The organism is Myroides sp. DF42-4-2 (assembly GCF_030326445.1).
GTDB lineage: Bacteria > Bacteroidota > Bacteroidia > Flavobacteriales > Flavobacteriaceae > Flavobacterium.
Genome location: NZ_JACAKI010000026.1, coordinates 1 through 40,490, shown reverse-complemented (window position 1 = coordinate 40,490; position 40,490 = coordinate 1). Strand labels below are relative to the sequence as shown.

At 38.9% G+C, this 40,490-nt stretch carries 44 protein-coding genes and 2 tRNA genes; 21 read left to right on the top strand and 25 right to left on the bottom strand.

Features of this window, described 5'->3' with window-relative positions:
• Positions 1–75: transfer RNA gene (locus tag HX062_RS14825), tRNA-Tyr, on the top strand.
• Between the two features lie 97 nt (positions 76–172).
• On the opposite strand, the gene HX062_RS14820 is transcribed toward HX062_RS14825, so the two are convergent.
• From HX062_RS14820 to glyA (HX062_RS14805), 4 genes are all read right to left on the bottom strand, one after another.
• Positions 173–242 (bottom strand) — tRNA-Cys (locus HX062_RS14820).
• A gap of 115 nt (positions 243–357) precedes the next feature.
• Positions 358–1,218, bottom strand: a complete 861-nt coding sequence (pdxY, locus tag HX062_RS14815; RefSeq protein ID WP_286467941.1) for a pyridoxal kinase — start codon at positions 1,216–1,218, stop codon at positions 358–360.
• Positions 1,219–1,259: 41 nt separating this feature from the next.
• The gene (locus HX062_RS14810) at positions 1,260–2,417 is read right to left on the bottom strand and encodes a DegT/DnrJ/EryC1/StrS family aminotransferase (protein WP_286467940.1); all 1,158 of its coding nucleotides are present in this window, start codon (positions 2,415–2,417) and stop codon (positions 1,260–1,262) included.
• A gap of 300 nt (positions 2,418–2,717) precedes the next feature.
• Entirely contained in the window at positions 2,718–4,019 is a 1,302-nt protein-coding gene (gene glyA, locus HX062_RS14805) for a serine hydroxymethyltransferase (RefSeq protein ID WP_286467939.1), read from the bottom strand.
• A gap of 248 nt (positions 4,020–4,267) precedes the next feature.
• Here glyA (HX062_RS14805) and HX062_RS14800 point away from each other — a divergent pair, with 248 nt between their 5' ends.
• A complete protein-coding gene (locus HX062_RS14800; protein WP_255492369.1) occupies positions 4,268–4,660 on the top strand; it encodes a PH domain-containing protein in 393 nt (130 codons plus the stop codon).
• A gap of 174 nt (positions 4,661–4,834) precedes the next feature.
• On the opposite strand, the gene hmpA is transcribed toward HX062_RS14800, so the two are convergent.
• From hmpA to HX062_RS14770, 6 genes are all read right to left on the bottom strand, one after another.
• Positions 4,835–6,034 (bottom strand): NO-inducible flavohemoprotein, encoded by a 1,200-nt coding sequence (hmpA, locus tag HX062_RS14795; protein ID WP_286467938.1) that lies wholly within the window; start codon positions 6,032–6,034, stop codon positions 4,835–4,837.
• 149 nt (positions 6,035–6,183) lie between these two features.
• Complete coding sequence (locus tag HX062_RS14790) at positions 6,184–6,621, bottom strand: RrF2 family transcriptional regulator (RefSeq protein WP_286467937.1); 438 nt, start codon at positions 6,619–6,621, stop codon at positions 6,184–6,186.
• 112 nt (positions 6,622–6,733) lie between these two features.
• On the bottom strand, positions 6,734–7,162 hold the full coding sequence (locus tag HX062_RS14785) for a GNAT family N-acetyltransferase (protein WP_286467936.1): 429 nt from the start codon (positions 7,160–7,162) through the stop codon (positions 6,734–6,736).
• Positions 7,163–7,169: 7 nt separating this feature from the next.
• Positions 7,170–7,832 (bottom strand): hypothetical protein, encoded by a 663-nt coding sequence (locus HX062_RS14780; protein WP_286467935.1) that lies wholly within the window; start codon positions 7,830–7,832, stop codon positions 7,170–7,172.
• Positions 7,833–7,839: 7 nt separating this feature from the next.
• Positions 7,840–8,817, bottom strand: coding sequence for a hypothetical protein (locus HX062_RS14775; protein ID WP_286467934.1), 978 nt, complete (start codon positions 8,815–8,817; stop codon positions 7,840–7,842).
• A 294-nt stretch (positions 8,818–9,111) separates the two neighbouring features.
• Entirely contained in the window at positions 9,112–9,321 is a 210-nt protein-coding gene (locus HX062_RS14770; protein ID WP_286467933.1) for a RidA family protein, read from the bottom strand.
• A gap of 178 nt (positions 9,322–9,499) precedes the next feature.
• Here HX062_RS14770 and HX062_RS14765 point away from each other — a divergent pair, with 178 nt between their 5' ends.
• The 4 genes from HX062_RS14765 to HX062_RS14750 all read left to right on the top strand — a co-directional run bounded on the left by HX062_RS14765 (position 9,500) and on the right by HX062_RS14750 (position 12,632).
• Entirely contained in the window at positions 9,500–10,075 is a 576-nt protein-coding gene (locus tag HX062_RS14765; protein ID WP_286467932.1) for a porin family protein, read from the top strand.
• Between the two features lie 368 nt (positions 10,076–10,443).
• Entirely contained in the window at positions 10,444–10,896 is a 453-nt protein-coding gene (gene smpB / locus HX062_RS14760) for an SsrA-binding protein SmpB (protein ID WP_286467931.1), read from the top strand.
• Positions 10,897–10,961: 65 nt separating this feature from the next.
• Positions 10,962–12,206 (top strand): outer membrane protein assembly factor BamB family protein, encoded by a 1,245-nt coding sequence (locus tag HX062_RS14755; protein ID WP_286467930.1) that lies wholly within the window; start codon positions 10,962–10,964, stop codon positions 12,204–12,206.
• A 300-nt stretch (positions 12,207–12,506) separates the two neighbouring features.
• Positions 12,507–12,632, top strand: coding sequence for a hypothetical protein (locus tag HX062_RS14750; RefSeq protein WP_286467929.1), 126 nt, complete (start codon positions 12,507–12,509; stop codon positions 12,630–12,632).
• Between the two features lie 66 nt (positions 12,633–12,698).
• On the opposite strand, the gene HX062_RS14745 is transcribed toward HX062_RS14750, so the two are convergent.
• Positions 12,699–12,884, bottom strand: coding sequence for a hypothetical protein (locus HX062_RS14745; protein WP_182626330.1), 186 nt, complete (start codon positions 12,882–12,884; stop codon positions 12,699–12,701).
• 123 nt (positions 12,885–13,007) lie between these two features.
• On the opposite strand from HX062_RS14745, the gene HX062_RS14740 reads away from it, so the two are divergent.
• A complete protein-coding gene (locus HX062_RS14740) occupies positions 13,008–13,442 on the top strand; it encodes a hypothetical protein (protein ID WP_182626329.1) in 435 nt (144 codons plus the stop codon).
• 68 nt (positions 13,443–13,510) lie between these two features.
• Here HX062_RS14740 and HX062_RS14735 read toward each other — a convergent pair whose 3' ends face one another.
• Positions 13,511–14,152, bottom strand: coding sequence for a protein-L-isoaspartate(D-aspartate) O-methyltransferase (locus HX062_RS14735; protein WP_182626328.1), 642 nt, complete (start codon positions 14,150–14,152; stop codon positions 13,511–13,513).
• 148 nt (positions 14,153–14,300) lie between these two features.
• On the opposite strand from HX062_RS14735, the gene HX062_RS14730 reads away from it, so the two are divergent.
• From HX062_RS14730 to HX062_RS14695, 8 genes are all read left to right on the top strand, one after another.
• A complete protein-coding gene (locus HX062_RS14730; protein WP_182626327.1) occupies positions 14,301–15,266 on the top strand; it encodes a Gfo/Idh/MocA family protein in 966 nt (321 codons plus the stop codon).
• 33 nt (positions 15,267–15,299) lie between these two features.
• Complete coding sequence (locus tag HX062_RS14725; protein WP_182626326.1) at positions 15,300–16,187, top strand: 3-hydroxyacyl-CoA dehydrogenase family protein; 888 nt, start codon at positions 15,300–15,302, stop codon at positions 16,185–16,187.
• An 86-nt stretch (positions 16,188–16,273) separates the two neighbouring features.
• Entirely contained in the window at positions 16,274–17,491 is a 1,218-nt protein-coding gene (locus HX062_RS14720; RefSeq protein WP_182626325.1) for a DUF1015 domain-containing protein, read from the top strand.
• An 11-nt stretch (positions 17,492–17,502) separates the two neighbouring features.
• Positions 17,503–18,189 (top strand): YggS family pyridoxal phosphate-dependent enzyme, encoded by a 687-nt coding sequence (locus tag HX062_RS14715; RefSeq protein WP_286467928.1) that lies wholly within the window; start codon positions 17,503–17,505, stop codon positions 18,187–18,189.
• Between the two features lie 8 nt (positions 18,190–18,197).
• Complete coding sequence (locus HX062_RS14710; RefSeq protein WP_182626323.1) at positions 18,198–19,547, top strand: exonuclease domain-containing protein; 1,350 nt, start codon at positions 18,198–18,200, stop codon at positions 19,545–19,547.
• An 11-nt stretch (positions 19,548–19,558) separates the two neighbouring features.
• Positions 19,559–20,413, top strand: a complete 855-nt coding sequence (locus HX062_RS14705; protein WP_182626322.1) for an ion transporter — start codon at positions 19,559–19,561, stop codon at positions 20,411–20,413.
• Entirely contained in the window at positions 20,397–21,314 is a 918-nt protein-coding gene (gene miaA, locus HX062_RS14700) for a tRNA (adenosine(37)-N6)-dimethylallyltransferase MiaA (RefSeq protein WP_286467927.1), read from the top strand. The genes HX062_RS14705 and miaA overlap by 17 nt, the downstream gene beginning before the upstream one ends.
• A 6-nt stretch (positions 21,315–21,320) precedes the next feature.
• On the top strand, positions 21,321–22,055 hold the full coding sequence (locus HX062_RS14695; RefSeq protein ID WP_286467926.1) for an acyl-[acyl-carrier-protein] thioesterase: 735 nt from the start codon (positions 21,321–21,323) through the stop codon (positions 22,053–22,055).
• Between the two features lie 306 nt (positions 22,056–22,361).
• On the opposite strand, the gene glyA (HX062_RS14690) is transcribed toward HX062_RS14695, so the two are convergent.
• Entirely contained in the window at positions 22,362–23,636 is a 1,275-nt protein-coding gene (gene glyA / locus HX062_RS14690) for a serine hydroxymethyltransferase (protein WP_182626318.1), read from the bottom strand.
• Positions 23,637–23,748: 112 nt separating this feature from the next.
• On the opposite strand from glyA (HX062_RS14690), the gene fahA reads away from it, so the two are divergent.
• The 3 genes from fahA (at position 23,749) to HX062_RS14675 (ending at position 26,773) form a co-directional block, all read left to right on the top strand.
• A complete protein-coding gene (fahA, locus tag HX062_RS14685) occupies positions 23,749–25,035 on the top strand; it encodes a fumarylacetoacetase (protein ID WP_182626317.1) in 1,287 nt (428 codons plus the stop codon).
• A 183-nt stretch (positions 25,036–25,218) separates the two neighbouring features.
• Entirely contained in the window at positions 25,219–25,902 is a 684-nt protein-coding gene (locus tag HX062_RS14680) for a cell division ATP-binding protein FtsE (RefSeq protein ID WP_286467925.1), read from the top strand.
• A gap of 7 nt (positions 25,903–25,909) precedes the next feature.
• Positions 25,910–26,773, top strand: coding sequence for a glycosyltransferase family 2 protein (locus tag HX062_RS14675; protein WP_286467924.1), 864 nt, complete (start codon positions 25,910–25,912; stop codon positions 26,771–26,773).
• On the opposite strand, the gene HX062_RS14670 is transcribed toward HX062_RS14675, so the two are convergent.
• Together HX062_RS14670 and HX062_RS14665 are read right to left on the bottom strand one after the other, a co-directional pair.
• Positions 26,748–27,842: a glycosyltransferase gene (locus tag HX062_RS14670; protein WP_286467923.1), complete on the bottom strand. Its 1,095-nt coding sequence runs from the start codon at positions 27,840–27,842 to the stop codon at positions 26,748–26,750. The two genes, HX062_RS14675 and HX062_RS14670, sit on opposite strands and share 26 nt — an antisense overlap.
• A complete protein-coding gene (locus HX062_RS14665; protein WP_286467922.1) occupies positions 27,824–28,975 on the bottom strand; it encodes a glycosyltransferase in 1,152 nt (383 codons plus the stop codon). Before HX062_RS14665 ends, HX062_RS14670 begins: the two co-directional genes overlap by 19 nt.
• Before the next feature lie 71 nt (positions 28,976–29,046).
• Between HX062_RS14665 and HX062_RS14660 the strand changes: the two genes are divergently transcribed.
• Positions 29,047–30,108, top strand: coding sequence for a glycosyltransferase (locus tag HX062_RS14660; protein WP_286467921.1), 1,062 nt, complete (start codon positions 29,047–29,049; stop codon positions 30,106–30,108).
• Here HX062_RS14660 and HX062_RS14655 read toward each other — a convergent pair.
• The 8 genes from HX062_RS14655 to HX062_RS14620 form a co-directional block, all read right to left on the bottom strand.
• On the bottom strand, positions 30,091–30,516 hold the full coding sequence (locus tag HX062_RS14655; RefSeq protein ID WP_286467920.1) for a sugar 3,4-ketoisomerase: 426 nt from the start codon (positions 30,514–30,516) through the stop codon (positions 30,091–30,093). The two genes, HX062_RS14660 and HX062_RS14655, sit on opposite strands and share 18 nt — an antisense overlap.
• Positions 30,517–31,812 carry an O-antigen translocase gene (locus HX062_RS14650; RefSeq protein WP_286467919.1) on the bottom strand — a complete coding sequence of 432 codons (1,296 nt, stop codon included), beginning with the start codon at positions 31,810–31,812 and terminating at the stop codon, positions 30,517–30,519.
• Complete coding sequence (locus HX062_RS14645) at positions 31,812–32,909, bottom strand: DegT/DnrJ/EryC1/StrS family aminotransferase (RefSeq protein ID WP_182626309.1); 1,098 nt, start codon at positions 32,907–32,909, stop codon at positions 31,812–31,814. Before HX062_RS14645 ends, HX062_RS14650 begins: the two co-directional genes overlap by 1 nt.
• Positions 32,910–33,165: 256 nt before the next feature.
• Positions 33,166–33,510, bottom strand: a complete 345-nt coding sequence (rplT, locus tag HX062_RS14640) for a 50S ribosomal protein L20 (RefSeq protein WP_002991328.1) — start codon at positions 33,508–33,510, stop codon at positions 33,166–33,168.
• 116 nt (positions 33,511–33,626) lie between these two features.
• Positions 33,627–33,824, bottom strand: coding sequence for a 50S ribosomal protein L35 (gene rpmI, locus HX062_RS14635; protein ID WP_002991327.1), 198 nt, complete (start codon positions 33,822–33,824; stop codon positions 33,627–33,629).
• Between the two features lie 57 nt (positions 33,825–33,881).
• Positions 33,882–34,388, bottom strand: a complete 507-nt coding sequence (gene infC / locus HX062_RS14630) for a translation initiation factor IF-3 (RefSeq protein WP_002991325.1) — start codon at positions 34,386–34,388, stop codon at positions 33,882–33,884.
• A 105-nt stretch (positions 34,389–34,493) separates the two neighbouring features.
• The gene (gene thrS / locus HX062_RS14625) at positions 34,494–36,446 is read right to left on the bottom strand and encodes a threonine--tRNA ligase (RefSeq protein WP_182626308.1); all 1,953 of its coding nucleotides are present in this window, start codon (positions 36,444–36,446) and stop codon (positions 34,494–34,496) included.
• A 117-nt stretch (positions 36,447–36,563) separates the two neighbouring features.
• On the bottom strand, positions 36,564–36,938 hold the full coding sequence (locus tag HX062_RS14620; protein ID WP_255492368.1) for a winged helix-turn-helix transcriptional regulator: 375 nt from the start codon (positions 36,936–36,938) through the stop codon (positions 36,564–36,566).
• A 164-nt stretch (positions 36,939–37,102) separates the two neighbouring features.
• Here HX062_RS14620 and HX062_RS14615 point away from each other — a divergent pair, with 164 nt between their 5' ends.
• Together HX062_RS14615 and HX062_RS14610 are read left to right on the top strand one after the other, a co-directional pair.
• On the top strand, positions 37,103–37,462 hold the full coding sequence (locus HX062_RS14615; protein WP_182626307.1) for a DoxX family protein: 360 nt from the start codon (positions 37,103–37,105) through the stop codon (positions 37,460–37,462).
• 185 nt (positions 37,463–37,647) lie between these two features.
• The gene (locus tag HX062_RS14610; RefSeq protein ID WP_182626306.1) at positions 37,648–38,670 is read left to right on the top strand and encodes a quinone-dependent dihydroorotate dehydrogenase; all 1,023 of its coding nucleotides are present in this window, start codon (positions 37,648–37,650) and stop codon (positions 38,668–38,670) included.
• Between the two features lie 40 nt (positions 38,671–38,710).
• On the opposite strand, the gene HX062_RS14605 is transcribed toward HX062_RS14610, so the two are convergent.
• Positions 38,711–39,049: an avidin-fold protein gene (locus HX062_RS14605; protein ID WP_182626305.1), complete on the bottom strand. Its 339-nt coding sequence runs from the start codon at positions 39,047–39,049 to the stop codon at positions 38,711–38,713.
• Between the two features lie 24 nt (positions 39,050–39,073).
• On the bottom strand, positions 39,074–40,027 hold the full coding sequence (locus HX062_RS14600; RefSeq protein WP_286467916.1) for a hypothetical protein: 954 nt from the start codon (positions 40,025–40,027) through the stop codon (positions 39,074–39,076).
• Between the last annotated feature and the right edge of the window lie 463 nt (positions 40,028–40,490).

Sequence of the window (40,490 nt, the reverse complement as noted above, 5' to 3'; positions counted from 1 at the left end):
ATACTCAAGCGGCCAACGAGGACGGACTGTAAATCCGTTGGGAAACCTTCGCAGGTTCGAATCCTGCTCTCCCCACACAAAAAAAGCCTTCTAATTTATTTTAGAAGGCTTTTTTGTTTATGCCAATATTGGTTTACGGTTTACTGCACGATGCAGTAAACTATTATTTTTGAGGTTCCGACTGGATTCGAACCAATCTACTGACTATTGCGTAGTCAGGCCTCCCAATCGGCCACGGAACCGTATTAGTTAACGGTGGTTTGTTAACTGTCAACAATCAATATACAAAATATTTTATTGATTTCCAAATACATATGATCAAACTCTCCTTCCTCCCATAATATGCTCTACTTCATTTCAATAATGCGGTTGCATGGCCATAACCTCTTTCATGTCCAAATGCAGCAGCAATATGTCGTTTAAATCGAATTCACTTCTTCCTTCTTTTGCGATGCGCTGCAGCGCTCTTTTAATCAAAATACTGGCTTCTTTGGCACAGTCGACATAGGAATCGTACTCTTGCAATTTATACCGCAGTAGCAAAGCAGCAAAAAGTTCACCTGTACCTGGGGGATCAACAGGCACATAGGAGGTAGTTACCCGATCATAAGATGTTGCGTGTTTGACTATAATTTGTAAGGTATCCCCCTCCTCTTCAAATCTGCATCCCGTTACTAAAATATCTTTATGTTGGAGTATATCGTGTTTTGCTATAGCTTGAACAACTTGTTTTTCAGTGCTAATTTTTTGTTGTAAAATAGTCTCCATTTCAAACTGATTGGGCGTCAAAACATCCGCTAAAGGCAACAAATGTTGCATAATTGCTTTTGGCACTTCTTGGTTGACATATAACCCTTGCGGTTGATCTCCCATCACAGGATCACATAGATAGAGTATAGCTGGATGACTCTTCTTGATGGTTCGAATAAACGCAGCTGTTTGTTCTACTAACTCCGCTGATCCTATATAGCCCGTGATAATAGTCGCCACTTCATCGAGTATATTCAACTTTAAAATTCCATCCAATACGTCCTGAAACAAGGTTTCGGGTAATAATCCTCCTCCTACAGTTGCCAATCCATAGCGGTTGGACAGAACAACTGTTGGAACAGCAATAACATCTTGTCCAGCTAGCTGTAATACTAAAGAGGTCGTATTACTCCCCACATACCCATAAGCTACTTTACTGTGAATAATTATTGTTTTTTTCTGCATCATGACGCAAAATCACTAATGATTAAACTTCCTTTTTCTATCAATTACGCTATAGTCGTTGCTTGTTTTGCTTTGACTTCTTCGATTGCTTCTATAAATTGCGTACTAATAAACGTCAATTCCTCCTCTGTCAATTCGGTGTGAATGGGCAGCGATAAAACGCGAGACACCAAGTATTCGGTATGGGGTAGCTCGTATTCACGCTCTTGAAGTGCTTTAAACATTTCTTGTTGATGGCAAGGTACAGGATAGTAGATCATGGTTGGTATGCCACGAGCTGCCATGGCTTGATGTACAGCATCTCGATCTACTCCTTCTAAAATCAGGGTGTATTGATGATAGACGTGGTAACTATAAGCTGGTTCAAAAGGTGTTTGAATGTGCTTGTTACCCGCAAAAGCACGATTGTAGTATGCAGCTACTGCTCGTCGTTTATCGCAATACTGATCTAAATAGTTGAGTTTTACATTTAAAATTGCCGCTTGTATACTGTCTAATCGACTATTAACGCCAATAATCTCGTGATAATAACGTCGTTCTGATCCGTGGTTGCATATTTTCATCATACGCCCCGCTATGGCATCAGAATTCGTTAGAATCACACCTGCATCGCCATAAGCACCTAAATTTTTAGAAGGAAAGAACGAAATACAACTAATTGTTCCGATGGTTCCCGTTTTTCTAATTCCTTCATCAGAAATATAATGCCCTCCAATGCTTTGAGCATTGTCTTCAATAACAGCAATTCCACGGGCATTGGCCAACTCCATAATCGGCTGCATATTCGAACATTGTCCATATAAATGCACAGGGATAATCGCTTTAGTCTTTGGGGTAATAGCCTGAGCTAAAGACGTTATATCTAGGGTAAATGTATGGGGATCCACATCTACGAATACAGGAGTTAATCCCAATAAAGCGACCACCTCCACCGTAGCAATAAACGTAAATGATGGCGTAATCACTTCGTCTCCAGGCTTTAAATCTAGTGCCATTAAGGCTATTTGTAGGGCATCGGTCCCATTTGCACAGGGAATCACGTGTTTTGCCTGGGTATAAGCCCCTAAGTTAGCAGCAAAATCCTTTACTGCCGGACCATTGATAAAAGCGGTACTGTCAATCACTTCTTTGATTGCTGCATCAATTTCGGTTTGAATGCGTTGATACTGCCTTTTTAAATCTACCATTTGAATTGTATTCATCTACTGCTGCTGTTTTATGAGTTATTCGTTCTGTCTGTTAGCAGCAAAACTGCTGTTTTAACTGTATTGACTTCTTATTTATAGGTCAAAAGTAAAAGTTATTTGGATCGTATATGTATGCCAGTTTTAAACTATTAAATAGTCCAGACTACCTCGTTCTCTTGTAGTAATTTTCATAGGTATTGATCTTTCTCCTAAAAAAATACCCCGTAGCAAAAAACTACGAGGTACCACTAGAAAAAAAATTAAATCCATACACTTCTATTTTTGGTGTATACTCACATCCATTTCCTGAGCGATTTACCTGGAAATTAATTCATGCGCAAACATGGGATAATTCTGCATCAAGTGATGGACTTCTTCTTTAATTTGGCGGTGTTTTAGGGCATTGTCTTTATTTTTCAAGACTTCATCAATGAAATTGACAATGCTATACATCTCTTTTTGTTTGAGTCCGCGGGTGGTAACAGCAGGTGTTCCAATTCGTATACCAGAAGTAACTACATTGGATTGAGTATCATAGGGGATCATATTTTTGTTGAGGGTAATTCCCGCTTGTTCCAAGACTAGCTCGGCTTCTTTTCCGGTAATTCCTTTATTACTTAAATCGACCAACATCAAATGGTTATCCGTTCCGCCTGAAACGATGGAATACCCTTTTTCTAAGAAGGCATCAGCAAGAGCGCGACTATTCTTTTGAATTTGGTGGGCATAGGCAGTAAATTCATCCGTAAGAATCTCATTGAATGCCACTGCTTTTGCTGCAATGGTATGCATAAGAGGACCTCCTTGATTACCGGGAAATACGGAAGAATCAAGAACAGAAGACATCATTCGAATTTCTCCTTTTGCCGTTTTTAATTGAAGTGGATTCTCAAAGTCCTTTCCCAAAAGGATCACGCCCCCACGAGGACCACGTAGGGTTTTATGAGTAGTTGTGGTAACGATGTGACAATGCGGTATAGGATCACTTAACAACCCCTTGGCAATAAGCCCAGCAGGGTGCGCTATATCTGCCAATAAAATAGCATTGACACTATCAGCAATAACCCTAAAACGCTCGTAATCAATCGCTCTTGAATAAGCACTCGCTCCAGCAATAATCATCTTTGGTCGTTCCTTTAGGGCAATCGCCTGTATAGCATCGTAATCTAACAAATGAGTGGTAGGATCTACACCATAAAAAACAGGTTGGTATAGCTTGCCCGAAAAATTAACCGAAGAACCGTGAGTCAAATGCCCACCATGAGTTAAATCAAAACCGAGAATCTTATCCCCCGGTTGCAAACAGGATGAAAATACAGCGAAATTTGCTTGAGAACCTGAATGCGGTTGTACATTTGCATAAACCGCACCAAAGACTGATTTAATACTCTCAATCGCCATATTCTCCACTAAATCTACATACTCACACCCCCCATAATACCGTCTTCCTGGATAACCTTCTGCGTATTTATTAGTCAGAATAGATCCGTTAGCACGTAAAACCGCTTCGCTGACGAAATTCTCCGAAGCAATGAGCTCAAGTGAATCGCGTTGACGGCTTTCTTCTCGTTTGATGAGTTCAAATAAAAGTTTGTTGTTGTAGTTGTTGTTACTCATAATCATTGAATTAAGTTGTAGTTAAACAAAACAAGCGATTATACTAGATTCGCCTGTATCAATTTGAGCACAAAAGTAAAGGTAGTCTGGAGTGTTTAAATAACTCAGTTTAAGAATAGATAGTAGTCCAGTCGTATTTTTATGACCAAATCAAGACTATGGTAAACATTTTACTTCAAAATAGAATATCTTTAGCTCAATTTAGATACGACATGTAGATGAAAACAAGGTACAAAAGTAAAATTTCTATGGGTATAAAAATACTTTTCACAACTGTTGGAGTGGCTTCTTTAGTAAGTGCTTTTTTTGCTGGGACTTGGTACATTTGGTTGATCGCCATAATCGCAGTAATGATGCTTACTGATATTTACTATCAGACCTATTATGAAATTGACCCGACGCAAAACAACTTACACATAAAAGGAGGAATATGTGTCACTAAAAACATTCCCATACAAAGCATTCGCAAGATAGAAGAATCAAAAAGTACAGTCAGTGGACCGGCTTTATCTAACCAACGTTTAGAAATTTGGTATAATACTTTTGATAGCATTCTAATTTCTCCAGAACACCCTATCGCTTTCGTAGAGCAATTGCTAGCTATTAACGCTGATATTGAGTACACGCAGAAGAAAAAATAGCAAAGTTACAGCCACACTACCTCAATTTTGTTTAGCCTCTTTTGGAAGTTTATCACTTAAACTCAACCATTCGAACTAGTCGATATTAGCCATAAGGGATCAGCAATAAAAAATGAGGCCTACTCAACTAGGAGTGCCTCATTTCTCGCTTTCAAATTATACTAATGAAAAAAATTATAGTGTCAATGATGTAGGACCAAACTCCTCAAAGAAGATGGCTGTTTTGTCTACTTTTTGTTCCACTAAATACTGATAGTGTTTTTCGATAAATCCACGCGGTCCACAAATGTAGTATTCAGCTTCTTGCGATAGAATATCATCCTCTATCTGGGCTAATTCCACCCAACCTTTGTAAGTCGCAGTGGTAGATTCTGCTGGATTATCGTAAAAGATATGTTGTTTTAGCTTTGGCGAAACTGTTGCTAATTCCTCGACGCGTTGTTTAAAGGCGTGAACTTCCACTCCTCTGCAACCGTGAATCCATTTCACCGCCGTTTCCTTTTCTTGCTCTATAATCGACTCTAACATCGACAATAAAGGGGTTTGTCCCACTCCTCCACTGATAAATACCTTGGTTTTTACTTGATTTTCTTGTAATACAAACACTCCAGAAGGAGAAGATACATCCACAAGATCACCCACTTGTACTACTTGATGCAAGCGATTGCTTATCAAACCATCAGGATGCTGACTCCCTACCTCTTTTTTAACAGAAATTCGGTAATACGTTCCATTAGGCGCACAGGAAATACTGTATTGACGTGGTTGCAACAGATTCAATTCAGGTAAGAAAAGGCGCAAACTCAGGTATTGTCCTGGTTTAAAATCTGCAATAGGACCTTGATCTGCGGGGTATAAATAAAAAGAAGTAATCTCGCTAGATTCAACTACTTTTTCCTTAACTACAAAAGGTCTCCAACCAGTCCATCCTCCTTTTTCAGCTACTTTTTGATTGTATATATTTTGCTCGTGACCACTCATCAAATCCGCAAGTTCCTGATAAGCAACAGCCCAGGCACCTAACAAATCATCTGTTGCCAACTCTCCTAAAACTTCTTTGATTGAAGCTATTAAATGTTTACCTACAATGGCATAATGCTCTGTGCGAATATCCAAACTGGTGTGTTTATGCCCAATGGAATTAACAACTGGTAACAATACACTGGGATTTTCAATGTGCTCAGCATAAGCCAATACAGCCATTGCTAAAGCCGTTTGCTGCTTTTCATTTTGTTGATTCCCCATGTTAAACACGTGTTTTAACTCTGGATTGTGCGCAAACATACGTTGATAAAAATGCTTGGTTAGCACCACTCCATGGGCTCTTAAAATAGGAACAGTTGATTTTACGAGTTCTTTTTGTTCTGTTGTCATTTGATTTTAGTTTTAAATTATAAATTAAAAGAGGTTTTTATCCTCTATTTAGATACAACACTTGTACAAGTGCGTCTCATTAATGCAAATAAAAGATATTTCTATCCTTTATTCAAGTAAAAAGAACTAAAATTTTCTAAACTGTATTTTTATTTGTTCAGTGTAAAGTGTCCGTCGATGAGTCCTTGGTTAAATTGACCTATAGAAGTTGTTTTCAACACACAAGCGAGATTATCTCTAATCTGCTTAAAATCGTGATGTAAAGGACAAGGATTTGTTTCAGAGCAGTAACTCAAGCCCATGGCGCAGCCAACGAAAAGTTCTTTGCCTTCAACTGCTTCCACGATTTCAGCCAACGGACGATGAAAGTCTTCTTTCTCCAGATAGAATCCACCGTTGGGTCCTTTTGTCGATTGAATAAGCCCTTCTCTGCTTAGTTTTTGTAAGATTTTGGCCAAGAAGTGTTCTGGAGAATTGATTTCTTGTGCGATTTCCTTTATGCCCGACTTATGCCCTTGCTCACTTCTTTTGGCAATGTATAAAACCGCTCTTAATGCATATTCACAAGTTTTTGAAAAGATTCCCATAACGTCTTATTCTAATATTGTATTTTTTGTTCAACAAAGGTATACTATTTCTTTCGCATTCTATCACAGGTGCAACAATTGGTCAAACTGTATTAGGAATAGCGGTGTTTCATTATTTGGCTAGGTGTTTAACGAAGTATTTTGGCACTTCTTCGTACCCTTGTTTCACATAGAAGGCGTGCGCATTTTCTCTTCGGCTGTGGCAGTGTAATTCGATTCGATCACATCCCATTTGCCTAGCCAAAGCGGCAATATAGTCCTCTACCATTTTCCCGACTCCCTCGTTTCTTCGCTCTTCCTCTACGGCAAAGTAACTTATTCGCATAAAATCGCCTCGCATAGCTAGTTGTGGAATCAGGTGAAGCGAAATAAAAGCCACTACAACATCGTCCACTTCGACCACGAGTAACTTTTCTTGTGTATGTCGGCTCATCTTTGCGATTTTAGCACCGATAAAGTCCACCGTTTCTGGGTATCCCAACTGCGTCAAGAGTTCCGTGACAACCACGGCATCATCGACATTCATTTTTCTAATGTGCATCCTTTATTTATTCTTGTTCGAATGATAGTAATGTTCCATCCTTGTTAAACTCAATTGCATAGCGTGAGCGGTCGTTAGAAACCGTGCGCGGATACCAGCGAACCCTATTCTTTCTCGTAATAACATATACGGTTAAATCAGAAGAATCGCCTCCAATCTCTTCAACTTTTTGCTTGAGAGCTTCGTATACATTATTGGCGTTGACAAAGGGAATTTCATCTAAAGATAATAAGTCTTGCTCAATTTTTGCGTTTTTAGATAAAACAATTGGCTTTGGCTCATGCCACTGCCCATTAGCGTAATAGTACTCATCAACATAGTCTGGATTATCTGGGTTTTGCACTTGGAGCAAGACGCGATAATTATCGTAAAAATGAATCGATTGATAAACGTAAATCGGTTTATTTTCAAACTGGGGCAACTGGCGAAGTGCAACTTCAACCTCGTGTAAATGCTGTTTATCTGCCGCAAATCCCCTCTCTTTTTTAGAGAAAATAGGTGGGTCAATAGCAGCCGTATTTTCTTGTTTTTCCGGCAAGTGTTGGGGTAAGTCTTCCGTTTCCATATCCTTTCCCTTTTTAGTATCTTCTATTGATTTTATAAATTCTGTACACGAACTCATCAACAAAAAAACAACCGCTAAACCAAGACTATATATACTTTTTCTCATACTGTGTTTATTTTGTATTCACATCAGACTCAAACATCACCTGATTAGGATTTTTGGGGTTGTAAAAAACAACACAATTCCGCTGTGTTTGAATGTTGCCTAGGTCGAGCAGAGAGACGACTTTCTTAACAGTTGCACGTTGGATTACACCCGTTGCATCTGTATATTCAACCTCAAATCGAACTTCTGGTTGTTCATTGATATACGTTCCAGTCTGCTTCACCTCTTGAATAACTGCCGCTGCCCTCAGACCACTAAACTTTAAGGCCAAACTTGAGCTACCTAAATTCAATTTCTTCAAAATGATAAACTTAAAAATCAAGTAGAAGATACCCGCAAAGAAAATCAAAAATCCCCCACTACTGATTAAAGGATGACTTAGGGATAAAAATCGCCAACCATAATTCGCATTTTCCAGCTGGTAGGAAAAGACGTAGTAATAGATCACCCCACTGAGCAAAAGCAACCATCCCGCAAAAAACAGCCCGTTGATTTTTCCTTGTGTTCCCTCTAGGATAACGTAGGGTTTAAGTTTAAACGTAGGATCAACCCTTAGCTGTATGTGCTTGCCTTCCTCAAATCGCCTTTCCATAGGCTTTGAATCGAAAATATCCATTTGGTGTTGTATGGGCTCTTGCTGGAGGTTCTTCAACTGCAAAACCACCGATTTAATTGCCTGATCCCGAACAGAACTAGCGCTTTTACTTGTTTGTACAATGAAAGCGTCCAATCGCTTTCCTGTTTGATTAATGCGGTTGATGTTCCACTTTCTTTTAAATGTATAGCCATAGATTATACGCAGTAAAACTAGGAATATCCCACTCCATAAGACAATACTAATCCCTAGGTAAACAAGAGATTCCGTTGGATTAACCTGTTCTAAATACTGCTTGGGGTATTCACTGCTATAATAAATAACGGCAGGATGTCCAAAGATAAAATACAGGAAAAAAAACAGCCAAAAAAGGCCAAATAAATTACGCATAATGGTAGTATTTATTGATATTTTTCGCGTAAGGTGGAGGTGAATAAGTGGAGAGCGCAACTGCTGTTCCCTGTCGTTGCGTTCTCCTTTCAAAAATACAATTTATTGAAAAACGAACAGCTATTTTTTTGATTTTTATCATTTCTCACTGCCCTTAGGTCTAGTTCATGAAGTTTCCCTTGGGTTGTATTTGCTTGTAGACTCGTTCGGTCAAGCGTTTTATATGGGTGTACTTTTTCCTAGGTAGCGAAGGCAAACAATTACTCCACCTCAAACACGGTTTGAATCGAAACACTAGATCCCAAGGGCAGTGAACTTGCACCGCCTGTGTTGCACGTGTACTTTCCTTTTTTCGCCAAATACGGCAACGACAAGATCAGAAGCAGGATTCATTAAGGCAGCGTGTTGAGTATAAGTATCAACCGTATTAAAAGAGCCGATTACTTGTACACAGCGTTTTACCTTGTTTAGGTCTCCACCAACAGCTTCTTTTAAAAATGACAAAACATGGAGCAGATTCGCCCTGCGACCTTCCCTATAATACCTCAAATATTATTTTCGAGCTACTCTATTTTTATAATATTTTCCTCTTGTCTCTGCCCCATCACTATCATTTTTTTACACTCTTTGTTTGTAAGCGATTCGTTTTTACTTAATTTAGCACTTATATAAAAAAAAGATTATGAAAAAACTAAGTTTACTATTTAGCATTATGCTTGTGGCATTATCTTTTAATTCTTATGCGCAATCTCCGATAAACATAGGGATTAAAACGGGATTAAACTTCACAGATTTCTCAAGCAATCCGAAAGTTTACAGCACAAAAAACTCTACAGGCTTCGGTGTTGGGGCTATGGCGCGAATCAATATCAGTCGTTCATATATCCAAGCAGATCTAATGTATTCAGAGAAAAGCGTTAAGTTCGAATGGGCTTTTGGCAGTGACAAAGCGACAATGAAAAACATCGAAATTCCAGTTGTATACGGATATAAATTACTTAAGAGTCCACTATATAACCTAAGAGTTTTTGGCGGTGGAGTCTATACTGCTGTTTTAAATAATTTATCAAAAGGCGCTGTTGACAATGCATTCAACGAATTTGACAAATCAAACATTGGATACCGCGTAGGTGCTGGGGTTGATATCTTAAAATTCACAGTTGACGTATCGTATGACGGTGGTTTGAGCAACATTAGCAAAGATTTTTCATCAAAACCAAACACTTGGTTTATTGCCGTAGGATATAAATTCCTTTAATTCCTACTTTTACAATATAAAAAAGGCTATTGCTCGATATTGCAATAGCCTTTTTTTGTGTCTACATTTTGGTGAGTCCATGGTGAGTCCATAGTGAGTCCATAGTGCCTCTATTAAAAAGTGTGTTTTTTATAGAGACACTATGGACGCATACTAGAGGGATACTAAAGGCAACACAATAAGAATACCTACTAAACGGGTACAACCTAAAACAATCTATTTGATATAGCTAAAAAGCATCCTACGACTGTAGGTTGTATTTGTCTTTGGGTATTGGTTTATAAATCGAATTCGATGCCTTTGATGCTCTACTCAAGTGTTTCTACTCAAACTATAGTTTTACTTTAAATTTTTATTATTTTTGTGCTATGCAAAAGAACATCAACATTCTAAATAAAAGAGCTAAGTTCGAATACGAAATCTTAGATAAATATACAGCTGGAATCGTACTGACAGGTACAGAAATTAAATCCCTACGACTAGGTAAAGCTAGTATTGCGGAGAGTTTTTGTGAGTTTCAAAATTTAGAACTCTTCGTAATCAATTCACATATTGAAGAATATGCAAACAGCAGTCACTTCAATCACAAGGCTAAAACGGAGCGCAAACTATTACTGAATAAAAAAGAGCTAAAAAGCTTACATAAGAGTGTACAAAACAAAGGGTTAACCATCATTCCTTTGCGCTTATTTATCAATGAGAGAGGATTGGCTAAGATGGATATTGCATTGTGTAAAGGAAAGAAAAACTACGACAAACGCGAAACAATCAAAGACCGAGATAATAAAATAGCCTTAGATCGCTTGAAAAAAGCGTATTAGTACAAGGCCTACAACAAGCAAGCATCCTAACAGGGATGCTTTTTTTATACTACAACCAAAAAAAAATGAAAAAGAATCTATTACTAATCCTAGGCTGGCTAGTTTCTACAGCTGTACTTGGACAATCCACTTCAGAAGACTTAAAAGCTGTGCCACCTACTATGGGACCGGAAAGCAAAACCAATCAGTATTCCAACAATACAATTGGTACAGAATACGATTTTGTACTCAACGAGCAATACGCACCAATTCAAACTGTTCCTTTAGATCAAGATGCAATCCTGATCTATGATTATGATGGTACACTGAAATCCTTCAACCTTAAAACACAAAAAATCAACTGGAACTTCCAGGCAAAGGATTCTATTGTTACCTATTCTCGCAATAAGTTGACGCTAGAAAATGGCGTGGTATATATCCCCTTCCTCAACGGCGAGCTCTATGCGTTAAACCACAAAACCGGGGAAGTGTTTTGGGAAGTTAAAATAGGGATAAAAAACATTGAAAACCACAAAATGATGATTAACCAAATCCCGGTTATCCACAACGATTTACTCTACTTGGTTACCCAATATGAAAACAGCAATATTTATGCTTTTGACAAAAATACGGGCCATCATATTTGGAACTACAAACTTGAATTCCCCTACAATCACATGCCTGTCATGTACACCAACAACAAAGTTATTGTTCCCAATGCGGGCTATGTGTACAACTTTGACGCTGAAACAGGAAAGGCACTTTATGCAAGAGGGTTTAAAAGAGGGATGTATTCTAAACCCGTGAGCGATGGAACTAGTGTTTTTATTGCGGATCTAGGATCCGAAATCTTTGCTTTACACCCTGATAACTTAGATATCATATGGCAAATTGATTTAGTAGAAGGAAGAATTGGACATAAAATGGCCTATGTGAACAATCAACTGTTAGTGGGAACAAGCCGTTCGTTCTACTCGATTAACCCTAAAGATGGCGCTATCCTTTGGCAAACCGAAGTGCCTTTTAAAGAACAAGCAGACAGACGCTTTGAACTTAAACAAATGGAGGTCTTTAACAACAAAATATACGCCTATAACAACAAGAGTACTTTCTTTATCGTCAACCCTAAAGACGGTAAAATTGAAAAGGAAATAGACCTGCAAAACACCCCTATTTCCAATATCGAAATGCAAGATGAGACCTACGCTTTCTTCTATTGTGAAGTAGGTTTGATTCGGCTAAACGTAAAAACAAATAAAGAAGAATTACTGTATGTCCGCGCTTCTATTCAAGATAATCCAAAAGAGAACTATATTAAGTTAGTTCGCTAGTGGGTGATGGGAGAGGAATGATTTCTCTAAAATACAAAAGGATTTCTATTGTTGGAATCCTTTTTTTTTGCACTTTGTGGTTTTGACACTTATTCTTATTTAGGAGATTTTATCTTAACGCATACCTCAGTCCCCTACTCCAATTTTGATCGATCGCTTTAGGCTACTTCCTATCAAACAAAAGATGCCATTCGAGCTTCAAATGCTCAGCATCAAGCCTTTACGCAAGACATCGAAGACAGCAAGTCATACACTCCTCTTGCCCTTCCTGTACTAGGTATTGGAGGAAGTGGATACGAAATGCTCAAAGGATCTTTAGTAGCTGTTGCATCTGATCTTACCCTAGTAAAACTAGAGGGGTGTGGGCATTTTATTCTGGCAGAGAAAGCAGAAGAAGTAGCGAAAGAAATAGCGTTGTTTTTATAAGACGGTAGAAAATACACTGTTTTAGTAGAATAGCGCAAACTACAATGCCAAACGATAGGCTAGAAATCATATACGGCAGGAATCATTTTTACAGCCAAAATTGAAAACAGCCTGAATAAGTAAATAAGCCGCTGGGATTAACAATACCCAAAGGCGAGCATCCAATGCTTGAACAGTTAACAAAATAGCCAATGCTAAGCGGATATAGCGCATAGGTGTCCATTTTTTAAAGTAATTGACTACGGTATTCATCTTATTTCTATTTTAAGTAACCTCAAAAATACCTTTATTTATTTTGTTATACTGTAACAATTGTTACCATTTATTTAGATGGGAACTGCTAGTTTTGCTTGAAACAAACATAAATAGATTAGTATGAAGAAAATGCTATGGGCGATTGCCGTACTTGTAGGAACAACTACACTGGTAAATGCGACAAACCTTGTGCATACAAGAAGCGAATCAGTTGCACAAGTAACAACAGGAGATAAATATGCTATTTTAGTTCAATCGACTAAAAATTTACGCGCTTCGATTATGACTGCTTCGGAGATGAAAAAAGCCAATCCTGCGATTGCTTTCGAAATTGTCATTATGGGGCAAATGGTTCAAGAGTTAAACGACAGCGAATTGCGTTCCACTTTAGATGCTGCAAATAAAGCTGGGATTGCATTAGTGGTATGTGAATTTGCCCTAAAAGTATACGGAGTGCAACTCAGCGACTTACCCTCGTATTTTATTGGAACACCAAATGCACACAAGTATATGTTTCAGTTGAATGAAAAACAGTACAATACACTTTCCATTTAAAATAAACAACAAACAAGAATACCATTTTTCTAAAAAAGCATCCTCTAGGGGATGCTTTTTGTATCTATTTAGTTTTTATTCTCTAACATAGGGACGAATTTAAAATCGCCATGTTCGTGTTTTTCGAATTGAGTTTCATTTAGGCGGATGAGTTCGATCATCGTTTGTTGTTCCTCACCAACGGGAATAATCATGCGTCCCCCTACTTTGAGTTGTCCCATCAAAGCTTGTGGAATGAATGGTGCTCCTGCAGTAACAATAATTGAATCAAAAGGCGCGTAGTTGGGCAAGCCTTTATAACCGTCTCCAAAAGTAAGTAATTTGGGGCGAATGCCTAGTTTAGGCAGTAGTAAAGAGGTTTTCTTATACAGTTCTAGCTGTCGTTCAACGCTGTACACTCGTGCGCCCATTGCCACTAGCACTGCGGTTTGATATCCACTCCCCGTTCCAATCTCCAACACTTTATCCTCTGGTTTTACACCCAATAACTGCGATTGAAAGGCAACCGTATACGGATGCGAGATCGTCTGACCTGCACCGATGGGAAAAGCGGTGTTTTGATAAGCAAAATTTTCAAAACTCGAATCTATAAATAAATGTCTAGGAATGCGTCTAATCGCCTGAAGTACAGCTTGATCTACAATGCCTTTTTCCTTCAACGCTTCGACCAACTGATTGCGCAATCCTTGGTGCTTCGTAGAATCTTTCACGGTAATTAAATAATTTACACAAAAGTAACTATTATTTTGATAAAACACACCCTTTAAAACCATCCAAACAAAGTATTGCGAAAGATTTAAAGCTTAAATTTTACCCAATCCATAAATAAGTTTTATTTTTGTTCAAAATTATTTTTTTATGCTTAAAATTGGCGTATTGGGAGCTGGACATTTAGGTAAAATACACCTGCGTTTGCTCAACCAATCAGAAAAATACGAACTAGTAGGTTTTTATGACCCTTTTACAGACAATGCAAACAAAGTAGCACAAGAGTTTGGTTATACCAAATTTGACAGCCTTGACGAATTAATTCAAGCCGTTGACGTTGTGGATATTGTAACGCCTACACTCTCCCATTTTGACTGTGCGAAAAAAGCCATTGAAGCGGGCAAACACGTTTTTTTAGAAAAACCCATCACTACAACAGTAGCCGAAGCGGAAGCCATCATTGCATTAGCGAAAAAACACCAGGTACTCGGACAAGTAGGACATGTAGAACGCTTTAACCCTGCTTTCGTTGCGATTAGCTCTAAAATTGAAAATCCAATGTTTATCGAAACACACCGCTTGGCTGAATTCAACCCAAGAGGTACAGATGTTCCTGTTGTATTGGATCTAATGATTCACGATTTAGACGCCATCTTAAGTGTGGTTCACTCACCTGTAAAACACGTGAGCGCTAGCGGTGTTTCAGTACTTAGCGAATCACCCGATATTGCCAATGCGCGTATCGAATTCGAAAATGGTTGTGTGGCCAACGTAACAGCAAGTAGAATATCCATGAAAAACATGCGTAAATCGCGTTTCTTTCAACGCGATGCCTATATTTCTGTCGACTATTTAGAAAAAACGTGTGAGGTGGTAAAAATGAAAGATGCCCCAGAAACACCTGGTGATTTTGACTTAATCTTGCAAAATGCCGAAGGTGTAAAAAAACAAATTTACTACGATAACCCTACGGTTCTACCAAATAATGCTATCTTAGATGAGCTGGAAACCTTCCACGATGCTATTGTAAATAAAACAACGCCTATTGTGACGTTGGAAGATGGTACAAAAGCATTGCGCTTGGCTTACCAAATCATTGAAGCGTTCAAAAACTAATGTATAATTAACTCGTTAACACACATATAACTTATGAAAAATATTGCTGTAATTGGTGCAGGTACAATGGGAAATGGAATTGCTCATACTTTCGCTCAAAAAGGCTTTAAAGTACTTTTAATCGATATCTCTGAGCAAGCTATTGAAAGAGGAATGAACACGATTAGCAAAAACCTAGATCGAATGATTGCCAAAGGTTCTATCACAGAAGCTGACAAAAAAGCAACAATCGAGAATATTATTACCTACACAGAAATTAAAGACGGCGTTGTTAATGCTGATTTAGTTATTGAAGCAGCGACGGAAAATGTAAACTTAAAACTAAACATTTTCAAAGAATTAAGTGCTGTATGTAGAGAAGATGTGATCTTAGCCTCAAATACATCTTCAATTTCCATTACGCAGATCGCATCTGTTGTAAAAAATCCAGCACGTGTCATTGGTATGCACTTCATGAACCCTGTGCCAATCATGAAATTGGTAGAGATCATCCGCGGCTACAACACAACGGACGAAGTGACAAAAGCAATCATGGAGTTGTCAACCAAGTTAGATAAAGTTCCTACAGAAGTAAATGACTACCCTGGTTTTGTTGCAAACCGCATCTTAATGCCGATGATTAACGAAGCAATCGAAACCTTGTACAATGGCGTAGCTGGCGTAGAAGAAATTGATACGGTTATGAAGTTGGGAATGGCACATCCTATGGGACCTTTACAATTGGCCGATTTTATTGGTTTAGATGTTTGTTTATCCATCTTAAACGTAATGTATGACGGCTTTAAAAACCCAAAATACGCACCATGTCCGCTATTGGTCAATATGGTAATGGCTGGTAAATTAGGGGTAAAATCTGGCGAAGGGTTTTATGATTATGCTGCTAGTAAAAAAGCAGAAAAAGTGGCGAAAATGTTTTCTTAATTGAAAAACAAATAAAATAAACCATCATATCAAGACAATCGATACCATTGTCGATTGTCTTACTTTTTGATACCATATAGTAAAGAATGGCAAAAATAATTCCTTTCCAGGGGATACGCCCCACACGAGATAAAGCTAATTTGGTAACTTGCAGGTCTTTCGAAGACTACAATGCAGTTGAATTAGCCTATCTTTTAGACTACAACCCCTTTTCTTTCATTCACGTTTTACATCCCGCTTACGTCAATCCTCAAAAGGTGACTAGTGATAAGCGCTTTAAAATGGTGGCTGCAAAATTCAATGATTTTAAAAAGGAAGGTATTCTAACAAAGGAAGAACATCCTGTTTTGTATCTCTATCAAATTGAAACAAAAAATTGGAAATTCACAGGTATTGTCGCAGGTACTTGTATCGAAGATTACGAAAATAACGTTATCAAACGGCACGAAGATACCCTTGAATATCGCGTAAGACTATTCAAAGAGTATTTATACCACAGTCGATTCAACACTGAACCTGTTTTGATGATGTACCCCGACAAGGAAAACATCAACAGTTGGATCGCAACCTATAAAGAAAATAGACCTATTTACGATTTTACAACGGTGACCAAAGAGCGACATACGATCTGGAAAATCGACGATCAAGCCTGTATTGATTGGCTTTGTAGTGAATTCGACAATATTCCGGAAATGTACATCGCTGATGGCCATCACCGCTTTGCCTCTGCCGCTTTGCTCAAAAGAGAAAATGGCTTTGAACCCCATTCGCACAGCAATACGGTTATGACCTTTCTCATCGCAGAAAACAATATAAAAATATACGAATTCAATCGTATTATACACGATTTAAACAACCATACGAAAGAAGAGTTTTTAGCCCTACTAAGCGAAAAATTCACCGTAAAAAACAAGCAGCAACAGCTGTGGAAACCCTCTAAAAAAATGGAGTTTGGCATGTACTTAGACGGCGATTTTTACTCGTTAAAGCTCAAAGATAAAATCAAAACAGACAACATTTTGATGCAATTGGATGCCCAAATCTTGTATGATGCTGTTTTAAACCCTATCTTGGGGTTAGACGATTTAAGAAATGACGCTAGAATTGATTATATTCCTGGTAATGAGTCAATTGTTGCCATTAAAGAATTAGTTGATGATGGAGAATACGAAGTTGGATTTATGCTCTATCCAACCAATGTGCAAGAGATAAAACTGGTGGCGGATAACGATTTAATCATGCCGCCAAAAAGTACCTATATTGAACCTAAGTTCATGAATGGGTTATTAACCTATGAAATTTAAAATAGAAGATTATGTCAAGTATTGCTGAGAATCTAAAACGAATTAAAGCTGACCTACCCACACAGGTGAGCTTAGTAGCTGTTTCTAAAACAAAGCCCAATGCGGCAATTTTAGAAGCATATGAAGCAGGACAAAGAATTTTCGGTGAAAATAAGATACAAGAAATGACGGATAAATATGACGCTCTACCCAAAGATATTGAGTGGCATATGATTGGTCATGTACAGCGCAACAAAGTGAAGTATATGGCGCCGTTTGTAGCTTTAATTCACGCGGTGGACAGCCTGCGTTTACTTGTAGAAATCAACAAACAAGCGGAGCGAAATAATCGCGTAATCCCTTGTTTACTCCAACTCTTTATCGCAGATGAAGAAACAAAGTTCGGCCTCGATGAAAGCGAACTAATGGAATTGCTAAATAGCGAGGAATTTAAAACCCTCAACCATATAAAGATCCAAGGACTAATGGGAATGGCAACATTTACCGATAATCAGGATCAAATTAGACAAGAATTTTCTACGCTACACGCGATTTTTGAAAAGGTAAAAACATCCTATAATCACTTGCCTAATGTAGCATGCGATACGCTATCTATGGGTATGAGTAACGACTACCCTATCGCTATTGATTGTGGAAGTACACTGATTAGAATAGGAAGTACCATTTTTGGAGAACGCAATTACGAACTAAACAAATAAGTATACTATTGTACGCAGTTTTAGATATAGAGACCACAGGTGGTCAGTTCAATGAGGAGGGAATAACCGAAATCGCCATCTATAAATTTGATGGCCATCAAATCGTAGACCAACTCATTAGCTTAGTCAATCCCGAAAAAGATATTCAACCCTTTGTTGTAAAACTAACAGGGATAAACAGTGCTATGCTGCGCTTAGCACCAAAGTTTTATGAATTAGCTAAACGCATTATAGAAATTACGGAAGACTGTGTCCTCGTTGCACACAACGCCTCGTTTGACTATCGCGTCTTGCGCAATGAATTTAGTCGTTTGGGATATGATTTTCAAAAAGATACGCTTTGTACCGTTGAACTAGCACAAAAATTATTACCCGAAATGCCTTCCTATAGCTTAGGGAAATTAGTGCGAAACTTAGGTATTCCCCTAGCGGATCGACACCGTGCCTATGGAGATGCCTTAGCTACTCTAAAGCTCTTTCAGCTACTCTTGTCCAAAGACACCGAAAAAACAATCTTAACTAGCATGATTAAATCCGATATTAAAACTGGATTTAATCCCAAGTTTTTCGATATTACAGACAATCTTCCTACTTCCGTTGGAATATACTATATCCACAATGAAGATGGCCAAATTATTTACATCGGTAAAAGCCGCAACATCAAGAAAAAAATTATGCAGCATTTTACCAATAACTCCGTACTGTTCAAAAAGGTGCAAAAAGAAACCTATACGGTAACCTTTGAAAAAACGGGAAATGAATTGATTGCCATCCTGAAAGAAGCGGAAGAAGTGCTCTTAAATAAACCCAAATACAACAAAATAACGAAAAAGGGCGTTTTCCCTTATTCCTTGTATATCAAAACCAACTTGAAAGGCTACTGCTATTTTAGCTTGGAAAAAACGGATGGACGCAAGAAAAACTATATGGCGTTTACTTCCCTAACGGAAGGTAGAAAATTCATTGATAAAATTACAGCTGATTTTGAACAGCCTTATTACTTGGAAGTGCTCCATGAAAAAAAATCAAATAAAGTGACAGAAGAAACTTTTTGTGCTACATTTGAACTACATTACAATGAATACAATAAGCTATTGCTTAGCTTATTACAAAAATACAACCTAGATGATGGTTATGCATTAATCCTCGATAAAGGACGGAGCATCAATGAGCGAAGTGCGGTTGTTTTGGAACAAGGAAAACTATTGGGATATTGTTTTTACGATTTGAATTATCAAATCAACGATCCTGCACGAATTGCAGCAAACCTTACGCCAATTACATTTCATCGAAACAACAGAAACATTATCCTCAATTATTTGAATAAAAAAACAGGTTATAAATTAATCCATTATTAAAAGTATATACGTTGAGACGCAGACTAAAAAATAAGTGGGATATTCTGAAACAGAAGATTTATATCATCATCTATGGATCCAATACCTTCGCGGGTAAACTATTCGATTTAGTTTTACTCGCCGTGATTCTCATGAGTGTGATTTTAGTTATGTTGGAGTCGATTGAGAGCTACGACATGAAGCATCACACCCTATTGAAGGTCTTGGAATGGGTGATTACGATTTTCTTTACCATCGAATATATCTTGCGGATTATTTGTAATAAACAACCGCTCAAATACATCTTTAGTTTTTATGGTATTGTGGATTTGATTTCCATCATGCCGATGTATTTGTCGTTCTTTGTTTCTGATTTAGGAGTACTATCCGTAGTAAGAGCCTTGCGACTCCTTCGTTTATTCGGTATTCTCAATCTCGTTCCATACATTGGTCAGGAGTCTAACCTAAAACTAGCCATTAAAGCCAGTAGAACAAAAATTATTGTTTTCATCTACTTTATCGTAGTTGTTTCCATCTTATTAGGTGCGTTAATGTATGTTATCGAAGGAAAAGACAATGGATTCACCAGTATACCGCGCAGTATCTACTGGTGTATTGTAACCCTGACTACGGTTGGTTATGGAGATATCGCGCCTCAAACTACCATTGGTCAAATGATTGCTTCCTTTATTATGATTATGGGATATGGAATTATTGCCGTACCAACTGGAATTGTGACCGCGGAATTTACTAGCTTAAAACGCAATAAAAGCGTAGATGCTAGACGCAGAAGATCTTGTTCTTCTTGTACAACAACAATTTATGATGATGACGCCAATTATTGCTATAATTGCGGACAAAAATTAGGAGATGTCTTTACCCGTTAATAATTATTTACTTGTCGTTATTGGCCCAACAGCAATTGGAAAAACGGCCTTAGCCATTCGACTTGCTCAACATTTTCAATGTGAAATTCTATCGTGTGATAGCCGTCAATTTTTTAAAGAAATGACAGTAGGCACAGCTGTTCCCTCTCCGGAGGAGCTCAGCGCTGTACCCCATCACTTTATTCAACATATCAGCATTCAAGACGCCTATTCAGTAGGCGATTTTGAACGGGACGCTATTGCCCTCTTAGATCGCTTATTTGAACGCAATAACGTACAAGTAATGGTCGGTGGATCGGGCCTATACGTCAATGCTATTTTAGAGGGATTAGACGAATTCCCTGATATAGACCCTCGCATTAGAGAAGAGCTCAACCAAGCCCTAGAAGAAAAGGGATTACCCTATCTACAAGCCCAATTAAAAGAACTCGATCCTGTTCACTATGAAAAGGTAGCCCTAGACAACCCTCAGCGCGTTACCCGAGCTTTAGAGGTTTCCATCGGTACGGGACAGCCCTACTCTAGTTTTCTAGCGAAAAAGAAAGTAAAACGCAATTTTATTCCCATCGTAATCGGTTTGGAAGCTCCACGTGAAATAATGTATGACCGCATTAATAAACGCGTGGATCTCATGCTCCAAGGCGGACTTCTAGAGGAAGTAAAAGCGCTAATTCCCAAGCAAGACCTCAATGCACTCCAAACAGTAGGCTATCGCGAACTATTCCAGTATTTTAAAGGGAATGCCACGCTAGATGAAGCCGTAGAAGAAATTAAAAAGAATACACGTCGTTTTGCCAAAAGACAAATTACTTGGTTTAAACGCACACCAAACACCACTTGGTATTCCTTTCAACAAGATAGTTCATCAATTATAGAGGATATTACCAAGCAAATAAACTAAATTAGTATGCCCATTTCCGACCAATTTACCTCCATTCACCAACAGTCTTACGAAATAGACTTCTTTGCTTGTTCTCCTTCTGGACGCTTGAAGTGGGTGGATTTGTGTAAATTCATTCAAAGCGCTTCAGCAGATCACTCGGTCTTAGGCGGAATTAGTTTTTGGGATTTAAAAACACACAATCAAGCGTGGGTATTGAGCAAATTCAGAATAGAGAAAAAAGCTGAATTACCGCAATGGCAAGATAAAATTACCATTCATACTTGGATCGAGCGCCTTGATGGGGTGAGATCCATACGGAATTTTGAGGTCTACCTCGGAGACCTACTTATCGCTGTAGCTTCTTCCCTCTGGGTAATCATCAACACCGAAAGACGTAGACCTGAACTCATCGCTTTACCTCATGAACACTTTATCAAATACACCGATAAAAAAGTGACGGATACTCCTTTCGCCAAACTACACAAAGGCAATTATCAACCTATTGACCAAGTGCGCGTCAAACTATCGGATTTGGACATGGTGAAACACGTCACCAATATCAAGTATTTGGAGTGGTGTATTGACGCCGCTTTTACTTGTCAAGAAGCTGTAGATCAAATTCAAGTTATTGATATGCACTTCTTAAAAGAAACCCGAATCAACGATCGCTGTGATGTTCTTTTCTTAGAAGAAAACAATATGCGACACTACCAAATTTGCGTAGAAGGTGTAGTACATTTTTATTGCTTCATGAACTAGTTAACGGTTGACAACCTGAACAACGTAATCTGTACGGTTTGCGCGGTTTGTACGGTGCGCGGTTTGTACGGTTTGTTTAGTCTCTTCGCTTGTAAGATAATTGCGCTTTACAATGAACAAATAAATCTGTACGGTTTGCACAAAGAGCAACGAACAAACCGTGCAAAGAGCAACGAACAAATCGAAGATTCATCGAACACCAAAACCAATATAAACTAGGTGAGATAAAGAGCAACAAACAAAAAAAAGGGATTCCTATTACTAGAAATCCCTCAGTTTATCTTAGATTTTACTTTCATCTAAAAACTACCAAACGAACATTGGACGTTCTTCCATCATGTCGTTTACTAGGTCAGCAACCTCTTCGATTACTGCTTCATCAGTATGATTAGTGATTACTCTATCAATTAAAGCAACGATAGTATCCATATCTTCTTCTTTCAATCCTCTTGTTGTGATTGCTGGTGTTCCGATGCGGATTCCCGAAGTTACAAAAGGCGATTTATCGTCAAATGGAACCATATTTTTATTTACCGTAATTTCAGCTTTTACCAACGCTTGTTCAGCGTCTTTACCTGAAATATTTTTGTTTCTCAGGTCGATCAACATCATGTGGTTATCTGTTCCGCCAGAGATAATATTGTATCCTCTTTTGACAAATGCATCAGCCATTGCTTTTGCATTTTTCTGTACTTGTAGCATATAAGTAAAGAACTCATCAGATAAAGCTTCACCAAAAGCAACTGCTTTAGCTGCGATAATGTGCATCAAAGGTCCACCTTGGTTCCCTGGGAATACAGCGCTATCCAATAGAGCAGACATCATGCGTACTTCACCTTTAGGTGTTTTTAATCCAAATGGATTAGGGAAGTCTTTACCGATTAAGATCATTCCTCCACGTGGTCCACGAAGTGTTTTGTGAGTTGTTGTTGTGATAATGTGACAGTGTGGAACTGGGTCGTTCATCAATCCTTTAGCGATTAATCCTGCAGGGTGTGAAATATCTGCCATTAAAAGTGCTCCAACGCTATCTGCGATTTCTCTAAAGCGTTTGAAATCCATATCACGAGAATAAGCAGAAGCCCCAGCAATGATTAATTTCGGTTGCTCTTTCTTCGCTATTTCTGCGATTTTATCGTAATTTAATAAACCTGTTTCTTGCTCTACACCATAAAACACTGGATTATACAATTTTCCAGAAAAATTCACGGGTGAACCGTGTGTTAAGTGCCCTCCGTGAGACAAATCAAATCCTAAGATTTTGTCTCCTGGTTTTAAACAAGCAGAAAAAACAGCGGTATTCGCTTGTGATCCAGAGTGAGGTTGAACATTCACGTATTCAGCACCAAAAAGAGCTTTTGCACGATCAATCGCAATTTGCTCTACAACGTCTACTACTTCACATCCGCCGTAGTAACGTTTGTTCGGATATCCTTCTGCGTATTTATTAGTTAAACAAGAACCAGCTGCTTCCATGGTTTGCTCACTCACAAAGTTTTCAGAGGCAATTAGCTCAATACCGTGTACTTGTCTATCCCCTTCCTCTACGATTAAGTCGAAAATTTCTGTATCTCTTCTCATCTGAATTGTATATTTCGTTAAATTGACTTCAAATGTACAAAATTCGTTTGTTAATTTGCCCTATAATTATATATTTGATAAAACTATTCACTCAACTAATTAAGCAATAAATATGATGATTACGGCAAATGATCCGAAAAGAAAATCTTGGTTAGACGTTCAGGCAGGATCTGACTTCCCCATCCAAAATATTCCTTTTGGGGTTTTTATTACGAAAGATGATATTGTAACAATTGGAACTCGTATTGGCGACCATGCCATCGATTTAAGTGCGCTACAAATGTTAGGCTACCTCAAGGGAATTGATCTCACAGACGATGTGTTTTTACAAGACAATCTCAATGATTTTATTTCTAGTGGAAAAAAAACATGGCGTGCAGTTCGAAACAGAATCGCTGATATCTTTGACAAAACAAATTCCACCTTACAAAACAACGCAAAACATAGAGAAGCAGTCATCTTTAAAATGGACGAGGTAGAAATGCAACTACCCGTGTATATTGGAGATTATACCGACTTCTATTCAAGTAAAGAACACGCAACCAATGTGGGTAAAATGTTCAGAGATCCTGCGAATGCATTGTTGCCCAATTGGCTACACATTCCAGTGGGATACCACGGAAGAAGTTCTACTGTTATACCTTCGGGAATCAACGTAAAACGCCCTTTGGGACAAACGCTGCCCAAAGGAGAATCACAACCTGTTTTTGGTCCTTCTAAACGCATTGACTTCGAGTTAGAAACTGCATTTATCACTACGGATGCCAACCTATTTGGCGAAAGTATTCCAGTAGATGAAGCGGAAGATCACATCTTTGGTATGGTGTTACTAAACGATTGGAGTGCACGCGATATTCAAACTTGGGAATACGTTCCACTAGGGCCTTTCTTAGCCAAGAACTTCGCTACTTCTATTTCGCCTTGGGTGATTACTTTAGACGCCTTAGAGCCCTTTAGAACGGCAAGCCCCAAGCAAGAACCTACACCACTTCCCTATTTACAGCAAACAGGAAACAAAACATTTGATATTAACTTAGAGGTCTATCTGCAACCTGAAAATGGAACAGATACGCTTATTTGTCAATCTAATTTCAAATACTTGTATTGGACCATGAGTCAACAGCTGGCTCACCACACCATCAATGGCTGTAAGATCAACGCAGGAGATCTTATGGGGTCGGGAACGATTTCTGGTTCTACTCCTAACAGCTTTGGTTCCTTGTTAGAACTGACTTGGGCTGGTGCTAATCCCCTTACTTTAGCTGATGGTACTACAAGAACTTTTATTGAGGATTACGATACCATCACCATGAAGGGGTTCTGTCAAAATGACGATATTCGCATTGGATTCGGAGAAGTAAAGAGTATGTTACTCCCATCATCCGCTACAATGAAATAATATAAAATGAAAGAATACAAAAGGGGTTCCATAAAAGAACTCCTTTTTTTGTGGCATTATGAGAACTTTAAACCTACAAACACAACAGAATTGATTTTTTATAAAACGCCGTTTAAATCATGCACAACTCCTTCCATAAATCGCAACTTTTTCGTATTTTTACCTTTTAATTCATTCGTTGCTATGTCAGAAGTAATCTTATCCTTACAAAATGTAAATGTTTACCAAAATAAACATCAGGTGTTATCTAATGTTAACCTCGAAGTAAACAAAGGAGAATTCCTTTATATCATAGGTAAAACAGGAGCTGGAAAAAGTAGTTTTATGAAAACACTATATGCTGACTTAGCCTTAACGGAAGGCGAAGGAATCATTGTGGACTATAACCTTCGCCAGTTAAAAGAGCGCGACATTCCTTTTTTGAGACGCTCCTTAGGTATTGTATTCCAGGATTTTAAGTTATTACCAGACCGCACAGTATACGGAAATCTACAATTTGCCTTAAAAGCAACAGGATGGACGGAACAAGAAGCTATTAAAAGACGCATCGAAGAAGTATTGGAGCGCGTAGGAATGCGCACACATATTCAAAAAATGCCCCATCAACTTTCTGGTGGAGAACAACAACGCGTTGCAATTGCACGCGCCTTATTGAACGATCCTGATCTAATCCTTGCGGATGAACCAACGGGGAACTTGGATCCACAGACAAGTGCTGAAGTGATGGAACTACTTTTAGAAATCAACAAAAACGGCCGTACCATCATAATGGTGACACACGACTATGCGCTATTGTTGAAATACCCTGCCAAAACACTTAAATGCGATGACGGTTCTCTCTTCGAAGTGATACATCGCACCTCTTAGTTTTCTTATGCTATCTATTGCTATACCCGTCTATAATTACAATATTCTACCCTTGGTAGAGCGATTACATCAGGAGGCATCTACCTTAAACATTCCCTTTGAAATCTTAGTGTGTGATGATGCTTCAACAATGCAATTTCAAAATCAAACTATTTCGCGTTTATCCCATACGCGTTTCTTGCAAAATTCAATCAATCAACACGTCGCCTCAACGCGAAATCGACTGCTAAAAGAAGCGCAATATCCTTGGGTCTTATTGTTGGATGCCGATGTCTTTCCCCTTTCGGAAACGTTTGTACAAACCTATATCGATCAAGTCAATACCGGCTCTTTTATTCAAGGGGGCTTTACCTACCAACCGACCGCTAAAGGTGTACCACAATCGCTTAGGGAAACCTATGGGCTAAAAATAGAACAATACAAACACTTACACAGCTGTTGCAATCTATTTTTTAATCAACGCGAACTACAACTTGAATTCGATGCTACTATTCAAACCTATGGATATGAGGATACGCAGTTTTTTCTTCAATTACAGCAACGCAACATCGAGGTTAGGCGAATAAAAAATCCTGTTTTACACCGGAGTACAGAGTCAAATGCAGCCTATTTAGCGCGGACAAAAGAGGCTTGTACCGTACTCGCTAAGTTGATTGAAGATCAAAAAATACAAGCGGAAGACGTACAGCTTAGCAAGCTATATAAAAAATTAAAAAACAATAACTTAACTCCATTAATTACGGGTGTACAAACTGTTTTTGGCGGTCTAATTTCACGTAATCTTTTGGGAAAAAAGCCCTCCATGTTGGCGTATAAGCTTTTCAAACTAATCGCGTTTCACCAAGCTAGTCTTGAGATTCAAAAAAAGTAATCCACTGAGGAAGCACAACAGATTTATCGTACTGCTGAACTGTTTGCACGGCATGTGCTCCGAATTGTTCTGCTTTGTTGCTATCCTTTATCAGCGCTAAACAGCAGTCGATCATTTGCTCTTGATCCCCTTGTGGCACCAAATAGCCATTGTACGCATGCTCAATCAAATCAGCAGGTCCAAAATCAACATCAAAAGCCACAACGGCTACTCCTAACGCCATAGCCTCTAAAAAAGCCATCGGCATTCCCTCCATATTTGAGGTATGCAACATAAAAGCACTCTGCTGTATCTCTTGATCAACGTTTTTGATTTCCCCTTTCCAAATCACACCTGCTCCTGCTTTTTCTTTTAGTTCAGCAACGTATGCTGCTGGTCCACCACCACAAATGACTAATGTCCAATCGGGTTGTTCTAGCTGCACTTTTGCCCAAATAGCCAACATCGCTTCGTAATTTTTTTCAGGTACAATTCGACCGATAGCAATGACTTGTCGTTGTTTTTTTACTGCTAATACTGGGCGATTACCTTGATTTTCTATCCAATTGGGAATAACCGTTAGCTTGTTGTGTGTCCAATCTTTAGCCGATTGCTTGTTTAAAAGAATAAGCCCATGAAAGCGCTTGCTCAACGCAAGAGTTAAGCGATCGACAATCCAACGCTTGAGGGGCGATTGAATGGGAGACAGTAAAAAATTACGCGAGCCATGTACTTCGAAATACACGGGTATGCGATTACCCAAAAAATACGGGATAAAATACCCTTTAACCCCATTGTCAATGACAAAAATGAAGGTGGGACGGTTGACGTCTATCACCTTTTGTTGTATAAAAGTACAGTATTGCTTCAGCTGAACGATCGTGCGAATAGGTTGTGAATACAAGATAAAGCGAACCCTGGGGTCAAAGTTATAAAATGGCCGATCACTTAGATCATTGGTACTCACCACTTGCACCTCATAACCTGCTTGCACAAATGCCGCCGTTTTTTGACTGAGTATGCGAGCCACTCCACCTCCACCGGTAATAGAAGTTGCAATATAGAGCAGATTTATTTTTTTGATTCCCATAGCCTTACATATTGATTAGCAATCGTTTCACAATCGTGAATTTCGCGAACGAACTGTTGAGCTCGTTTTCCTATGGCTGAAATAAGCGCTTTATTTTCAATCAAATAACTCAATTGTTCCACTAAGTAGGCAACATTGGGCTTGGCCTCTATACACACCTCTCCCTCTTGTAGATTATAATGAGCTAAAAACGCGTCATTTGCCCCTGTAAAAACCACTTTTCCTTTAGCCATAGCCTCTAGTGCATTATATCCTTGATCTTTCGAAAATACCTGATCCAATACAATCGTTGCCTTTTCTTGCGCTTGTTGATACGCCGCATAAGGCAATTGTTCCACTATACAAATTTCTATTTGATTGGGGTATTTCTTTTGCAGTTGTGCTAGGGCTGCTTCAAAGAAAGCGATTCCCTTTTGATGGTAATTCCCGCGGTTAATCCCCAAAAAGATACAGACTTTCCCATCATGGGCTTGTTCCACAGCACGATATTCGCGAATTACCACTGGATGTGGAATCAATCCCAAATATTTCGGATGCGCCTTATTGGGATTAACATAATCCATATCACTAGCAATAATACCTTGGCAATGAGACAAAATCATCTTTTGTGTTTGGATCACTCCCTTTTGACGGTAAACATCAACATAAGCATAGTGATGTTGTAGGTTGGGATTCGCAAATACAGGTTGAAAAAGCGATACTTCCTCTGGGTGTTTGGTCAAGTACTGTAAACCGTGTACATCAATTCCACAAGAGAGTAAAAACACTTTATTATTTTGGGCGAATAGCTGTTGTAAAAGGTGTTTTTCCCATCGGGCGATGGTTTGAATAGGGCGGTCATTGATCAGCTGAACCACGTCAAAATCTTTCAATTGCTTGAAGTGCTGTTGGGCGCGCCATCCTTTTTCTAGTTCGGCAATATCCCAGCGAAAAACTTTGTGAATTGCCTTGCGAAAAAAAGTCCCCCATCGACTGTTGGTCCATTGTGGGCGAATAGAACGGTCTACTTCTAAGTCCTTGAATTTATCACCATCACCTAGCAAGACCACTTCCCTCACCTTGGGGTGCTGTATTAGTCCCTTTTTCAAGGCAGAATGTAATCCGCTATAATCCCCAATTAAAAGTATTCTCATTATCTTAGCCGTGATTTATTCAAATGTACGTTTATCTTTTTATGCCACAAAGGAAAATAAAAATAGCGTTAGTGGGTGACACCCTTGCTTATGGTGGTGCGGAACGCATTCACAGCTCCCTTTCCATCCATTTAGAACAGGAAGGCTATGAGGTGCACAACCTCCTTAATTTAAACGTTATTACCTATCCTTATGGCGGTGTATTATACAATTTAGGCGTACACAAATCCACGGGCTTTTCCTTGCGCAATAAATGGAAGCGCTATCGCCTTTTTCGAAACTACATCAAAACACAGGGTTTTGATTATGTCATAGACTTTCGAACGCGAAGTAAACCCCTCACCGAAGTATTGTTACAGTGTTTTGTTTTTGACGCTACCTATATTCCAACGATTCACAGCTCGGAACTTTCGTGGTATTTTACATCCAATCTTTTTTTGGGGAAACACCTGTATAGAAAATCAAAGCAAATCATTTGTGTAAGTCAGGCAATTGCAGAAAAAGTAAAAGCAACTTATCGCTATAAACAGGTGCAAACCATCTACAATCCCATTCCAATTGACAGTATACGCGAACAAGCGAATCAACCTCATTCTTTCCAAGGGAAAAGGTATATTGTTGCCTGTGGACGTATGGATTCTGACCTCAAACAATTTGACCGTTTAATTGAACTATATAGTCGAAGTAAACTTCCCAAGGAAGAAATTCACTTGGTTATATTAGGCGAAGGAAGGTATAAACAACAGTTGGTCGATCAAATCGCTCAACATCAACTCGCTGCTTGGGTTCACCTCCCTGGATTTTGCGAAAATCCCTTCCCTATCTTCAAAGGAGCCTTGTACTTTGTGCACAGCAGTCGATTGGAAGGTTTTCCCACAGTCCTACTCGAGGCCTTAGCTTGTGAGATTCCTATAATTAGCTTTGATTGCCCGACAGGACCAAGTGAAATTATACAAGATCAATACAACGGATTTTTAATTGAGGATCAAGACTTTGAGGCCTTAAAAACAGCTATGGACGTATTGGCTCTGGATACAGAAATGCGCAATAGAATCAAACAAAATACCTTGAAAACTGCCTATGCTTTTGATATGGATGTGATAAAGAAGGAATGGTTAAACCTCTTGCAATAGTGCACGAGAGGCTAAAAACAAATCATATGAGCGAATGTAATCGCTTTCGTCATATGCCCCAGAATTGACGGCTAAGCAAACCGTTCCAGCTTCAAAATTGTCCAATACACTCCAAATACCAGGTTGAAGTATCAAGCCCTTTGTAGGATCTTCTAAATACACTTTTCTCTTTTGATTGCCGTCGTCGAGCATTACTTCGAAACTTCCGTTTATAGCGAAGAGTACAGTCGTTTGCTGTTTGTGTGCATGTCCACCTCTGTGCTTATCTCGAGGCACTCCATAAATAAAAAACAAGCGTTTTATTTCAAAGGGAAGAATATCCTCCTCAATAACGGCGAGCGTTCCTCTCTCGTCCATAAGTTGAGGGACGACAATTTCACGACAATCAAAAATGCTGTATTTCTTCATTTACTTCAAGTGTTTTTTAAACTCCGAACGGCTAAAATACCAAGAAAAATAGACAACTAAAACACAACTGTAAATTATATACGCTAAAGTGTACCCCAAAGTAGCGGCTTCCATACTAAAATGAGGGAGTAACAGATACGTAAATCCGTAGAAACAACTAAAAAATAGGGTTTCACAGATTAGATAGGGCAAAACCAAGCGCTCGGTATAAAAGAGCAATCCAAAGATCAATCCCGCACCTTTGACGAAATCGCCTACTAGTTGCCACTTCAACAAATCTATCATAGGACTAAAACTGTGATCCAAGATGAGGGGAATGATCCAACTGCGGGAGAGATAGACCACCAATAAGCCTAAGGCAAACAAGGGCATTACCCCTTTAAAATACAGGCTAATGATAGCTTTCTTATCTTTATACTGCTGTAATTGAGCAAGTTTAGGCAAGAAATAGGTATAAGCCAAGGTGGTGATAAACAGCATATAAATACCTGAAATCCGTTGGATTCCCTCCCATATACCCGCTAGTTCAACACTTGTATTTATCATGAGCAATTTGCGCACCCACAGCATACAGAGCGGACTAATAACGGCCGAGAACAAGGCCATTACAGCATAGGAGAACAAGGGCTTTATGAGGGAAAAGTCAAAGGGTTGCCACTGCAGTTTCAGTTCTTTTTTGACCCAGTAAAGCGAGATAAAAAAAAGGATAGCAGGACTAAGAACCATAGCCAGTAATGCACCGTTTAACCCTTGCGTATACACCAAATAAAAGGTTAAGAACAAGCCGGATACATTGCCGATAATATTGAGGTAAATAACTTTTTTAAACTGGGATAAACCAGTTAAAAAAGCGATCCAAATTCCGTTTAACACTTGCAAGGGGAAGGCAAATCCCAAGCAAATAAACAAACTAGGCATAGAAAAGGCATCTTCGAATAAGTAGCGATCTAATTCGCGTCGAAAAAGGAATATCACCAGCGACACCAGGAGGAGAATTCCCAGCATAAAGCGCAACAAAACATTGACAAAGCGCTCAATTGCAGTTTTATTTTCGCGATGTGTCGCCACATATTGAACAATACCATTGGCAAATCCAAAAGAAGAAAAGGCTTCCATAGACGCCAACATATTGCGCAGATTTCCCATATAGGCCATGCCAGAAGTACCAACAAACAAAGCCAAAAGCTTAGCAGAACACAAGGCGGTAAGCAAACGCACCCCTATGCCTATCGTATTTAGAAGGGTTACTGTGGTGAATTCACTTTGCTTATATTTATGCCAAATATCTCTTATCATTAATAGGCGTTTATTGCTTGGATGACTTGCGTTACTTCTTCGTCTGTAAGTATGGGTGACAGAGGTAAACTAACCACTTCTTGATGGATTAATTCTGTAATGGGGAGTTGTAAAAAGCTAAACTCACTCAAGGCGGGTTGTTGATGAGGGGCAATCGGATAGTGAATCAACGTTTGTATGCCCTTGGCTAACAAATACCGTTGAAACTGCTCGCGTTCTGCTACACGAACCACAAATAAATGAAAATTATGTGCGCCTTCTGAGGAGAGATGAGGCAAGATCACTTTTACATTCTTAATCTCTCTGATATAGCGATAAGCGATATGCAAACGCTTTTGATTGTCCTCGTCTAAATGCGGAAGCTTGAGGTTTAACAGTGCCGCTTGTACTTCATCTAAACGCGAATTAAAGCCTTTGTATTTATTTTGGTACTTGATGTGAGAGCCATAGTTACGCGTTGCACGAATAACCTCTACTAGATCCAGGTGATTCGTCGTAACGGCTCCTCCATCACCTATACACCCCAAATTCTTACTCGGGTAAAAGCTGAAAGCTGCAGCATCGCCAAAAGCACCCGCTTTGATGCCGTTGAAAGTCGTTCCATGGGCCTGTGCGGCATCTTCAATCAACAACAATCCTCGGTCATGACAATAGTGTTGGATCTTATCCATCTCATACACTTGTCCGTACAAATGCACCACTAAAATAGCTTTTGTCGAAGCAGTAATCGAATAGGTGATTCCACTTAAATCGAGGGTATAGCTATCTAAATTAGGTTCAACGAGTACAGGATTCAACCCACATTCCAACAAAGCCAAAATCGAAGCAATATAGGTATTTGCAGGCACTAAAACATCGTCTCCTACACTGAGTTTCCCCAATTTGATATAACCGTCAAAAATCAATTTTAAAGCATCTAAACCATTGCCAACCCCCACGCAAAAAGAAGTTCCACAATAAGCGGCAAAATGTTCTTCAAAAGAAACTACTTCATTGGCAAGCATATACATTCCATCGTGGAATATTTGTTTTATTTTTTGCAGATACTCCGCTTCATAGGCCTGGTTGATCTGCTGTAAATCTAAGAATGATATCATGGAGGGTGGCTGAATTAGAAACGTAAATATAGTTTTTTTTTATGAGGTATGAATGCTTTCTTGGTTGTGCTTTGTTGGTTGCGCGGTTTGTTCGTTGCACGGTGTATCTCACCTAGTTTATATTTTGTTTTGGTATTCGATGAACCTTCGATTTGTTTGTTGTGTGCTTAGGGCGAACGGTAAACAAAAAAAGCCCTACTCGTGAGTAGGGCTTTAACTATATTAAGTAAGACTAATCTGATTTGACAAACGTTTCTTATTTTACTTTATTAACGATAGCTGCGAAAGCTTCAGGGTGATTTGTAGCTAAATCTGCAAGAACTTTACGGTTCAATTCGATGTTGTTAGCTTTCAATTTACCGATGAATACAGAATAGCTTAATCCGTGTAATCTTGCACCAGCGTTGATACGCATAATCCAAAGAGAGCGGAAATTTCTTTTCTTTTGTTTTCTATCACGGTAAGCATAAAGCATTGCTTTTTCTACCGCGTTTTTAGCTACTGTCCAAACGTTTTTACGTCTTCCAAAGTAACCTTTGGCTTGCTTCAAAATTCTTTTTCTTCTTGCTCTTGAAGCTACTGAGTTTACTGATCTTGCCATTTCTTTACAAGTGTTTTTTGTAGTGGGCGACTTTTACAAGTTCTTCTAAATTACTAAGCGCCACTCCAGGGTTATTAAAAAATTTTAACCGAATCTACAGTTCTAGTTACCTAGAATTAGATTAATCTTAATTGATCTTTGATGCTGTGCTCATCTGCTTTAGATACTAAAGTAGAGTGAGTTAAAGCTAATTTACGCTTTTTAGATTTTTTAGTCAAAATGTGACTTTTGAAAGCGTGTTTTCTTTTGATTCTTCCAGTACCAGTTAGCTTGAAACGCTTTTTAGCACTAGATTTAGTTTTCATTTTAGGCATTTTGTTCCTAGGTATTATGATTATCTTACTTAATTCTATTTTCTTTAGCGGGAAGAATTACTTTGTTTTCTTTTTAGGAGCGATGAACATGGTCATACGTTTTCCTTCCAATACTGGCATTGATTCAACCTTTCCGAATTCTTCCAAATCCTGTGCTAATCTCAATAACAAAATTTGTCCTTGATCCTTGTAGATGATAGAACGACCTTTAAAGAATACGAATGCTTTTAATTTAGCTCCTTCTTTTAAGAACTTTTCTGCATTCTTCTTCTTAAACTCATAGTCATGCTCATCAGTTTGAGGGCCAAAACGAATTTCCTTAACGGTAATTTGCGTTGATTTAGCTTTCAACATTTTCTCGCGCTTCTTTTGCTCGTAAAGGAATTTTTTATAGTCAATTACTTTACAAACGGGCGGTTCTGCATTGGGAGAGATCTCCACTAAATCTAATTCTTGCTCTTCAGCTAAACGCAAAGCGTCTGCTAGTTTATATACACCCGTTTCGACATTGTCTCCAACAAGTCGAACTTCAGGAACACGGATTGCGTTGTTTACTCTATGCAAATCCTTCTTCTCTTCGCGAGGTCTAAATCCTCCTCTTTGTCTTACTGCTATGGCTTTAAAAATTTTAATGCTTGGTTCTACAAGCGTTATACATCATTTGTTTTTTTATTCTCCGAACTGTTTCATTGATGAACTCACTTCTTTTTGAACAAAAGCAACAAACTCTTCTATTTTCATCGTTTGATTTGATTTGCCTGAATCCCCGTGTTTACGCACAGAAATCGTTCCATTCTTCTCCTCTTCTTCACCTACAATCAGCATATAAGGGAATTTTTGTACTTCTGCTTCACGGATTTTCTTACCGATCGTTTCATTTCTGTTATCTACGACCGCGCGAATTTCGTCATTTTCTAGCAAATCTAAAACTTTTTTCGCATATTTTTCATACTTCTCACTCAAAGACAGTATAATAGCCTGCTCTGGCATCAACCAAAGTGGGAAATTTCCACCTGTATGTTCTAATAAAATCGCGATAAAACGCTCCATTGATCCAAAAGGTGCTCTGTGAATCATTACAGGTCTATGTAATTCGTTATCAGAACCTTTATACGTCAATTCAAAACGCTCTGGCAAATTGTAATCTACTTGAATTGTTCCCAACTGCCAGCTTCTTCCTAAGGCATCTTTCACCATAAAGTCTAACTTCGGACCGTAGAAAGCAGCTTCACCACTTTCAATCACGTAGTTTAACCCTTTGTCTTTGGCTGCGTTGATAATTGCTTGTTCTGCTTTTTCCCAGTTCTCCACAGATCCGATATACTTATCTGGATTGCTTAAATCGCGAACAGATACTTGAGCGGTAAAGTTCTCAAACCCTAGAGATCCGAAAACGTAAAGCACAAGGTCAATTACTTTTTTGAATTCTTCGTCCAATTGATCTGGCGTACAGAAGATATGCGCGTCATCTTGTGTAAATCCGCGTACACGAGTTAACCCGTGTAATTCTCCTGATTGCTCGTAGCGATAAACGGTTCCGAACTCAGCAAAACGCTTTGGTAAATCTTTGTATGACCAAGGTCTTGCGTTGTATATTTCACAGTGATGCGGACAGTTCATTGGTTTTAACAAGAACTCTTCCCCTTCTACTGGTGTGTGAATGGGCTGAAAACTATCTGCCCCATATTTTGCGTAGTGCCCAGAAGTAACGTACAGTTCTTTTTGTCCGATATGTGGGGTTACTACTTGTTCATATCCTGCTTTTTTCTGTGCTTTACGCAAGAAGTACTCCAAGCGATCTCTTAAAGCAGCACCTTTTGGCAACCACAACGGTAACCCTTGCCCTACTTTTTGAGAGAATGTAAACAACTCTAGCTCTTTTCCTAATTTGCGGTGATCGCGTTTTTTTGCTTCTTCTAATAAAGCCAAATAATCCGTTAGATCTTTTTGTTTCGGGAACGAAATACCATATACACGTGTTAACTGTTTATTTTTTTCGTCTCCTCTCCAATAAGCACCTGCAATTGATAAAATTTTAAATGCCTTGATGATTCCTGTATTGGGAATATGTCCACCGCGGCATAGGTCAGTAAAGGTATCGTGATCACAAAACGTAATTGTTCCGTCTTCTAGGTTCTCGATTAGTTCTACTTTATATGGGTTTTCTTCTTTTTTATACATGGCTAACGCCTCTGCTTTGGAAGCAGAACGCATCGAAAACTCGTGTTTTCCTCTAGCTATTTCTAAAAACTTATCTTCAATTCGCTTAAAATCAGCATCCGTAACTTTGTGATCCATGAAATCTACGTCATAGTAGAATCCATTTTCAATAGCAGGACCGATCGTTAACTTAATACCTGGGAATAGCTCCAATAAAGCTTGTGCCATTACGTGAGAAGAAGAATGCCAAAATGCTTTTTTCCCTTCTGTATCATTCCATGAATACAAAACTAAACTACCGTCCGTGGTCAAAGCAGTGGTGGTTTCGATGGTGGTACCATTGAAGCTGGCAGAAATAATATTTCTAGCTAATCCTTCACTTATACTTTTAGCAACATCGAAAGGAGTTACCCCTGAGGCAAACTCTTTCACTGATCCGTCTGGTAATGTAATTTTTATCATGATTAATTTTAAAAAATGAGTGGCAAAGATACAGATTTTGGCGAAGAATAACAAGACCTTTTATTCGCTTTCCCCGCTTTTCTACTGAAATAATTTCGTTTGTCCTTTCTTGTTTTTCTAACCTTTGGTTTTTTCCATCTGCTTGGTGATTTCTTGTCTATAGGTATTTCCCCAATTGGCGAGGGCTTGAATCACGGGAGTCAGGGTAATTCCAAAGGGAGAAATCTCATATTCAACAGCGACGATTGAGCCGTCAATTTCTCTTCGGTTAATCAGTTGATTGAGTTCAAGATCTCTTAATTCTTTGCTGAGCACTTTGGCAGAGATATCGCCTAAAGCGCGTTGGAGTTCCATAAAACGCAATTTATCGTGCAACAATAAAGTACCCAATATATGCAGCTTCCACTTGCCACTTAAAATGGACATGCTGTCTTTGACCCCCATTATATTCGTTTTACACTGTGCCTGTTGTTCTTTCATCGCTTCTTTCATCGCTCTTCAAATTTCGCCTAAAGTAAAGATACGAAAAATCGACTACACCGTCAAAGATACGCTTCCTGCACTTACCAATTGGTAACCAGTTTCCATTTAGTTAGCCCCCTCCTTTTCATCTTTTAAAGGTGGTACCTTTGCTATACAAATCAAAAACAAAACACATGAAAAAGAAATTAATCTATTGGACATCAACAGCTTTATTTAGCGCTTTTATGTTATTTAGCGCCTATGGTTATTTCACAGACCCAACATTTAAAGAGGCCTTTGCCTATTTGGGATACCCTGATTATTTTCGCATTGAATTAGGAGTTGCCAAAATACTTGGTGTACTTGCGCTACTACTACCCTTTATGCCACGTATAATCAAAGGATTTGCCTATGCGGGTTTTACCATTAACCTCATTGGTGCGGGAATTGCGCATTTAGCTATAGGCGAAGGTATTAGTTCACTTAGCTTGATATTTGTTGCCGCTCTTTTACTTGGAGCTTCCTTCTTTACACAACCCGCTAAAGGCGTTTAATTTACAGCTAGTTTCAAGATTACACCCAGCATTTGCTCACTTGGAGGATAGATGCCACTCCATTTGTTTGGTTGTACACCAAAGAAAGCGCAGAAAAACAAAGTATTCTTTGCCGAAGGTTTTAAAAATTATAACAAAAGATGTACTTTCGCACTGTATTTTTACAACACAACAACACCCATCTTATGTACAAAAGTATTTTTAAACCGTTTGCTTTTTCTATGGATCCAGAAAAAGCGCATCACTTTACCTTTAACTCGTTGAAATTCATCAACAAAATTCCAGGTGTATCGGCCCTTATTCGCTCTACGTTTCAAGTGAACGACAAGCGATTAGAGCGCGAGGTCTTTGGCTTGAAATTCAAAAATCCAGTTGGACTAGCAGCAGGTTTAGACAAAGATGCAAAATTGTACAGAGAGTTAGAAAACTTCGGCTTTGGTTTTATTGAAATTGGAACTATTACCCCAAAACCACAAGACGGGAATCCCAAAAAACGCATGTTTCGCTTAGTGGAAGACAATGCCTTGATTAACCGCATGGGGTTCAACAACGGGGGAATTGAACAAGCGATTGAACGTTTAAAGAAAAACAAAGGAACACTCATTGGCGGAAATATCGGAAAAAATAAGGTGACTCCAAACGAGCAAGCCACTGACGATTACGAAATCTGCTTCGAGGCACTTTTTCCGTATGTCGATTACTTTGTAGTCAATGTGAGTTCACCCAATACCCCTAACCTGCGTGCGTTACAAGACAAAGAGCCTTTAACCGCTTTATTGCATGCCTTGCAAACAAAAAATAGCGCTAAGCCGAAAAGCAAGCCAATTCTCTTAAAAATCGCACCCGATTTGACAGACAGTCAACTACTCGATATCATTGATATTGTGGCAGAGACAAAGATTGCAGGTGTTATTGCAACCAATACCACCATTAGTCGAGAAGGACTACAATCGGAGAAGAAAGTAGAAACTGGTGGATTAAGTGGAAAACCATTAACGAAGCGCAGTACAGAAGTTATTCGCTTCTTGGCGGATAAGAGCAATCGCGCCTTCCCTATCATCGGTGTAGGAGGAATCCACACTCCCGAAGACGCCATAGAAAAATTAGAAGCAGGAGCCTCGTTAATTCAGTTGTATACCGGATTCATTTATGAAGGACCCGCTTTGATTAAAGCCATTAACAAGAAAATACTAGAACAGTATACATAATAAAAAAAACCGCTGAGTAGCGGTTTTTTTGTTTCTATTGCTATACTTCTTCGAGCATAGAAGTCCCTTTAGATTGATCGCCAGAGGTCCATTCCCACACTTCATGTAAGCGGATTTTTCCATTTTCCATTACTTCAGGGGTAGATTGACATTCCCCTGTCATCAATTCACCTTTGTCATTGACTTGGTGGTATCTCATGTCGATCGTTCCACGCTCATCAACCAATCCGATCAAATGTCCAGAGACAATCTTCCCTCCTTTGTAGGTTGCCGTTAAGATTCTCCCCTCCTGTTGGTAGTGAAAAACCGTTTCGCTAGACGTTTCCCCATTGGGTGTATTGCTAACTGCTCGAAAGGTTTTGTCGTTGTAATTTATCATCGTAATCACTTTATAATCTTTCTCTTATACAAAAATAGCAGAAGCTAATTTTGATAGTTCTCTTGTATCCAAATCAATACACAACCCAAAATTATTCACGACTTGATTGCCTAAAAAAGGGAGAAAAAAACCAGCGTAATCAGGATCAGGGATCTGCATCGTTTCTATTTTACCTGTTGTTAAATCAAGGGTATAAAAACAAGGAATTCTCATTTCTGTCAGTTCCGTTGCAGGACTATCATACAAATAGGAAAAATACACGCGATTATCACGGATAAAAAAATCAGGGGCATAGTGGAGGGAATCGTCAAAACCCAGGGGTGTCTGCCACACCACTGCTCCATCCTTAAACAAAGTAGCGATATAATCCCCATCGATATAGAAGTAGGTATTTTGAGCCACTAGTGCTACCCGATGAATCAATCGCTTGGAGGGCAAAGCAATTACATTGGCTTCTCCCGTTTGAAAATCATAGGTAAAAACTTCGGCTTTCTTCCTTGGATTCGGCAAAACAAAAGTTTTCAATTCCTCATTTAGCTGTCCGTAGCTCAAGGGATTTGCCCCTGGAAAAGCATATCGTATTTCTTCCGTTTTGATATCGAGTACAACGACCTTTTCCCTTTTTTTGATATCACCGCGAACGAGAATTACGCCCTCTATGGGAGTAAACAAGGCTTCGTAACCAAAAGCGACCTTGGTCATAGCCACTTCCTTTTGAGTTTCCACTTCGACCAGGCGAATAAATCGCTTACGCGTATCAAATGTTGTATCGATCGCAAGCACATACTTTCCATCTGCAGTTATGGCTTTGATTTCACTGTCTTTGGGTTTAGCGGCAATCCAATATTTCTGATTCGTTTCAAAATCATAAACAAAACTACCGTAACTCAGGCTATCGTGAAAAAAGGCTCGAGAACGCCCTTCACTCACTCCAAAATCACTGTAATAAATCTCTCTTTCTTTGACACTTTTTTTCATCACTACTTCTTTTTAAGCGAAAGATACTTCTAATTTTGGGATACTTCCGTCCTTTCTTTCGAGTTTTAGTCGCTTTCCCTTCGACTTTCGTTTGACGTACCACTATCTTTCCTCCTTTATGAGTCCATAGTGTCTCTATTAAAACCCTGACTTTTAATAGAGACACTATGGACTCACTATGGACTCATTATGGACTCACCACCCACCATTCACTACTCACCATTCACTACTCACCATTCACTACTCACCACTTACCACTTACCACTCACCACTCACCACTTACCACTTACCACTCACCACTCACCACTTACCACTTACCACTTACCACTTACCACTCACCACTCACCACTTACCACTCACCACTTACCACTCACCACTTACCACTCACCACTTACCACTCACCACTTACCATGTACGTCCCTGACATAGGTTGACCATAAAAAATCAATTTTCCTATGAAAGT

What these genes read in the sequence shown, in the direction of transcription:
- pdxY (WP_286467941.1), bottom strand. Translation starts at nt 1,218, where the DNA reads ATGATGCAGAAAAAAACAATAATTATTCACAGTAAAGTAGCTTATGGG.
- HX062_RS14810 (WP_286467940.1), bottom strand. Translation starts at nt 2,417, where the DNA reads ATGAATACAATTCAAATGGTAGATTTAAAAAGGCAGTATCAACGCATT.
- glyA (WP_286467939.1), bottom strand. Translation starts at nt 4,019, where the DNA reads ATGAGTAACAACAACTACAACAACAAACTTTTATTTGAACTCATCAAA.
- HX062_RS14800 (WP_255492369.1), top strand. Translation starts at nt 4,268, where the DNA reads ATGGGTATAAAAATACTTTTCACAACTGTTGGAGTGGCTTCTTTAGTA.
- hmpA (WP_286467938.1), bottom strand. Translation starts at nt 6,034, where the DNA reads ATGACAACAGAACAAAAAGAACTCGTAAAATCAACTGTTCCTATTTTA.
- HX062_RS14790 (WP_286467937.1), bottom strand. Translation starts at nt 6,621, where the DNA reads ATGGGAATCTTTTCAAAAACTTGTGAATATGCATTAAGAGCGGTTTTA.
- HX062_RS14785 (WP_286467936.1), bottom strand. Translation starts at nt 7,162, where the DNA reads ATGCACATTAGAAAAATGAATGTCGATGATGCCGTGGTTGTCACGGAA.
- HX062_RS14780 (WP_286467935.1), bottom strand. Translation starts at nt 7,832, where the DNA reads ATGAGAAAAAGTATATATAGTCTTGGTTTAGCGGTTGTTTTTTTGTTG.
- HX062_RS14775 (WP_286467934.1), bottom strand. Translation starts at nt 8,817, where the DNA reads ATGCGTAATTTATTTGGCCTTTTTTGGCTGTTTTTTTTCCTGTATTTT.
- HX062_RS14765 (WP_286467932.1), top strand. Translation starts at nt 9,500, where the DNA reads ATGAAAAAACTAAGTTTACTATTTAGCATTATGCTTGTGGCATTATCT.
- smpB (WP_286467931.1), top strand. Translation starts at nt 10,444, where the DNA reads ATGCAAAAGAACATCAACATTCTAAATAAAAGAGCTAAGTTCGAATAC.
- HX062_RS14755 (WP_286467930.1), top strand. Translation starts at nt 10,962, where the DNA reads ATGAAAAAGAATCTATTACTAATCCTAGGCTGGCTAGTTTCTACAGCT.
- HX062_RS14750 (WP_286467929.1), top strand. Translation starts at nt 12,507, where the DNA reads ATGCTCAAAGGATCTTTAGTAGCTGTTGCATCTGATCTTACCCTAGTA.
- HX062_RS14745 (WP_182626330.1), bottom strand. Translation starts at nt 12,884, where the DNA reads ATGAATACCGTAGTCAATTACTTTAAAAAATGGACACCTATGCGCTAT.
- HX062_RS14740 (WP_182626329.1), top strand. Translation starts at nt 13,008, where the DNA reads ATGAAGAAAATGCTATGGGCGATTGCCGTACTTGTAGGAACAACTACA.
- HX062_RS14730 (WP_182626327.1), top strand. Translation starts at nt 14,301, where the DNA reads ATGCTTAAAATTGGCGTATTGGGAGCTGGACATTTAGGTAAAATACAC.
- HX062_RS14725 (WP_182626326.1), top strand. Translation starts at nt 15,300, where the DNA reads ATGAAAAATATTGCTGTAATTGGTGCAGGTACAATGGGAAATGGAATT.
- HX062_RS14720 (WP_182626325.1), top strand. Translation starts at nt 16,274, where the DNA reads ATGGCAAAAATAATTCCTTTCCAGGGGATACGCCCCACACGAGATAAA.
- HX062_RS14715 (WP_286467928.1), top strand. Translation starts at nt 17,503, where the DNA reads ATGTCAAGTATTGCTGAGAATCTAAAACGAATTAAAGCTGACCTACCC.
- miaA (WP_286467927.1), top strand. Translation starts at nt 20,397, where the DNA reads ATGTCTTTACCCGTTAATAATTATTTACTTGTCGTTATTGGCCCAACA.
- HX062_RS14695 (WP_286467926.1), top strand. Translation starts at nt 21,321, where the DNA reads ATGCCCATTTCCGACCAATTTACCTCCATTCACCAACAGTCTTACGAA.
- glyA (WP_182626318.1), bottom strand. Translation starts at nt 23,636, where the DNA reads ATGAGAAGAGATACAGAAATTTTCGACTTAATCGTAGAGGAAGGGGAT.
- fahA (WP_182626317.1), top strand. Translation starts at nt 23,749, where the DNA reads ATGATGATTACGGCAAATGATCCGAAAAGAAAATCTTGGTTAGACGTT.
- HX062_RS14680 (WP_286467925.1), top strand. Translation starts at nt 25,219, where the DNA reads ATGTCAGAAGTAATCTTATCCTTACAAAATGTAAATGTTTACCAAAAT.
- HX062_RS14675 (WP_286467924.1), top strand. Translation starts at nt 25,910, where the DNA reads ATGCTATCTATTGCTATACCCGTCTATAATTACAATATTCTACCCTTG.
- HX062_RS14670 (WP_286467923.1), bottom strand. Translation starts at nt 27,842, where the DNA reads ATGGGAATCAAAAAAATAAATCTGCTCTATATTGCAACTTCTATTACC.
- HX062_RS14665 (WP_286467922.1), bottom strand. Translation starts at nt 28,975, where the DNA reads ATGAGAATACTTTTAATTGGGGATTATAGCGGATTACATTCTGCCTTG.
- HX062_RS14655 (WP_286467920.1), bottom strand. Translation starts at nt 30,516, where the DNA reads ATGAAGAAATACAGCATTTTTGATTGTCGTGAAATTGTCGTCCCTCAA.
- HX062_RS14650 (WP_286467919.1), bottom strand. Translation starts at nt 31,812, where the DNA reads ATGATAAGAGATATTTGGCATAAATATAAGCAAAGTGAATTCACCACA.
- HX062_RS14645 (WP_182626309.1), bottom strand. Translation starts at nt 32,909, where the DNA reads ATGATATCATTCTTAGATTTACAGCAGATCAACCAGGCCTATGAAGCG.
- rplT (WP_002991328.1), bottom strand. Translation starts at nt 33,510, where the DNA reads ATGGCAAGATCAGTAAACTCAGTAGCTTCAAGAGCAAGAAGAAAAAGA.
- rpmI (WP_002991327.1), bottom strand. Translation starts at nt 33,824, where the DNA reads ATGCCTAAAATGAAAACTAAATCTAGTGCTAAAAAGCGTTTCAAGCTA.
- thrS (WP_182626308.1), bottom strand. Translation starts at nt 36,446, where the DNA reads ATGATAAAAATTACATTACCAGACGGATCAGTGAAAGAGTTTGCCTCA.
- HX062_RS14620 (WP_255492368.1), bottom strand. Translation starts at nt 36,938, where the DNA reads ATGAAAGAAGCGATGAAAGAACAACAGGCACAGTGTAAAACGAATATA.
- HX062_RS14615 (WP_182626307.1), top strand. Translation starts at nt 37,103, where the DNA reads ATGAAAAAGAAATTAATCTATTGGACATCAACAGCTTTATTTAGCGCT.
- HX062_RS14610 (WP_182626306.1), top strand. Translation starts at nt 37,648, where the DNA reads ATGTACAAAAGTATTTTTAAACCGTTTGCTTTTTCTATGGATCCAGAA.
- HX062_RS14605 (WP_182626305.1), bottom strand. Translation starts at nt 39,049, where the DNA reads ATGATAAATTACAACGACAAAACCTTTCGAGCAGTTAGCAATACACCC.
- HX062_RS14600 (WP_286467916.1), bottom strand. Translation starts at nt 40,027, where the DNA reads ATGAAAAAAAGTGTCAAAGAAAGAGAGATTTATTACAGTGATTTTGGA.